The 57,671-nt window shown below is 35.3% G+C and carries 55 protein-coding genes and 1 riboswitch (2 of these 56 only partly in view); of the genes, 36 read left to right on the top strand and 19 right to left on the bottom strand.

All coding sequences use genetic code 11. From position 1 onward, the window contains the following. Together IIF7_RS10610 and IIF7_RS10605 are read left to right on the top strand one after the other, a co-directional pair. Positions 1–576 carry the 3' portion of a hypothetical protein gene (locus IIF7_RS10610; protein ID WP_139801306.1) on the top strand. It extends 45 nt beyond the left edge of the window, so the window shows 576 of its 621 coding nt (coding positions 46–621); its start codon lies beyond the left edge, outside the window; its stop codon occupies positions 574–576. Then, the gene (locus IIF7_RS10605; protein ID WP_084841658.1) at positions 576–1,304 is read left to right on the top strand and encodes a hypothetical protein; all 729 of its coding nucleotides are present in this window, start codon (positions 576–578) and stop codon (positions 1,302–1,304) included. Before IIF7_RS10610 ends, IIF7_RS10605 begins: the two co-directional genes overlap by 1 nt. 83 nt (positions 1,305–1,387) lie before the next feature. Here IIF7_RS10605 and IIF7_RS10600 read toward each other — a convergent pair whose 3' ends face one another. The 3 genes from IIF7_RS10600 to epsC all read right to left on the bottom strand — a co-directional run bounded on the left by IIF7_RS10600 (position 1,388) and on the right by epsC (position 4,672). Further along, entirely contained in the window at positions 1,388–2,902 is a 1,515-nt protein-coding gene (locus IIF7_RS10600; RefSeq protein ID WP_084841657.1) for a DEAD/DEAH box helicase, read from the bottom strand. A 95-nt stretch (positions 2,903–2,997) separates the two neighbouring features. Then, the gene (gene cysM / locus IIF7_RS10595) at positions 2,998–3,885 is read right to left on the bottom strand and encodes a cysteine synthase CysM (protein ID WP_084841656.1); all 888 of its coding nucleotides are present in this window, start codon (positions 3,883–3,885) and stop codon (positions 2,998–3,000) included. Next, positions 3,878–4,672, bottom strand: coding sequence for a serine O-acetyltransferase EpsC (gene epsC / locus IIF7_RS10590; protein ID WP_084841655.1), 795 nt, complete (start codon positions 4,670–4,672; stop codon positions 3,878–3,880). The genes cysM and epsC overlap by 8 nt, the downstream gene beginning before the upstream one ends. Positions 4,673–4,871: 199 nt before the next feature. Here epsC and IIF7_RS10585 point away from each other — a divergent pair, with 199 nt between their 5' ends. From IIF7_RS10585 to IIF7_RS10555, 7 genes are all read left to right on the top strand, one after another. After that, complete coding sequence (locus tag IIF7_RS10585) at positions 4,872–6,698, top strand: Xaa-Pro dipeptidyl-peptidase (RefSeq protein ID WP_084841654.1); 1,827 nt, start codon at positions 4,872–4,874, stop codon at positions 6,696–6,698. 97 nt (positions 6,699–6,795) lie between these two features. Next, positions 6,796–7,392 (top strand): hypothetical protein, encoded by a 597-nt coding sequence (locus IIF7_RS10580; RefSeq protein ID WP_084841653.1) that lies wholly within the window; start codon positions 6,796–6,798, stop codon positions 7,390–7,392. Positions 7,393–7,570: 178 nt separating this feature from the next. Further along, a complete protein-coding gene (locus IIF7_RS10575; protein ID WP_084841673.1) occupies positions 7,571–9,439 on the top strand; it encodes a mucoidy inhibitor MuiA family protein in 1,869 nt (622 codons plus the stop codon). A gap of 34 nt (positions 9,440–9,473) precedes the next feature. After that, positions 9,474–10,448, top strand: a complete 975-nt coding sequence (locus IIF7_RS10570; RefSeq protein WP_084841652.1) for a hypothetical protein — start codon at positions 9,474–9,476, stop codon at positions 10,446–10,448. A gap of 32 nt (positions 10,449–10,480) precedes the next feature. Continuing rightward, a complete protein-coding gene (locus tag IIF7_RS10565; protein WP_084841651.1) occupies positions 10,481–11,251 on the top strand; it encodes an RDD family protein in 771 nt (256 codons plus the stop codon). Positions 11,252–11,254: 3 nt separating this feature from the next. Continuing rightward, entirely contained in the window at positions 11,255–11,839 is a 585-nt protein-coding gene (locus tag IIF7_RS10560) for a GrpB family protein (RefSeq protein WP_084841650.1), read from the top strand. 90 nt (positions 11,840–11,929) lie between these two features. Then, positions 11,930–13,339, top strand: coding sequence for an amidohydrolase family protein (locus IIF7_RS10555; RefSeq protein ID WP_084841649.1), 1,410 nt, complete (start codon positions 11,930–11,932; stop codon positions 13,337–13,339). 99 nt (positions 13,340–13,438) lie between these two features. On the opposite strand, the gene IIF7_RS10550 is transcribed toward IIF7_RS10555, so the two are convergent. Genes IIF7_RS10550 through IIF7_RS10535 form a run of 4 tightly spaced genes read right to left on the bottom strand, consistent with a single transcriptional unit; the run spans position 13,439 to position 15,567 of the window. Then, entirely contained in the window at positions 13,439–14,065 is a 627-nt protein-coding gene (locus IIF7_RS10550; protein ID WP_084841648.1) for a DUF4252 domain-containing protein, read from the bottom strand. A 2-nt stretch (positions 14,066–14,067) separates the two neighbouring features. After that, positions 14,068–14,601 (bottom strand): DUF4252 domain-containing protein, encoded by a 534-nt coding sequence (locus tag IIF7_RS10545; RefSeq protein ID WP_084841647.1) that lies wholly within the window; start codon positions 14,599–14,601, stop codon positions 14,068–14,070. 8 nt (positions 14,602–14,609) lie between these two features. After that, positions 14,610–15,071, bottom strand: a complete 462-nt coding sequence (locus tag IIF7_RS10540) for a hypothetical protein (protein WP_084841646.1) — start codon at positions 15,069–15,071, stop codon at positions 14,610–14,612. Next, entirely contained in the window at positions 15,058–15,567 is a 510-nt protein-coding gene (locus IIF7_RS10535; protein ID WP_084841645.1) for an RNA polymerase sigma factor, read from the bottom strand. The genes IIF7_RS10540 and IIF7_RS10535 overlap by 14 nt, the downstream gene beginning before the upstream one ends. Before the next feature lie 142 nt (positions 15,568–15,709). Between IIF7_RS10535 and IIF7_RS10530 the strand changes: the two genes are divergently transcribed. Further along, a complete protein-coding gene (locus tag IIF7_RS10530) occupies positions 15,710–17,167 on the top strand; it encodes a S41 family peptidase (RefSeq protein WP_245801615.1) in 1,458 nt (485 codons plus the stop codon). 267 nt (positions 17,168–17,434) lie between these two features. On the opposite strand, the gene IIF7_RS10525 is transcribed toward IIF7_RS10530, so the two are convergent. Beyond that, a complete protein-coding gene (locus IIF7_RS10525; protein ID WP_084841643.1) occupies positions 17,435–18,487 on the bottom strand; it encodes a YncE family protein in 1,053 nt (350 codons plus the stop codon). A 10-nt stretch (positions 18,488–18,497) separates the two neighbouring features. Further along, positions 18,498–20,333 (bottom strand): TonB-dependent receptor plug domain-containing protein, encoded by a 1,836-nt coding sequence (locus tag IIF7_RS10520; RefSeq protein WP_084841642.1) that lies wholly within the window; start codon positions 20,331–20,333, stop codon positions 18,498–18,500. 31 nt (positions 20,334–20,364) lie between these two features. Next, a riboswitch (cobalamin riboswitch) is annotated at positions 20,365–20,585 on the bottom strand. Between the two features lie 69 nt (positions 20,586–20,654). On the opposite strand from IIF7_RS10520, the gene IIF7_RS10515 reads away from it, so the two are divergent. The 9 genes from IIF7_RS10515 (at position 20,655) to IIF7_RS10475 (ending at position 28,815) form a co-directional block, all read left to right on the top strand. Further along, on the top strand, positions 20,655–21,794 hold the full coding sequence (locus IIF7_RS10515; RefSeq protein ID WP_084841641.1) for an ABC transporter substrate-binding protein: 1,140 nt from the start codon (positions 20,655–20,657) through the stop codon (positions 21,792–21,794). Further along, a complete protein-coding gene (locus IIF7_RS10510; RefSeq protein ID WP_084841640.1) occupies positions 21,794–22,825 on the top strand; it encodes an iron ABC transporter permease in 1,032 nt (343 codons plus the stop codon). The genes IIF7_RS10515 and IIF7_RS10510 overlap by 1 nt, the downstream gene beginning before the upstream one ends. Further along, positions 22,826–23,626, top strand: coding sequence for an ABC transporter ATP-binding protein (locus IIF7_RS10505; protein WP_084841639.1), 801 nt, complete (start codon positions 22,826–22,828; stop codon positions 23,624–23,626). A 187-nt stretch (positions 23,627–23,813) separates the two neighbouring features. Further along, on the top strand, positions 23,814–25,214 hold the full coding sequence (gene rmuC / locus IIF7_RS10500) for a DNA recombination protein RmuC (RefSeq protein WP_084841638.1): 1,401 nt from the start codon (positions 23,814–23,816) through the stop codon (positions 25,212–25,214). 88 nt (positions 25,215–25,302) lie between these two features. After that, entirely contained in the window at positions 25,303–26,349 is a 1,047-nt protein-coding gene (locus IIF7_RS10495; RefSeq protein WP_317041872.1) for a serine hydrolase domain-containing protein, read from the top strand. Between the two features lies 1 nt (position 26,350). Then, on the top strand, positions 26,351–26,719 hold the full coding sequence (locus tag IIF7_RS10490) for a 6-phosphogluconate dehydrogenase (protein ID WP_084841637.1): 369 nt from the start codon (positions 26,351–26,353) through the stop codon (positions 26,717–26,719). Beyond that, on the top strand, positions 26,716–27,267 hold the full coding sequence (locus IIF7_RS10485; RefSeq protein ID WP_084841636.1) for an acyl-CoA thioesterase: 552 nt from the start codon (positions 26,716–26,718) through the stop codon (positions 27,265–27,267). Before IIF7_RS10490 ends, IIF7_RS10485 begins: the two co-directional genes overlap by 4 nt. Positions 27,268–27,269: 2 nt before the next feature. Continuing rightward, positions 27,270–28,226, top strand: coding sequence for a bile acid:sodium symporter family protein (locus IIF7_RS10480; protein ID WP_084841635.1), 957 nt, complete (start codon positions 27,270–27,272; stop codon positions 28,224–28,226). A gap of 127 nt (positions 28,227–28,353) precedes the next feature. After that, positions 28,354–28,815, top strand: a complete 462-nt coding sequence (locus IIF7_RS10475; RefSeq protein ID WP_084841634.1) for a hypothetical protein — start codon at positions 28,354–28,356, stop codon at positions 28,813–28,815. A gap of 9 nt (positions 28,816–28,824) precedes the next feature. On the opposite strand, the gene IIF7_RS10470 is transcribed toward IIF7_RS10475, so the two are convergent. From IIF7_RS10470 to rpmH, 3 genes are all read right to left on the bottom strand, one after another. After that, positions 28,825–29,229, bottom strand: a complete 405-nt coding sequence (locus IIF7_RS10470) for a DUF423 domain-containing protein (RefSeq protein ID WP_084841633.1) — start codon at positions 29,227–29,229, stop codon at positions 28,825–28,827. 196 nt (positions 29,230–29,425) lie between these two features. After that, the gene (gene carB, locus IIF7_RS10465; protein ID WP_084841632.1) at positions 29,426–32,278 is read right to left on the bottom strand and encodes a carbamoyl-phosphate synthase large subunit; all 2,853 of its coding nucleotides are present in this window, start codon (positions 32,276–32,278) and stop codon (positions 29,426–29,428) included. A 103-nt stretch (positions 32,279–32,381) separates the two neighbouring features. After that, positions 32,382–32,540 carry a 50S ribosomal protein L34 gene (gene rpmH / locus IIF7_RS10460; protein WP_013071475.1) on the bottom strand — a complete coding sequence of 53 codons (159 nt, stop codon included), beginning with the start codon at positions 32,538–32,540 and terminating at the stop codon, positions 32,382–32,384. A 154-nt stretch (positions 32,541–32,694) separates the two neighbouring features. Here rpmH and IIF7_RS10455 point away from each other — a divergent pair, with 154 nt between their 5' ends. Further along, positions 32,695–33,210: a hypothetical protein gene (locus IIF7_RS10455; protein WP_084841631.1), complete on the top strand. Its 516-nt coding sequence runs from the start codon at positions 32,695–32,697 to the stop codon at positions 33,208–33,210. 133 nt (positions 33,211–33,343) lie between these two features. After that, positions 33,344–34,075, top strand: a complete 732-nt coding sequence (locus IIF7_RS10450) for a TlpA family protein disulfide reductase (protein ID WP_084841630.1) — start codon at positions 33,344–33,346, stop codon at positions 34,073–34,075. A gap of 45 nt (positions 34,076–34,120) precedes the next feature. On the opposite strand, the gene IIF7_RS10445 is transcribed toward IIF7_RS10450, so the two are convergent. After that, a complete protein-coding gene (locus tag IIF7_RS10445; RefSeq protein ID WP_084841629.1) occupies positions 34,121–35,086 on the bottom strand; it encodes a lytic transglycosylase domain-containing protein in 966 nt (321 codons plus the stop codon). A 1-nt stretch (position 35,087) separates the two neighbouring features. Continuing rightward, positions 35,088–35,801: an alpha/beta hydrolase gene (locus IIF7_RS10440; RefSeq protein ID WP_245801613.1), complete on the bottom strand. Its 714-nt coding sequence runs from the start codon at positions 35,799–35,801 to the stop codon at positions 35,088–35,090. Between the two features lie 207 nt (positions 35,802–36,008). On the opposite strand from IIF7_RS10440, the gene IIF7_RS10435 reads away from it, so the two are divergent. Next, positions 36,009–36,725: a pirin family protein gene (locus tag IIF7_RS10435; protein WP_084841628.1), complete on the top strand. Its 717-nt coding sequence runs from the start codon at positions 36,009–36,011 to the stop codon at positions 36,723–36,725. Between the two features lie 61 nt (positions 36,726–36,786). Further along, positions 36,787–37,095, top strand: a complete 309-nt coding sequence (locus tag IIF7_RS10430) for an N-acetyltransferase (protein WP_084841627.1) — start codon at positions 36,787–36,789, stop codon at positions 37,093–37,095. Here the strand turns inward: IIF7_RS10430 and mtaB are convergent. Continuing rightward, positions 37,092–38,423 (bottom strand): tRNA (N(6)-L-threonylcarbamoyladenosine(37)-C(2))-methylthiotransferase MtaB, encoded by a 1,332-nt coding sequence (gene mtaB, locus IIF7_RS10425; RefSeq protein WP_084841626.1) that lies wholly within the window; start codon positions 38,421–38,423, stop codon positions 37,092–37,094. The two genes, IIF7_RS10430 and mtaB, sit on opposite strands and share 4 nt — an antisense overlap. Before the next feature lie 317 nt (positions 38,424–38,740). Between mtaB and IIF7_RS10420 the strand changes: the two genes are divergently transcribed. The 3 genes from IIF7_RS10420 to IIF7_RS10410 all read left to right on the top strand — a co-directional run bounded on the left by IIF7_RS10420 (position 38,741) and on the right by IIF7_RS10410 (position 40,251). Further along, positions 38,741–39,538: a HipA family kinase gene (locus IIF7_RS10420; RefSeq protein WP_084841625.1), complete on the top strand. Its 798-nt coding sequence runs from the start codon at positions 38,741–38,743 to the stop codon at positions 39,536–39,538. Continuing rightward, positions 39,516–39,899, top strand: coding sequence for a DUF3037 domain-containing protein (locus IIF7_RS10415; protein ID WP_084841624.1), 384 nt, complete (start codon positions 39,516–39,518; stop codon positions 39,897–39,899). The genes IIF7_RS10420 and IIF7_RS10415 overlap by 23 nt, the downstream gene beginning before the upstream one ends. A gap of 88 nt (positions 39,900–39,987) precedes the next feature. Next, on the top strand, positions 39,988–40,251 hold the full coding sequence (locus IIF7_RS10410; protein WP_084841623.1) for a hypothetical protein: 264 nt from the start codon (positions 39,988–39,990) through the stop codon (positions 40,249–40,251). A gap of 266 nt (positions 40,252–40,517) precedes the next feature. Here the strand turns inward: IIF7_RS10410 and IIF7_RS10405 are convergent, their stop codons facing one another. Both IIF7_RS10405 and IIF7_RS10400 read right to left on the bottom strand, forming a co-directional pair. Further along, positions 40,518–41,690, bottom strand: coding sequence for a GlmU family protein (locus tag IIF7_RS10405; protein WP_084841622.1), 1,173 nt, complete (start codon positions 41,688–41,690; stop codon positions 40,518–40,520). Positions 41,691–41,875: 185 nt separating this feature from the next. Then, on the bottom strand, positions 41,876–42,133 hold the full coding sequence (locus tag IIF7_RS10400; RefSeq protein WP_084841621.1) for a type B 50S ribosomal protein L31: 258 nt from the start codon (positions 42,131–42,133) through the stop codon (positions 41,876–41,878). Between the two features lie 148 nt (positions 42,134–42,281). On the opposite strand from IIF7_RS10400, the gene IIF7_RS10395 reads away from it, so the two are divergent. The 7 genes from IIF7_RS10395 (at position 42,282) to IIF7_RS10365 (ending at position 49,328) form a co-directional block, all read left to right on the top strand. Further along, the gene (locus IIF7_RS10395) at positions 42,282–42,821 is read left to right on the top strand and encodes a DUF4199 domain-containing protein (RefSeq protein WP_084841620.1); all 540 of its coding nucleotides are present in this window, start codon (positions 42,282–42,284) and stop codon (positions 42,819–42,821) included. Positions 42,822–42,834: 13 nt separating this feature from the next. Then, positions 42,835–43,794 (top strand): glycosyltransferase family 2 protein, encoded by a 960-nt coding sequence (locus IIF7_RS10390; RefSeq protein ID WP_084841619.1) that lies wholly within the window; start codon positions 42,835–42,837, stop codon positions 43,792–43,794. 68 nt (positions 43,795–43,862) lie between these two features. Then, positions 43,863–45,593: a phospho-sugar mutase gene (locus tag IIF7_RS10385; protein ID WP_084841618.1), complete on the top strand. Its 1,731-nt coding sequence runs from the start codon at positions 43,863–43,865 to the stop codon at positions 45,591–45,593. Positions 45,594–45,608: 15 nt separating this feature from the next. Next, positions 45,609–47,438, top strand: a complete 1,830-nt coding sequence (locus tag IIF7_RS10380) for an ABC transporter ATP-binding protein (RefSeq protein ID WP_084841617.1) — start codon at positions 45,609–45,611, stop codon at positions 47,436–47,438. A 311-nt stretch (positions 47,439–47,749) separates the two neighbouring features. Continuing rightward, the gene (locus tag IIF7_RS10375) at positions 47,750–48,295 is read left to right on the top strand and encodes an RNA polymerase sigma factor (protein ID WP_084841616.1); all 546 of its coding nucleotides are present in this window, start codon (positions 47,750–47,752) and stop codon (positions 48,293–48,295) included. Between the two features lie 32 nt (positions 48,296–48,327). Next, positions 48,328–48,870, top strand: a complete 543-nt coding sequence (locus IIF7_RS10370) for a hypothetical protein (RefSeq protein ID WP_084841615.1) — start codon at positions 48,328–48,330, stop codon at positions 48,868–48,870. Between the two features lie 5 nt (positions 48,871–48,875). Beyond that, a complete protein-coding gene (locus IIF7_RS10365) occupies positions 48,876–49,328 on the top strand; it encodes a hypothetical protein (protein WP_084841614.1) in 453 nt (150 codons plus the stop codon). Positions 49,329–49,579: 251 nt separating this feature from the next. Here IIF7_RS10365 and IIF7_RS10360 read toward each other — a convergent pair whose 3' ends face one another. Continuing rightward, on the bottom strand, positions 49,580–50,656 hold the full coding sequence (locus IIF7_RS10360) for a WD40/YVTN/BNR-like repeat-containing protein (protein WP_084841613.1): 1,077 nt from the start codon (positions 50,654–50,656) through the stop codon (positions 49,580–49,582). Between the two features lie 83 nt (positions 50,657–50,739). Here IIF7_RS10360 and IIF7_RS10355 point away from each other — a divergent pair, with 83 nt between their 5' ends. From IIF7_RS10355 to purL, 3 genes are all read left to right on the top strand, one after another. After that, on the top strand, positions 50,740–51,954 hold the full coding sequence (locus IIF7_RS10355) for an RsmB/NOP family class I SAM-dependent RNA methyltransferase (protein ID WP_084841612.1): 1,215 nt from the start codon (positions 50,740–50,742) through the stop codon (positions 51,952–51,954). Positions 51,955–52,211: 257 nt separating this feature from the next. Continuing rightward, positions 52,212–53,633, top strand: a complete 1,422-nt coding sequence (locus tag IIF7_RS10350) for an endonuclease (protein WP_084841611.1) — start codon at positions 52,212–52,214, stop codon at positions 53,631–53,633. A gap of 206 nt (positions 53,634–53,839) precedes the next feature. Further along, positions 53,840–57,505 carry a phosphoribosylformylglycinamidine synthase gene (gene purL / locus IIF7_RS10345; protein ID WP_084841610.1) on the top strand — a complete coding sequence of 1,222 codons (3,666 nt, stop codon included), beginning with the start codon at positions 53,840–53,842 and terminating at the stop codon, positions 57,503–57,505. Positions 57,506–57,615: 110 nt separating this feature from the next. On the opposite strand, the gene IIF7_RS20835 is transcribed toward purL, so the two are convergent. Continuing rightward, positions 57,616–57,671: the end of a hypothetical protein gene (locus IIF7_RS20835; RefSeq protein WP_176218933.1), read on the bottom strand. The gene runs 118 nt beyond the window's last position; 56 of the gene's 174 nt are visible here — the last part of the coding sequence; the start codon falls outside the window, past its right edge; its stop codon occupies positions 57,616–57,618.

Below are 57,671 nucleotides of genomic sequence, written 5' to 3'. Positions count from 1 at the left end.
ATCATCTCCTGCAGTAGCGACGACGATATCTCACCAAACAATCCAGAATCTGCATACGAGCTTCAATCTATAGATTGGCGATTTAATGAAGAAAATCCTGAAGAACTGATAAGTGTAGAATTGCCAGAATTTTATTTTAAAAATGAGTCTGATAGCATTTTACCGGTTAGCATTAATCCATTAGAATATTTAGAGGGAAGTTCTAGATTTATATTTAATGATTCATTGGCTTTTGCTGAGTTTAACTATCCCGTGCATGAAATTTCTGCTCCTATGGATACCTTTTTTTTAGAAAGTACATACGCACGTGTACAAGGCAGAATTCAACCCGTTATTTTGCAACAGGAAACCTTTAATTTCGCATTTTCTTCAAACAGTTCAAGCACTACAGAGATCCCTCCAAATAATGAACTTAGGGCAATTTATACCTTAGCAATGAAAAAGGTTTATGCCGATTTCCTTATTACTTACAAAGACGCTAACACTGGAGCCATTAAAACTTTTGATGGAGTTTGGGAAGGCTATTTTTACAATAATAACACTCAGGTAGAATTTGCTATGAACGAGATCGAATAGTGAAATATCTTCTATGCTTATTCATCATTTGCAGCGCTACGGTAAATGCACAGAAAATAACTGGCTATGTTTACAATAGCGAAGGAATTATTCCCAACTTTAAAGTTGAAAATATTTCTAAAGGATTTTATGTAGAAACCAATGCTGAGGGTAAATTTTTGATCTCTGCCAATTTAGGCGATAGCATCAGTTTTAATTCAATTGCTTACGATTATTACGTATTTGTAGTGAAACAATCTCATTTTGAAGAAACAACGGTAGTTGAATTGAAAACAAGTAGCCTGGAGGAGGTAAAAATTACGGGCGGTAAAAATTTTAAAGTTCCGGTAGAAGAATTAGACGATCAATTACTTAAAGGCATCAGAAGTGATATTTCTAAAAATTCACTGGCTTACAGGCCTAGTCAAGGCAACTTAATTGAAGCGCCATTATATCTTGCCAGACTTATTCTTCCGAAGAAAAACAAGACTGCCATAGCTCATAAAGCCGAGTATAACTTAAGATTTGAACATTTTGAAGCCTTTTTTAAAGAAGACGATCTTATAAATGAGGAATTTCTAACCAACGAACTTTTAATTCCGAAGAAATATCACGTCTTATTCTACTATTTTTTAGAAACGAAGCATTATACCTCAGCCCTTCTTGAAAAAAATCAAACATTAGAAATGATTAGCAGGTTACAGGAATCGGCTAAAGAATATCGGGAAGAACTACCTTCTAAGCAATAAAATAAGTGCTTAAAACCTACAATATTAAAAAATAAAAACCCCTCATTTTACGAGGGGTTTTTATTGATTTTATATAAAACTGACTAAAATTCTTTATTAATAGCCATCCTTAATTTTCTAGAATAATCTTCTTCTAACCAGTCGCGATAGTTCTTGGTACTTTTAGAAATACAATACGAATATTGTTTAATTCTGGAAGAAATATCGTCTTTTAACTCTTTAGCTAAAATACGCGCATCAAATACATCTTCGCTATTTTCAACACACATTTTTACGTGCTGCTCCATAGACCATTCTAAAACCGCTTTCGATTTAAGTCCGCGTTTAATCACATCGTCATAAGCTGCTTCTACATCAAAATCTACCGAATCTGAATTAGCGAATTGCTCACGTAGTTCTGGTGGCATTTCATATTTAAATTCGCGTTCAATTTCTTCGTCGCTTAATAGATTTTCAAAATAGAAATCTGGCGAACGGAAAATTTGCTTCCAGTCTACCGGTGAACTCCAATGCCCAAAACGAGCCATATTATTACCAAGATCGATCACGTTAAATTCCTTTTTACCAGGTAACACACGAGATCCACGACCAATCATCTGGAAATATAAAGTAAGAGATTTAGTTGCTCTGTTTAAAATAATAGTATCTACAGTAGGCTCATCAAAACCAGTAGTTAGTATACTTACAGAAGTTACAATAGCATCTGGTGTGTGCTTAAACCACTTTAAAATCTCCTTACGATCCTGTTTACTGGTAGTATTATCTAAATGCCGAATATTGTAACCAGCCTGTTTAAACGTGTAGTAAACTTCTACAGAAGTATTAATACCGTTATTAAAGATAAGGGTTTTCTTTCCCTTAGAACGCTCTAAATAGGCATTTAAAAGCTTTTCCTGCATCGACATGTTCGTATACAGTTCTTCAGAAGATTTTACGGTATAATCTCCGTTCATTCCCACTTTTAAAGCAGAAAGACCTACATTATAGCTATAAATATTAGCGCGAGCCAAAAAGCCTTTATCAATTAATGAAGAAATAGAATCTCCCACGATCAATTCGCGGTAATTATCCTTCATTGGTAATTTGATGTTAGAACTAAGCGGAGTTGCAGTTACCCCAAGAATAAAGCATTTTTCAAAAAACTTAAATAGCTTTCTAAAACTATTGTAATGCGCCTCATCGATAATAACCATCCCAATATCCTCAAGATCTAATTTATCATCGTGAAGACGGTTATTTAAAGTTTCTACCATCGCAACAAAACACATATAGTCATGTTGATCTGGTAATTCTTTTACTTTACTATTAATAATCTTATTTCTCACACCAAAATCTGTAAGCATTTTGTTGGTTTGCTTACAAAGCTCGATACGGTGTGTTAGGATAAGTACTTTCTTTTCTGTACGCTGAATATATTCTCTAACAATTTCAGAAAAAATTACCGTTTTTCCTCCACCAGTAGGTAATTGATATAATAGATTATAATGCTCTGGATGTTCATCTATAACACTAAAAATCTTATCAATATCATTCTGCTGATATCCATAAAGTTGTTTATCTACCTTCTTCTCGCTAATTCCTAAATCTGAAACTTCCATATACCCTGTTTTAATCTGCAATTTTGCAAAAATAACGCATTTTTCAGGTTTATAGAAATTATCTGCGCACAAATCGAAATTTGATCGCTAATTACTTAATCTTCAAACAAATCTGAAGACAAATATCGATCTCCACGGTCGCAAATTATGCTTACAATTACTCCTTCTTTTAAAGATTCGCTTAATTTCACGGCTGCTGCGGTAGCCCCTCCACTACTCATCCCGGCAAAAATTCCTTCTTCTTTTGCCAGTAGCTTGGTCATTTTTCGGGCTTCATCTTCGCTTACTTCGATCACCTGGTCTACTTTGCTTTCATCAAATATCTTGGGAAGATAAGCCTTTGGCCATTTTCTAATTCCGGGAATACTAGAATTATCCGTAGGCTGCACCCCTACAATCTGGATATTTTTATTTTGTTCCTTCAAATAGGTTGAAGTTCCCATAATGGTGCCGGTGGTTCCCATGCTCGAAACAAAATGTGTCACTTTATGATCTGTATCTTTCCAAATTTCTGGACCTGTAGTTTTATAATGTGCTTTCCAGTTATCATCATTACTAAACTGATTGAACATAAAATAACCTTCATCTTCAACTTTAGCTTCAGCATAATCCCTACTTCCTTCTATACCTTCTTCAGCACTGGTTAAGGTCACTTTGGCTCCATAAGCACGCATGGTTTGTACACGTTCTTTGGTAGCATTTTCAGGCATTACCAATTCTATATCTAGCTTAAACATTGAAGCAATCATCGCTAACGCAATTCCTGTATTTCCACTGGTGGCTTCTATTAGTTTAGTATCTTCATTGATTTCCCCTCTATCTAAAGCACTTTTAATCATATTATAAGCGGCGCGATCTTTAACACTACCTCCAGGATTTTGTCCTTCAAGCTTAAAATATAGCTTTACTTTAGGATTGCTGACTAATGTTCTTGCTTCAACTAAAGGTGTATTTCCTATTAATCTAAATATCGATTTACTCATTTTGAGCTGTATTTTTAATATTAATTTGTGGAGTGTGGGAAACCATAGAATTTGCAGGAACAGATTTGGTTAACCAAACATTTCCGCCAATCACACTATTGGCTCCAATTACCGTTTCGCCACCAAGGATCGTTGCATTAGCATAAATTGTTACATTCTCTTCTATCGTTGGATGGCGTTTTACTTTACGCAAATTGCGATCTACGTACAAGGCGCCTAAAGTAACTCCCTGATAGACCTTCACATTGTCTTTAATCACCGCAGTTTCTCCAATAACTACTCCGGTTGCATGATCTATAAAAAATGGCACTCCGATCTTTGCGCCAGGATTAATATCTGTTCCGGTAAGATTATGAGCACACTCGGTCATTAACCTTGGCACCAACGGTAAACCAAATTGGTAAAACTCATGACTTAATCTATAAATGGCAATGGCAAAAAATCCCGGATAAGAAAGGCAAACTTCCTCAACCGAATTTGCCGCAGGATCATTTTCCGCAATGGCCTGTGCATCTGCATTTAATTTTTGAAGAATCTCAGGTAGTTTTTCAAGATATTCTTCCCAAATGTTTCTACAAGGAGTGTTTGGCTTCCAGCAAACAAGATCGGCCAGTGTTTCGAATTCTTTTCCTAATTTCTTTAGGTTTTCTTCAACTTCGGTATCTTCATCAAACAAAGTATAGAACAAATGTTTGGTAAAAGCTTCTGTTCTTTCTTTAATTTCAAACTTAAGATTCGGTAATTTTTTATGGCTTTTTATTTCTTTGATTACTGCGTCCAAATTCATTTGCTTCTCACAATTTTATTCCAAAAATAAGGATTAAGATTGCAATAGTCGACTGAATATTACAAAGCTTTCAGTATAACCTATCGGAATTCTTGGTTTAAGCCGATAATATTTAAAATCTGCCATTAAAACCGAAATGTTTATATTTAGCCAAATCAAACTTTATTCATCATTAACCTCACTTAATTACCTCACTAAAATGATTAAAAAACAAATCGCTTTTTTCTGGATCGCCTGTTCTATCGCGGTTGTAAGCTTTGCACAGGAAAAAGTCAAGCCAATTTTTGAAAATGGAGAAGCGCAAATTGTACCAGAATTTGAAGATTCTTCAAAATGGATTCGACATGATCTTTGGGTTGAAACCGAATTTGATACTGATGGCGACGGAAAATTAGACCGCATGCATGTAGATGTGACCAGACCTGAAGCTACAGAAACTAAGGGATTAAAACTTCCGGTTATTTACGAATCAAGTCCTTACTATGCAGGGACAGCTGGTTTTGCTGAAGGTATTTTTTGGGATGTAAATCACGAACTTGGTGAGTCTCCAAAAGAAAGAGTACATCCAGAAGTTGTAAGACGTGGCGAACGCCCAATAATCTCGAATTCCCAGATCGAAACCTGGGTACCACGTGGTTATATTGTTGTACACTCCTCTTCGCCGGGAACAGGTTTGTCTGATGGTTCTCCTACCGTTGGTGGTGATAACGAATCTCTGGCTCCAAAAGCAGTGATCGATTGGCTAAATGGTCGTGCAAAAGGATTTACCGAGCGTACCGGAAACGAAGAGGTTAAAGCGTACTGGTCTACCGGTAAAGTTGGGATGACGGGGACTTCTTATAACGGAACCATTCCGCTTGCAGCGGCAACAACCGGAGTTGATGGTTTAGAAGCAATTATCCCGGTTGCTCCAAATACTTCTTATTATCACTATTATCGCTCTAATGGATTGGTAAGATCTCCTGGTGGCTACCTTGGCGAAGATATCGATGTACTTTACGACTTTATTCATAGTGGTGAAGAATCTAAAAGAGCCTATAGCAATAAAACCGTGCGTGATACCGAAATGAGAAATAACCTGGATAGAGTTACCGGAGATTATAACGATTTTTGGGCTGGTCGCGATTATTTAAATGATATGAAGCCAATGAAAGCGGCTTTATTAATGTCTCACGGATTTAATGACTGGAACGTGATGCCAGAGCATAGCTACCGTATTTATAAAAAAGCGGAAGAAATGGGATTACCAACACAAATCTATTATCACCAAAACGGTCACGGTGGGCCTCCACCACTTAGTATGATGAATCGTTGGTTTACGCATTTTTTATTCGGAATCGATAATGGCGTAGAAGACGATCCAAAAGCATGGATCGTAAGAGAAAACGACGATCGCCAAAAGCCAACGCCTTATGCCAATTATCCAAATCCAGAAGCTAAAGATGTAAAGTTACATTTAAGCAAAGGAGCGCCAAAAACCGGTAAGCTTCAACTTGAAAAGCAAGATAATCAAGGCAATGAAACTTTAGTAGATAATTATTCTTTTAGCGGTGAAACCCTAGCACAGGCTGAAAACACAGATCATCGTTTGCTTTTTGTGACTCAAACTCTAAAAGAAGATATTCATCTTTCAGGAATTTCAACGATAAGCATAAAATTAGCGAGTAGTAAACCTGCTGCTAATCTTTCGGTTTGGATGGTTTCCTTACCGTGGACAGAAGGTCGAAATTCGAAGATTACAGACAATATTATTACAAGAGGCTGGGCAGATCCTCAGAACTACAAATCAATTACTGAAAGTGAGCCTTTAAAACCAGGGAAATTCTATGAAATGAGTTTCGATCTAATTCCAGATGATCAAATCATTAAAAAAGGACAGCAAATCGGACTAATGATCTTTTCTAGTGATAAGAATTTCACTTTACATCCCGAGCCGGGAACAGAACTAACAGTAGATCTTGATGCGACATCGATCACGATTCCTGTGGTTGGTGGCGAAGCAGCTTTAAAGACTGCTTTAGAATAATCTTTATCGAAATTGTATAAAATCAGCCGGAATTTTTTCCGGCTTTTTTATTTAAAATTTGCTGAATTCAGTAAAATCCAATGACCTTTAAAATCAAATGAAAAAACTAATCTTTTTAATTCTTATTGTCACACTAGCCTGTAATACAGAAGAAAAAACTAAAATAACTGTAAAATCGAACAATAGCGTATGGAACGCATACCAAGGCTATCATTTCGAACGTGAGTTAATTATATGTGGTGTTGATTCTGTCGAAAATATCTATCTCGAAAATAAATTGAATGAAACCGATGAAATTCGCTCATCCCAAAACAATAATATCATTAAATATTATTATTCCAGTAGACCTAATGAAGCTGGTCTTCATAGAATTACAGGAATAATAGAATATAAAAACGAGAAATTAAAGTTCGAACAGCAAATAGGAGTATTTCCTAAACCCCAAACCATTGGCTTCAATATTAAAAACGCGAATCGGCTTAAAGTGGGCATTGAAAATGAAATAAAATTAATGGTATCAGTACCCTCTCAATACTTATCTTACAACGTTGATAACGGTAAATTGATTGAAAAAGATGACAAATTAATTGTTATTCCTAGGGAAATTGGGGAGCTGAAAATTAAAATAAATGCAGATCTACCATCAAATGAAAACATTGAATTTGGTGATGTGATTTTTGAGGTTGTTGAGTAAATTACTTCGGGACAAGCCCACGAGGCATTCACTAAAAACAATTTTTTAATTTCGAGGCAAGCCTCGGAGTATTATACCCGTTGGCGGTGCCAATAAATCCAACCGCTAAATTTCTTTTAGCCACAACAGTTAACATATGCTTATTTTGTTATCTTTAAAAGGTCTACAAAATTATATCATGAAAATCATCAATCTTTTAGTTATCGCCTTTTTAGCGCTGCCTCTTACTGCGCAAACAACCGAAAAAGAAATCAAAACTGAAGTCAGCGGTGTTACCGTATTTTTGGAAGGAGCCCAGGTTTCGCGAAAAAAGAATATTGCTGTAAATAGTGGAATATCGATATTAAAATTTACCAACTTATCCCCTTTTATCGATGCAAAAAGCGTTCAGGTTAAGGCTGAAGGAGATATCACGGTACTTTCAGTAAATCATCAGCAAAACTATTTAAATGAATTAAAAAAGTCTTCAGAATTAGAAAATCTTGAAAACAACATCACTCAAATCAATCAGAAATTAGAAATAGAAAACACCTATTTATCAATTATTCGCGAGCAAATTATATTTCTTCAGGAAAACAGAGATATTGGCGGGAAAAACGAGCAGGTTAATATTTCAAATTTAGAACAGGCGTCTAATTTCTACGGAAAAAAATTAACCGAGCTTAAGTTAAGCGAAGTAGAACGGGTTAGAAATGTTGAAAAATTAGTTGCAGAAAAGACCAAAATCGAAAATCAAATTAATAGTATTAGTAGTAAAAAAGATTTTCCGAATGGAGAAATACTGGTTAAAATTGAAGCAAAACAAAGCACCACTTTTCCTATAGAAATCACATATTTGGTGGGAAATGCCGGCTGGTTTCCTTCTTACGATATTAGAGCAAAAAATATTAAAGAACCTATTAACCTGGTTTACAAAGCCAATGTGAAGCAAGATACCAAGGTAGATTGGAAAAATGTAAAGCTTAAATTTTCATCAGCGAATCCAAATACATCTGGGCTGGCACCAAAATTAAGAACCTATTATTTAGGATATAATACGCTACCACCTTCTTACAATCTTACCAACAATTCGGTTACCGGAAAAGTTGTAGACGAAAATGGCGATCCATTACCGGGAGCAAATGTGATGATCGAAGGCTCTACCATTGGCACGGTAACAGATTTTGACGGCTATTATTCGATTACCATTCCTAATGAGGAAAGTAGATTAAGTTTTAGCTATGTTGGTTTTGAATCCCAAAAAGTACCTGCGAATAGAAGCCAAATTGATATCGTTCTAAAACCTGATTCTGCAGCATTAGATGAGGTCGTTGTTGTAGGATATGGAAGAAGTAATCGAAGTGTTAGTAGAACTCTCGCAGGAAAAGTTGCTGGTGTTTCCGTAAACTCCAAAAAGAAAAATGAGAGCATCCCGGTTCCCAGTGTTCAAAAGGAGAACCAAACTACCGTAGATTTCGAGATTGAGATGCCATATACTATAAATTCAGACAATAAAAGTTATGTGGTTGAAATGACCAATTACGAATTACCTGCGCAATACCAGTATTACGCCGTTCCTAAAATTCAAAAAGATGCGTTTTTAATCGCTAATATTAATAATTGGGAACAATATAATCTGTTGGAAGGCGAAGCCAATATTTTCTTTGAAGGCACTTATATAGGAAAATCTTTGATGGATGTACGATATATTACAGATACGCTAGAGGTTTCTTTAGGTATCGATAAAAAGGTTTCTGTAAATCGCCAAAAGCTTAAAGACTTTACCGAAAAACAATTTATTGGTAATAAAAAAGAAGAGATTCGAGAATGGGAAATTTCTATAAAAAACAATAAAAATGAAGCCATAAATATGATCGTACTCGATCAGGTTCCTGTGGCTACTTCAGAAGATATTTCAATAGATATTGAAAATATATCGAATGGAAAATTGAACGAAGAAAATGGTGAAGTAGAATGGGATTTTAGTCTAGAACCGACTCAGGAAATAAAATTCAATTTAAAATATTCTGCAAAATATGCTAAAAGTAGAAATCTAATTCTGGAATAATTTCGTATTATTATCAAACCTTAAAACCCTACAAATGCGCAAATTACTTTCGGTTTTATTCCTGGGATCCTTATTATCCTGTGGAAACCCTAATACTGAACCGAACCAGGAAATAGATTGGAAAGCTGGTGAAAACAAAGAATTATCGATAAACGTTCATGCCATAGAAATGCATAACAATAAAACGATAAAAGATAGTATTCTAAAACTAAAAGGAGCTATTGCTGTTAATGAAGAAAAAGATGATGCTTATTTTATCGATTTTAGTTTAGAAAACCCTTTACTTATTGTTGCTACAAATTTTCATGATGCGCAAGGAAATACTCTAAAACAACATTCGCAATTAAAAACACAGCTTCGTATTGATAAAAAAGAGCTTACTGCTGTATTAATTTCAGAAGAAAATTATTTCAACTCACTATCGGCCAGCAAAGAAGCTATTTTAAATCTACTGAAAGAAGAAGCTCCCGATAAACTTTCTGAAGCTACAACGGCCATAAATAATATTGAAGCCGAAATGATTAGCACAAAAATGATCGAGCAAATTCCCAATATGCTTTTAAAAACTTATACTATAAAATATTTGGTTAGTGATACGATCACAATGGCTGATAGTACTGCGAACCCCTTTAATTTAAAGCAATTTGATAATGCGGTTAAAAAAAATTATGTTGAAAATCGTACAAAAGAAGCCTTAACGATTGTTTCTGAAACTCAATATGATTTGGATGCTTACAAAAAGAAAATCGAAAATTTAAAGGATACAATGGTTCCTGAAGTAAACGAAAATACAAGTGAAACCGAACTTATCGAAATTTCTAAACTTTTGGACACCTACCTTTCTAACCTCGTAATGTCTAACCGTCTGGACGCTTCAGATAAAATAACAATTACCAAAACAAAAGAAAGCAACTGGCCAAAACATATAAAGCAATCCAGTATGATTAGCCTGAAAAATTCTGAGTTAAACTCTAAAGGAATTATAGAAATTAGCATCGATATTGAATAAAAACGGGCTATTTTCGTGGCAAAATTAGCCACATGTTTCCCTCTTCATCAAACTTAAGATTAGCGAGTAGAAAACGTCGATTCGCAGCATTTGTAATCGATCATTTTCTATTTACAGTTATTTTGGTTTCCTTTATTTTTTTGGTGATCGGTACAGATTTTACTAACCAAGAAGACACCGCGAAATCAGTAATTTCAATACTTGCAAGTGCTTCTGTAGGAATATTAATTTATCTCTTTAAAGATTGTATAAAAGGAAACAGCCCGGGCAAATGGATGTTGGGTATTGCGGTTAGAGATGAGCACGATCCGCATCACATTCCGGCGTATTATAAATTATTCTTACGGAATGTTTTTCTATTAATCTGGCCGTTAGAAGCGATCATCCTTGCAAGCAGTAACGAGAAAAAACGACTTGGCGACAAAGCGGCAAACGCCATTGTAGTTCAGCAAAATAAAAAGCCCAAATTGCTGCCAATAATATCGATTATCGTCGTTACTTTTATTTCATTCTTTACATTTATTATTTTCTTTATCGCAGGAGCTTTAAAAAACTCTGATTCTTATAAAATTTCTATTGCTGAAATTGAACAAAATAAAGCTATTATTGAAGAAACCGGCGGAATTGTAGAATATGGAATGTTCCTCAGCGGAAGTATTTCTACCAGAAATGGCGAAGGCGAAGCCGACTTAAAAATTAGCGTAAAAGGAAAGCTTAAAGATGTAAAAGTTCGTGTAAATCTTACGAAATCGGCTGAAGAAAACTGGAAAGTTGTTAATATTGAATATCATCCTGAAAATTAAGATATGAAAAATTCTATTTACGAATTTACGCGAGAAGATTGGAATACGCTGTACCCTATTCATCTGGAAGATCATAATCCAGAATGGAAAACTATTTTCGAAAAAGAAAAGGAGCTAATTTTATCGAATATCGACTCAACATATTTTGAAAAAATAGAGCATTTTGGCAGTTCGTCTATTCCCGGGATAAAATCCAAGCCTTATATCGATATTTTTATCATTATTCCTGAAGCCTATTTATTTGATAAAGAACTGATAAAAGCTTTTGAAAATTTAGGCTATTTTCATTTTGAAGTTCCCGCCCGCGAAGATATTGAAGCTTACAGTTCTTTTGGCAAAGGCTATCGTGTAGACGGAAAAAAGGAGCAGATTTTCCATATACATATGTGTCCGTCGTCCAATATTGTGTGCGAGCAATTGGGTTTTAGGGATTATTTAATCGCTAATCCAGAGAAAGCTAGAGCCTATGAAAATTTAAAGATCGAACTTGCCAATAAATTCAAAAACGATCGCGGCGCTTATGTTTTAGGTAAAACCGAATTTACCAAAGAGATCATTAAACTTTGGAAAGCATCTAAAACCAGTTAATTCAGTTTAATTTGATTTTTGTTACTTTAGAAGGCGAAGGCATTTCAAAACTTTCATCCAAAATCTATTGTGTAACATTAATTTATTCGCTTGAAAAAACTCCTTCTATTATTGCCAATATTGGCCATTTTAAGCTGCAAAAATTCTGAAGAAAAATCTGCCGAGAATTCAGATTTCGATCTTGCCATAACAAACATCCAAATTGTCGATCTGGAGAAAGGCGATATTCTACAAAATAAGACTGTTTTTATAAAAGACGATCTTATTTCAGCAATAAAAGATTCCGAAGAAAATACCTCAGCAAAAAAAGTTATCGACGGAAAAGGCAAATTTCTATTACCCGGATTTTGGGATAATCATGTTCATTTTAGAGGCGGTGATTCGCTAATTTCAGCAAATAAAAATTTCCTTGGTCTATTTTTAGCCAACGGGGTAACCACGGTTAGAGAATGTGGTGGCGATATGACCCGTTCTATTTTAGAATGGCAGCAAAATATTGCTAATAATCAACTTGCCGGACCTACAATTTATACTTCTGGACCAAAATTAGACGGAGAAAACGCACGTTGGGAAGGTTCTTTAGAAATTGCTTCTGAAGATGATATTGCTCCTGCTCTGGATTCTTTACAGAAACTAGAAACCGATTTTGTAAAATTATACGATAGTAAATTTACAGGCGAATTATACTTAAAAACGATCGAAGCTACTGAAGATCGCGGAATGATAAGTAGCGGCCACATGCCTTTTAGCGTGACTTTAGACGAAACTACCGCAGCAGGAATGGATGGTATCGAGCATCTTTATTATGTTTTAAAAGCTTGCTCTGCGGAAGAAGAAAGTATCACCCAGGATGTGATTGATGGGAAAACCAGTTTTTGGGAATCTTTAGACCGAGTAATGCAAACCTATGCTGAAGAAACCGCTGAGAAAACCTTTACTACCTTAAAATCTCGTGAAGTTTACGTAATCCCCACCCTGCATATTAATCATACGCTTAGCTATCTTGATGAAGAACCCCATGAGAATGACGAATATTTGGATTATATGGGCAGCGGAATCACAAAAACTTATGAAGGCCGAATTAGAAGTGCACTCAATGCGAGCGAGGAATTTGTTAAGACTAGAAAACAATTAGATTCAGCTTTTGTGAGTTTAGCTAAAAAGCTTCAGGAAAATGAAGTTTCGCTTTTAGCAGGATCAGATTGTGGAGCTTTCAATTCTTATATTTATCCAGGAATTTCGTTACACCAGGAACTACAGGCTATGGTTGACGCAGGTCTTAGCCCCCTGCAGGCTTTACAGACTTCAGCAATAAATGGTGCAAAATTTCTAAAGAAAGAAAACACCGGTGCTATCAAAGAAAATTACAAAGCAGATCTGGTAATTTTAAATGCCAATCCTTTAAAAAATATCGAAGAAACGCAGAATATTAATTCAGTTATTAAAAACGGAAAGGTATTTCAGCAGCAAGATTTAGAGGGCTTAAAAACGGGACTTTAAAATCAATTGCAAAAATTTACAATCTTAACTATAGAGAAAACAAAAAAGGGAATGCCGTGGCATTCCCTTTTGCTTCAACTAAATTAAATTGACGACAAATTAATTTGCTGTCGATACGGTATCTACTTCGACATCTACAGAGATACCAGATTTTACTTTTGTAGAATCTGTTGTTACTTTAATGTTTTTAGAGTCTCCACCCATCATATCGGCGAAACCTTTTAAACCTTCAACATTAATATCATCGGCATCTAGAGATTTCACAAGCTCCATGATCTTTTGTGGATTCATATCCTTTCCTAATATCCTTGCAACTCCCATTCCGCGTTCATTATCGTATCCAAAGGCTACGATCTCGTCTATCGCATCTTCTTCTCCGGTAAAGTAAAGCGCTCCTTTTCTTTCGTTGCTTCCGTATTTCATTAGCAATTGATACTTTTCATTACTAAAAATCTCTTCCAATTCGGCTTTTTCAGCATCAAAAGTTTCGTTTTCTTCATTTAAAGGATAGGCAAGTACATTAATCTTACGAACGCTTTCTAAAGTTGCACGCTGATCCTCGTCTAAATTATCGGCCTTTGCAAAAAGACTGGTAGGAATATCTAAAGAAATAAACTTACTGTCTTCCTGGTTCTCTACATAATACTTCTGTAATGTTTTCTCGTTATTACACGCTAACATTAATAGACTTATGGCTATAAAACTGATGGTTTTGATGATTTTCATGTTTATTGGTTTTTAGTTTTTGCGTTTTTTAATTGATCTGCTCCCGGCACATTAAGATCTGAAGTTAACTTGGATAACTGTGTAAGATCGATCTGCCCTGTAATTCTTAAGATTACAGAGATTGGCTCGCCTCCTTCATCACCGTCCATAAACATTAAAAGCTCTTTTACAATATCATCGTTTTTACCATCTGATTTTGAGTAAAATTTGATGTTTTTTCCAGAATCTTTAATTCTCATTAATTCGTCTAAAGAGCCTTTATTTAAATAAGCCTCAAAATCTTTAGACATCTGCCCTCTTATAGAAGAAGAATTTGTTTTATACAATCTTATCTCACTAAGATTCTCGATCATTTCCATGTATTTTTTAGCTTCAGGATCTCCTTCGCTAAGATCTACTTTAGATAACATTTTAAACATCTTGCTGGTCATTACCATCGCATCGACGTCTTTCATGTTTTCATACTTGGCAAAATCCTGTGATTGTGCCAAAAACGGAGCCATAAAAAGGGCTACAATTACTACTATTCGTTTCATACTGTTCGTTATTTGTTGTTGATTATTTTTTCTGTGGGGTTACTAAACTCTTTTAAGTACTTTAAATCTTCTTTACCTTCGTTCATTAATTTTGAAATCATCTGAAGGGTTTGCTTGGTTTGCTGATACGCCATTTCTTCTTCGGTTAACTGCCCTAAATTTTCTGAATTTAAAGTGCTATCCTGATTTTTAAAGAAGAAAATACTAAAGATTAAAGCGATCATTGCTGCGGCATACATCCAGGATTGCGGCTTTAGCCTGCTTTTGCGTTTTTCCGGCTTCAATTGTGGGGTAACATCTGTGGTTTCCTTTCTACTAAAAGCTGAAAAACTAAACATTAGCTGATAAGCTTTATGTTGCTGTGCAACCTGCCCGCTATCAAAATACTCCTGTAGTTCCTGCTCTTCAGCAAGACTAGTTTCCGCAGCATCATACTTTTTTAAAAGTATGTCTATTCTATCCAATTCCATAGCTGTGTTGTTTAATAAGACTTTCTTTTATTTTTTTTCTTGCACGGGAGAGCGCTACTCTCACCGCCGTATTTTTCATATTCATGATCTTACAAATCTCCTCGAACTCATATTGCTCTACATCTCTTAGCTGAAAGATGGCCTGCTGCTGCTCGGGTAGTGTTTTTAAAATTTCGTTTATCCACTGCATTTCGTCTTTCAGTTCAAGTTGTCGTTGCCCAGAGATTTCATTGTTGTCATAATTAGTATGTACTATCCTAAGATTATTGTTTTGCTTAAGCTTTAATTGATCGTAACAATAATTTTTGGTAACCGTCATTGCAAACGCTTCTACGTTGGCATAATCATTGATTTTATCCTGTTGGTTCCAAAGTTTTATAATTACATCCTGGGTTGCATCCTGGGCTGCTTCTTTAGATGTAAGCAATCTTAGAGCCAAACGATAAATCTTATCCTTAAAAGGGTTGATAATATTTAAGAATGTTTGTTCTTTCATTTTTGATTGATGGTTGTTATTTTACTACCCTTTCATAATTACGACGGACGACTATTTATTTTGTTACAAAACTTTTTTAATTTATTTAGTTTGTCGCTATTTTAGCTTTTTTTAACAATAACTTTAAATGAAACGCATGAAAATGAAAAGATTATTACTATTCACATTACTGTGTGGTAGTTTAATGACGTCCTGTTCTGAAGATATGGACGATGTGGTAGATGATGGCGTATTAGATGATCCTGAAAATGTCGAAATTGAAGACTTCATTTATCGCGGAATGGACGAGATCTATCTTTACAAACCTGATATACCAGAATTAGCCGATGATTATTTCGCTAATGATGACGAATATTACGAATACCTGGTAGCATGGGATAGTCCGGCAGATTTGTTTTATTCTGGCCTGGTAGCATCTCAGGATCGCTTTAGCTATATTACAGATGATTATATCGAATTAGAAAATAGTTTTAGCGGAATTTCACAAACCACAGGTGTAGATTATAGATTGTATCGTTTTTCTAATTCTAATGATGTTTTTGGCGTTGTAAGATATATTGTTCCTGGCAGTAATGCTGAAGGAACTGCTATCGAAAGAGGTGATCTTTTTACTGAAGTTAACGGAGAATCCTTAACAGTAAGTAATTATGCTTCATTATTATCCAGCCCATCTGTAACTTTTACATTAGCTGAAATTAATGATAACATGGTTTCTAATACCGGTGAAGAAGTAACTATAGCAACGAGCGAAGTGACTGAAAATCCTGTACTTATTCAGGAAGTTCTTGAAGTAGAAGGTTTAAAAATTGGATACTTGATGTACAATAGCTTTGTGGCCGATTTCGACCAACAATTAAACAATGCTTTTGCCTATTTTGATTCGGAAAATATTGACCATCTTGTACTCGATTTAAGATACAATGGTGGTGGTCGTGTAAGTTCTGCAACGGCTTTAGCCAGTATGATCACCGGTTCTTATACTGGTGAGATCTTTGCAAAGCAACAATGGAACGAAGATTATCAAAATTATTTCTTAGCTACAGATCCAGATCGTTTGTTCAATTACTTTACAGATGAACTTCAGGGAGGTACTGCTTTAAATCAGTTAAACCTTACAGATCTTTATGTTATTGGTACTTCTAGTACTGCTTCAGCAAGTGAACTTGTGATCAATGGATTAAAACCATATATCGATGTGTATTTAATAGGAAATACTACAACTGGTAAATCTCAGGCATCTGTAACCTTGTATGACAGTTCTAATTTTGGTAGAACAAATGCAAACCCTAATCATACTTATGCTATTCAGCCATTGGTTTACGAATCTGTAAATGCAGATGATATTGTAGTGCCTTACGATGGAATTGATCCAGATGTTGAAATAGAAGAATCGCTTTCTAATTTGGGGGTTTTAGGCGATGCGTCTGAACCTATGCTTGCGGCAGCGATTAATGCAATTACAGGAAACACTGCTGCTGTACAGGCTATGACTCGCCAAAGAGAATTTAACTATCAGGAATTTGAAGAGCGTGCTTCTTTACAGCCTAATTATAAAAGAATGTATATTGATGAGTTACCGAGTTTAAGATTAGACCAATAAAATTTTAAACTTGATATAAAAAACAAAAGCCCCGGTTTTCCGGGGCTTTTTCATAGGTGATAGAATCTTATTTTAGCTTTCGCTAATTTCGATTCTATTTTAAAACGAAAACTTTTTACTCTAATTTTCTTTAGAATATTAAAGTTTTCTAAAGATTGGGTACAAAAAAAGAATCTTCACATTCTAAGGGCAAGCTTCCAGTTAAGTATATCTTTTGAAACTACTGCACATCAATAACATAAACTTACAGAAGCTAGCCACAAAGAATTAATCATTAAAATAAAAGCTGTTAGGACCAATACCTACATTAAATTCAGCTACAAAATCTCCAGCTGTTGTATAAATTTCTATAGTCCCTGCAGATGCAAAATCACCTCCATCTGAAGTATAGATATAACCATCTTCTACTGCAAAACCATACATTGCTCCGTAAGCAGAAGAACTTTCATAAGAAAATAAAGCTTCAGTTGGCAATTCTAATTCAGTTTCAGAAACAGCATAAACAGATGTTCCAGAAGTAAAATAAATAACTCCGTCTTCTATTTGAAGATTAGAAGCTCCCTGCATTTCTTCAGGAAGATCTAGCGCCCAAATTTCTTCACCGCTAGTAATATCTATTTGTTGAATTTGAGTTGAAGAAAGGGCATACAAAAGGTTATCATCTACTTCAAAAGAGTTTAATCCATCATTTGTATCAATAGAAACTGTAAAGGTATTTGTTGAAGGATCAAAAACTTTTACTGAATTTCCAGCACCAAAGTAGGTTCCTTCAAAATAGATTAATCCATCTTCTTCTTTTACTTCTTCAATATTAAATCCTGCTACAACAGTGCTTTCTACTTCTAAAGTTTCCAGGTCAATAATAGCTACAAAATCATCTTCAGCATTATCAAATTCAGCATAATTAGAAACATAAGCTTTTCCATTATAAGCGACTCCGTAATAAGGAACATTTAAACCACTATCAACAACACCTTCATATTCAAAAGTTTCACGATCTACAACGGTAATTAAATTAGACCCGTTAGAAATAATATAAGCATGATCTTCATCAAAGAAGATAGACTGTAGATAACCACCAAGTCCCATATCGGGATTTACAGTTTCAAAAATGTTATTTTCTACATTCGTAAATTCTGAATCTAAAAATGAAACAGTTCCCTCAGTTTGCGATCCTTCATTTAAGATAATTACGCCTTCCTCATACGCTTGTTCTTCATTTTCTTCTGGAACTTCAACGAAACCATCGTCGTCACTGCTACAGGAATTCAGTAAAAAAGTGCCAAAAAGGCCAAGAGCAAATAATTTGCTAATCTTCATAGTTAACTAGTTAAAAATTAATGTTTAGGTATAAATTATAATTGATTCCCGGCATCCACCGGTCTTCTACATTCTGATATTCGTTATTTAAAAGGTTATTTATTTTTGCGCCTAACTGCCAGTTTCTTTGCTTATCGATAGCATATGAAAGTCCGACATTGGTTAAAAAATATCCCGAAAGTTCCTCACTATGATCGGTACGTGTGTAAACCTTTCCGTTATATAAAAACTGAACCGATGGCGTAAATCGATAGATCTGGTAATTGATATTTCCGTTAATCTTTTGGAAAGGCGTATAAATTAACTGGCGATGAGTTTCGGCATTTTCAGAAATCGTGTAAGCATAATTCAAATTAACGTTCAAGATTTGATCTTTGGCCAGCTTTTTCTGCCAGTTTAGGTAAGATTCGATTCCGTAGATCTCTACTTTATCTTCGTTAACAGGACGCCAAATTCCGCCTTCTCCCGGCAACCAGCGAATCATATCTTCTACCTGATTGTAAAAAAAGGTAAGCCCAAATTCGATATTTTTTATGCTGAAAATATTACCAATTTCTGCCTGATCTGAAGTTTCCGGATTTAAATCTGGATTCCCTGAAGATGCCCAATAAAGATCGTTATATGTTGGTATTCTGAAATTTCTTGATCCGTTGAATTTTAAGCTGTAAAAATCGCTAAACTCATAACTGGCACCAAAAGAATATAAAAGTGGACTATCATAATTGTCTGTCGCCTCCTTTCGCAAACCTATTTCAGATTGAAATTTTTCTGAGAAATAGTATTTAGCTAATATCGCTGCTGAAAATATATTACGATCATTTTTAGCAATGCTACTACCTTCGCCTTCTGTATAGGTATTCTGAATTACGGCATTAATTAAAAGATCTTCTGAAGCTTCGTAGGCTAAATCGTATTTTGCAATATAACTTTGGGCATTTCCGAAGCTAAAACTATCATTTTCGATATTCGCGAAATATTGATATTCCTCTCGAATAAAAGCCAATCTTGCCACCTGGGTGAAATTAGAAAATTCGCTATTCCACTCCAGCAAGTTTCGATAAGAACGATCATTATATTTGGTTCGATTTTCGGAAGGGCGAATTAGTGAAAAATGCCGTTCTCCATCGTAAATTTCGCTGATCAGTTTTAGTGTATTTTTTGAATTAAATCGATATCCCAGCGTAACATTGGCTGAAGTATTATAAAAATCGCCATTCAGGTTCTCGCCACGATCATCTGGATACTCATAATCATTGTCACTGCTATTTCTGGAAATCGATAAATTTAAGCTCCAATTTTTTCGGGCGGTTTTAAAATTGTAGCGAGCATCAAGCGTATTAAAACTTCCGTAGCGCAATAAAAGATGATGTTCCTGCCGTTTTTTGAAAGATAAAGTATTGTTTAAATGCACGCTTCCACCAATGGCTCCAGTGCCGTAAACCACGCTTCCACCACCACCGCGAACCGCAATCTGGTTATAAGCACCACTATTTATGGTGTTAAAATCAATCTGACCGTTAAACTGGGAATTGATGTTGATCCCGTTCCAGATAACCGCAGTTTGCGAAGCTGAAGTCCCTCTAAACGATGGCGATGAAACCATGCCGAGACCATTTTCTTTAAAATATATTGGTGTGTTAAAATTTAAAACTTCGGTTAAAAGTGGTTGATTTTGGGTAAGTAAGGAGTCAGAAAGCACAGCAACATGCTGCCCTGTAGAGAATTTCTGTAGCTTCGTATCACTAAGCATTACGGTATCTAAAACCGTAATTTCTCGTGATTGAGAATAGATTTTAGACGAAAAAAGCCCAAAGGCTACCAGTATAAAAAGTAGTTGTTTCTTCATGCGCCAGCGACTTTTATCCCGAAAGTCAATCCGTTTTTAATAATCTCTGGCAGGTCTCCTGGCTAGCGTCTTGCAATTTACCTTCCCATCTAAAAAGACAGTGGTTTGAAGTTTTTTACAAGCATTCCTAAAACAGAACAAAGCTTACAGTTGCGGGAACAGCTCAGGTTTTAACTAAAATTCGATGTTTTTTTTAGCGTTTCCTGATTCCCTTTTAATCGGCATAGCCGAACCAAAATTTCGATGCGAATTTAATCATTTCCCAAACGAAAGCATCTAAATTTCTAAATAATATTACTTTTGAAGTCAAAATTCATTCTTGTGAAAAAAATCGGAATCCTTTTTATTTTTCTTTTAAGCCTTTCCTGTAAAGATTCAGAAAAGTCTGAAAAATCTACTAAAAACCTGCAGGGACAGGAAATTGAAATCTCTTATGCCAACGGATTTTCGATCACAGAATTTGATGATTACAGGATTATCGAAGTAAATTCTCCCTGGCCAGAAGCCGAAAAAAGCTTCCGCTATTTACTGGCTAAAAAAGAGGCAGAAATTCCTGCAAATTTAGAATTTGATCAAAAAGTTACGATTCCTGTGCAAAAAATTGTGGTGACTTCAACAACGCATATTCCGGCTTTAGAAGCGCTAAATGAAACCGAATCTTTAAAAGGTTTTCCCGGCCTGGATTATATTTCTTCCGAAGAAACTAGAAATTTTATCAATTCCGGAGCAATAAAAGAGGTTGGAAAGAACGAAAGCCTAAATACTGAAGTCTTAATCGACCTTCAACCAGATGTTGTAATAGGTTTCGCTATTAACGCTGATAACAAAAGCTTTAGCACGATTCAAAAAACAGGAATTCCTGTAATTTATAATGGAGAGTGGACCGAATCTTCAGCACTTGGAAAAGCCGAATGGATCAAATTCTTTGGCGCACTTTACGACAAATCTGAAGCTGCAGATTCGATATTCGATACTATTGAAAGCAATTATAATTCGGCTAAAAAACTGGCTGAGACTATCGAAAATAAGCCCAGCGTTCTTAGTGGATCTATGTTTAAAGATCAATGGTACGTGCCTTATGGAAATAGCTGGCAGGCGCAAATGATCGAAGATGCGAATGCAAACTACCTTTGGGCAGATACCGAAGGTTCCGGAAGTCTTTCTTTGTCTTTCGAATCGGTTTTAGATAAAGCTCAAAATGCCGATTTTTGGATTAGCGCCGGGCAGTTTACATCTTATTCTGGGATGTTAGAGCAATCGCAGCATTATTCGCAGTTTAAAGCTGTTCAAGATAAAAAAGTATATTCGGTAAGTATGAGCAAAGGCGAGACCGGCGGTGTGATCTTTTACGAACTTGGGCCCAATCGCCCAGATCTCATTCTAAAAGATTTAATCTCGATATTTCATCCGCAGCTTTTAGAAAATTACGAACCTACATTTTTTAAAGCGCTTAACAATTAATGCAACATACCGGGAAATACGTATCAATATTAGTGATTTTGGGGCTCTTTTTAGTTGCGCTAATTTTACTGAATATCAGTTTAGGATCGGTAAATATTCCCGTAAAAGATATTTTTTCCTCAATTTTTAATACTGAAGTTTCCAAAGAAACCTATCGCTACATTGTTTTAGATTATCGATTACCAAAGGCTTTTACTGCTATAATCGCCGGATCTGGACTTGCAATTAGCGGATTATTGATGCAAACCATGTTTAGAAATCCGCTTGCCGGGCCTTATGTTTTGGGCTTAAGCAGCGGTGCTAGTTTGGGCGTTGCGATCGTAATTATGGGCGCAACCTTGATTGGCGGAAGCTTTGTAGCTTTGGCGCTTTCTAAATGGACTTTGGTTATTGCATCAAGTTTGGGAAGTTTAATGGTACTTTTTGCGGTTGTATTAGCCTCTGTTCGATTACGCGATACGATGGCGATCTTGATTGTGGGATTGATGTTTGCTAGTTTAACTGGTGCTGTGGTGAGTATTCTCAGCTACTTTAGTCCGGCGGCACAATTACAACAATATATTTTCTGGTCTTTTGGGAGTCTTGGTGATCTTTCGTGGGCAGAAGTTGGTATCCTTGCTATATTCTGTTTTTTAGGAATTAGTTTGGCAATTTTCTGTATCAAAAATTTAAACAGCCTATTGCTTGGCGAAGAATATGCACGCAGCCTGGGAGTTAATATTAGCCAAAACCGAATGCTAATTATTATCGCTACCAGTTTACTGGCAGGAAGTATTACCGCATTTTGTGGCCCAATTGCTTTTATAGGCTTAGCAGTCCCACATTTAATTCGGCAGATCTTACCCATAAACAATCATCTTATTTTATTGCCGGCAGTAATTCTAGGCGGTGCCATTTTAATGCTTATTTGCGATATCGTAGCGCAATTACCGGGAATGGAATTTACATTGCCAATCAACGCTATAACTTCGCTTATAGGTGCTCCGGTGGTGATTTGGTTACTCATTAGAAAACAAAAATTCCTGTTTTAGATGAAATCAAATGCTGAAAATATCACCCTAAAAACATCGAATCTTGAGATAGGTTATCAGGATAAAAAAGGAGTTAAATCTATTGCTGAAAAGATTGATCTTGAAGTACACAAATCTGAATTGATTGCGGTAATCGGCGTAAACGGAATCGGAAAATCGACGCTATTACGAACAATTTCAGGAATCCAGCAAGCACTTTCTGGAGCTGTTGAAATTGAAGGTAAAAATCTGAATGCACTTAACGATCTGCAGCGGGCTTCACAAATTGGCTTGGTGCTTACCAATCAGCCAATATCAAAGAATCTAAGTGTTTTTGAATTGATCGCTTTAGGACGCCAACCCTATACCAACTGGCTGGGAAAACTCTCTAAAATAGATATTGAAAAGATCGAAAATGCCATTAAATTAACCTCTATTGAATCTTTAAAAGATCGAAAATGTTACGAGCTTAGCGATGGCCAATTGCAACGCGTTTTAATTGCCAGGGCGATTGCTCAGGACACGCCAATCATCATCTTAGATGAGCCAACTACGCACCTTGATATGTATCACAAAGCTTACGTGGTAAAGTTGCTTAAAAAGCTCGCCAAACAGACCAATAAAACGATCATTTTTGCTTCTCACGAAATCAATTTAGCGATACAGATTTGTGATAAGATCATCTTAATGCACCCTAAAAAAACACAAATCGACACTCCTGAAAATCTAATTTCATCTGGAGCATTTCAGGATTTATTTCCAAAAGATCTGATTCATTTTGATGAAATTTCAGGAGCTTTTCGAATCAAAAATGAAGATTAAAAATCGCTAAAAAAGTAGTCCTTTTTTTATCGAAAATCAACATTAAATAAATTTATTTTTGAGCTATTTTTTTCAGAAAACAAAGCCCAAAAATACTGCTTCATTTCAATTAAAATCTAGCTTAATTTTTATCGATTTTAGGTCTTAAAAAACTTATCATTATATTTGAAACAAACCCACTTATTACATGGATCAAATTTTGCCATTTTTAGTTGTTTTTATCGTTGCTTTAGCCTTAGGATTCGGTCTTGGGAAGCTAATTTCAGGATTAAAATCAAAAAACAAATCAGCTATTCAAGAAGAAAAAAATAATCAACTTTTACTTGAAATAGACAAACTTAAACAACTGGAAAATAAAAATTTAAACGAATACAAAACAAACCTAGAAAACACTAAAAATGACTTGCTAATAAAATTAGCAGAGGTAAAAACAGAGCGTGAAGACATCAGAAAGGAAAAAGATTTCTATAAGAACGAACTTACCCGAAAAAATGCCGATTACGAGCATCTTTTAGAACGCCAAACCGAGCAGAAAAAAGAGCTGGAAAAGCTTCAGGAAAAATTCAGTATTCAGTTTGAAAATCTGGCGAATAAAATCCTCGAAAATAAGTCGGAAAAATTCACCAATTTAAACAAGGAAAACATTCAGAATATCCTCTCTCCTCTTCAGGAAAAAATTCAACTTTTCGAAAAGAAAATCGAGGAAGGAAATAAAGAAAGTATCGACAGGCATGCGATGCTTCGGGAACAAATTATTGGCTTAAAAGATCTCAATTTACAAATGAGTAAAGAAGCGAATAATCTTACCAAAGCTTTAAAGGGCGATACCAAAATGCAGGGCAATTGGGGCGAGATGGTTTTGGAACGTGTTTTGGAAAAAAGTGGCCTGCAAAAAGATCGTGAATATAGCGTGCAACAATCTTTTACAACCGAGGATGGAAAACGTGTTTTACCCGATGTGATCATTAATCTTCCCGGCGACAAAAAAATGATTATCGATTCTAAAGTTTCTTTGAATGCATACGAGCGCTATGTGAACGAAACCGAAGAAGACGAAAAACCACTTCATCTTAAAAATCATCTTATCGCACTTCGAAATCGTATAAACGAACTCAGCCACAAAAATTATCATCAGCTATACGATGTAGAAAGTCCGGATTTTGTATTGCTTTTTATCCCAATAGAAGCTGCCTTTGCGGTAGCCTCGAATAATTATCCTAATTTGTACAGCGAAGCTTTCGATAAAAATATCATTTTGGTGACGCCAACGACGCTTTTGGCCGTTTTAAGAACCATCGATAGTATGTGGCAAAACGAAAAGCAAAAAGAAAACGCTATTGAAATTGCAACCCAGGCAGGAAAATTATACGATCAATTCACTAATCTTACTGAAGAACTTTTAAAAGTGGGCAAACAACTGGGCACGGTACAAAATAGTTATGATGGCGCTATGAAAAAGCTCACCGGAAAAGGTAATTTGATCTCTAGAGTAGAAAAACTGAAAAAACTTGGCGCTAAAGCCAGCAAACAGATCGATACGAATCTTGTAAAAAAATCTTCGAACGAACTTCCTAATCTTAATCCATGATAAAAGCATTTCGATTTTATATAATTCTGTCTCTAATTTTTATAAGCTCGCTACAAGCGCAGCAGGTTTATTTCCCGGCTTTTGGAGAATGGAAGGAAAAAAAGCCTCAAACTATGATTATGATTTTTCTGAAGCCATAAAATTTGCTGAAGAAAATGAATATTCTGAGTCAAGAGATCTTCGCCAGGCGATTTTAAAGGGATTTATGAGCGAACCCTATCATAAACTTTTAGGCCCGGTAAAAAGACGCGGTGGCCCCGCAGGAATCATTTTAAAGGACGGTTACCTGGTTTCGAAATGGGGAGATACCAAACGAGTGGATATGACCTTTAGCGTTACCAAAAGTTTTTTATCGACCACTGCCCTTTTGGCTATTGACAGCGCTTTAATTGCTCCTGAAGAACTGGTTAAAGATTATGTTTGGGATAATACTTTTGAAGGTGATCACAATGCAAAGATCAGCTGGAAAAATTTACTTCAGCAAAATTCAGATTGGTCTGGCGAATTATGGGGTTCTTACGATTGGGCAGATCGCCCGCCTAGAGATGGCAATATTGATAGCTGGCGCGCTAGAGAATTACACGAACCGGGAACTTATTTTAAATACAATGATGTTCGGGTTAATATTTTGGCCTATTCGCTTTTGAATGTTTTTAGACAACCTTTGCCAAAAATCCTAAAATCTAAAATAATGGATCCTATTGGTGCTTCTACAAGCTGGCGCTGGTATGGTTACGAGAATTCCTGGGTCACCATTGACGGACTAAAAATGCAATCTGTTAGCGGCGGCGGGCATTCTGGTGGCGGAATGTTTATTAATACTGAAGACATGGCAAGATTTGGATTGTTATTTATGAATAATGGAAACTGGAATGGGAAACAGCTAATTTCTGCTGAAGTAATAAAAGAAGCCATACAACCTTCTACAGCCAATCCAAATTATGGCTATATGTGGTGGTTAAACCCCGAAGAATCTCAAAAATGGGAAAAAATTGGCACTCATATTTTTTATGCTGCGGGATTTGGTGGTAATTTTATCGTTGTAGATCAAAAAGAAAATCTTGTTATTGTAACAAGATGGTTAGAACCTTCAAAAATCGAAGATTTCTTAAATCTAGTTTATAAGAATATTTAGAATGAAAAAAGTCCTTTACTACATTCTTGGTGGTATTTTCGTTTTATTTTTGCTGTATTTCGCCTTTGCTTATTTTGCAACGTACAGTGAAGGTACACGAACTGGTGAACTTATAAAATTCAGTAAAAAAGGCGTTGTTTTTAAAACCTGGGAAGGTGAAATTAGCCAGGGAATTAGCGGTGCCCAAATTTTTAGTTTTTCAGTATTAAAAGAAGATAAAGACGTTGTAAAAGCCTTACAGGAAAACGAAGGTAACTACGTTAAGTTATATTATGTAGAGCGCTACGCTACGTTTCTTTTTTGGGGTGACAGCAAATATTTTGTCACCAGCGTAGAAGAAGCAAAATCCCCACATTTTAGAGATAGATGACAGAACAAAAAAAATTTAAACGAGTAGAAGAATCACAGGTAACCATATCTGAACTTATGTTACCTAACAGATCAAACTTTAACGGAAAAATTCACGGTGGATACGTATTATCACTTTTAGACCAAATTGCCTTTGCTTGTGCTTCTAAACATTCAGCCACGTATTGCGTTACTGCAAGTGTAGATACTGTAGATTTTTTAGCACCAATAGAAATTGGCGAATTATTAACCATGAAGGCTTCTGTAAATTATGTTGGTAGAAGCTCGATGGTTATTGGTATTAGAGTAGAAACCGAAAATATACAGACTGGAGAAAAAAAACATTGTAATTCGTCTTATTTCACCATGGTGGCTAAAGATGATAACGGAAAATCTGTAGAAGTACCCGGTTTGATTTTGGATAACGATCACGATATTCGACGATTCACAAAAAGTATTAAAAGAATAAATTACAAGAAGAAGAGAGCAAATCAATTTGATGAAACCGATTTTGTTTCAGAAAATTATCTGCACATGTTAGAAGATTATAAAGTAATTATTGAACGCTAGTTGTGAAAATTAACGGTTTTATCATTTCGCTTTTTGGCGTTATTCTTTTGGCATACCTACTTCCGCAGGGAAATGATTTATTGCCTTTAAAGACTATCACCGATATTGGGATTGGCTTTATCTTTTTTTTCTACGGATTAAAACTTGCTCCCCAGGAGATCAAATTAGGGCTTTTAAACTACAAAGTTCACATTATTGTACAACTTACCACTTTCATAGTTTTTCCGCTCTTAGCACTCGCCTATTTACCTTTGTTCGACCAAGGTAAAGAATCTGAACTTTGGACAGCTATTTTCTTTCTGGCAACTTTGCCGTCTACCGTTAGTTCTTCTATTGTTATGGTGGCACTGGCAAAGGGAAATTTACCTACCGCTATCTTTAACGCTAGTTTATCTGGATTAATAGGAATTTTTGCCACACCAATCTGGCTAAGTTTAATTTTAGGTAAAAGTGCCGATTTTCAGTTTATGGACGTTCTTTTAAAATTAGGATGGCAAATTTTAGCTCCGCTTGTACTCGGACTTATTTTGCAGCGTTTTTTTGGGAATTGGGCCAGGAAAAATAGCAAGCAACTGGGTCTTTTTGATAAAGGAATTATTCTAATTATCGTTTATAGCAGTTTTAGCAATACGTTTACTTCAAATTTATTCGACACCATAGATTTAAGCGGATTCTTATTGCTAATATTGGGCGTTTTAGTACTGTTTTTTGTAGTGTATTACCTTACGGCATTAGTCAGTAACTTACTTAAACTCCCCATTGAAGATAAAATAACCGCTCAGTTTTGCGGTACAAAGAAATCCCTTGTACATGGCTCTGTTATGGTGAAGGTAATCTTCGGAAATTCGGCTAATACCGGTTTATTATTACTCCCAATCATGCTTTTTCACTCTTCACAGCTAATTTTGATTGCCTATTTTGCTGAAAAATATAGAAAAAGAGATCCTGAAATTGCTTAAACTTAATATCTAATAAACTACCTCAAGGCAAGCCTCAGGATATTTTAGCTTTTGGCGCTGCCAATAAAATTTTGTTAAGCCATTGGCGTTTATTGAAAGACCAATTACCTTTATAAAAAATTAAGACATGAAAATTCGACTACTCACTCTTGGCTTAAGCGGAATTTTAATAATATCCTGCAAAAACAACGAAAATCAGGATACTAAAGATTCTGAAACTTTGGTTGAAGCTCAACAGCAATATGAAGAGGAAGAAGAAGAAATTCCTGTTATGATGTGCTATTTATACGCTTCAGAAACCGATACGATTAGTCTTAATATCGAGAAATTAGATAAAAATATTTCTGGAAGTCTTATTTATATGCTGAAAGAAAAAGATATAAATAGAGGTGAAATTTCAGGAGAAATGAAGGGTGATACGCTCTTTGCCGATTATGAGTTTATGAGCGAAGGCAAAACCTCGGTTAGACAAGTGATGTTTCTACAAAAAGAAAATCAACTAGTTGAAGGTTATCTCACTGAAGATAGCAAGAGTTATAAATTTAACGAAGACTTTGCTTTAACTCGCACAAATTGCGGTGTAAATTAAACGGAATTTTTATTGCGCAGGATTTAAATAGTTGGCAATTTCAGCTATATTGATCGTAAACAAGATCCACCCAATGATTAGGATAAGTCCGCCAAGCGGCGTCACAGGACCTAAAAAGCGTAGTTTCTTTCCTGCTGCGTCACTTAAAATTAATCCATAAATACTGAAAGAAAAGAGTAAAACGCCAATTACAAAACACCAGGCTGTTAGTTGCTGAGAAACTTCCCTAAACGGAAATGCAATTGCTGAAATAATAAGAATTAAAGCGTGATACATTTGGTAGCGCACTCCGGTTTCAAAACTTTTCTGCTGGTCTTCAGATAATTTCTTTTTTAAAGCGTGAGCTCCAAAAGCACCAAATATTACTGCTAAAGTTCCGTAAACACCTCCTATAATTAAAAAAAGCTCTTTCATTCTTTATAAAATTGATTCTGTTTTTATCGAATTTCAGGATAAATTCAGCATTAAAATTTTTTCAAAGTAAACTACCTCGAGGCAAGCCTAGCCGTAATATACCCTTTGGCCGTTCCAATAAAAAAATCCCCTGTAAGATTCGGTTTCAAAGAACCTAAAATTACAGAGGATTTTAGAGATATGAACTAAACTATCATTATTTGCTTAGGTACATTTTTCTACGCGTATAAAGATCGTAGAAATCGTCGTCTTTAAGGTCTTTAATGAATAAGATACTTTCTCCTGTACTCTTCATCTCTGGCCCTAATTGCTTATTCACCTTATGGAATTTCTCGAAAGAGAACACCGGCTGTTTAATCGCATAACCATCTAACTGTGGATTAAAGTTGAAATCTTTAACCTTTTTGTCTCCAAGCATCACTTTAGTTGCGTAGTTTACGTAAGGCTCTTTATAAGCTTTAGCGATAAACGGAACTGTTCTGGACGCTCTTGGGTTTGCCTCAATAATGTAAACTTTATCATCTTTTATGGCAAACTGGATATTGATTAATCCCACTGTATTTAGTGCCAATGCAATTTTCTTAGTGTGATCTTTTATTTGCTGAATCACTAAATCACCAAGTGTGAAAGGAGGTAGCAGTGCATTTGAATCGCCCGAGTGGATTCCACAAGGTTCGATATGCTCCATAATACCAATGATGTAAACATCCTCTCCATCACAAATCGCATCAGCTTCAGCTTCTATAGCTCCATCTAAGTAATGGTCTAATAATAATTTATTATTTGGAATCTTACGTAAAAGATCTACTACAGTTTCTTCTAATTCCTGCTTGTTAATTACGATCTTCATTCCCTGCCCACCAAGAACATAAGAAGGACGAACTAAAATTGGAAAATCTAACTGATCTGCTAATTTTAGTGCCTCTTCAGCATTTTCAGCAGTTCCAAATTCAGGATAAGGAATATCATTGTTTTGAAGAAGTGTAGAGAAACTACCACGATCTTCAGCAAGATCTAGTGCCTCAAAACTGGTTCCTATAATTTTAATTCCGTAGCGCTCTAATTTTTCAGCAAGTTTTAAAGCCGTTTGCCCACCAAGCTGAACGATTACACCTTCTGGATTTTCGTGACGAATAATATCGTAGATATGTTCCCAGAATACAGGCTCGAAATATAATTTATCTGCAACATCAAAATCTGTAGAAACCGTTTCTGGGTTACAGTTAATCATAATGGTTTCATAACCACATTCTGAAGCCGCTAAAACTCCGTGTACACAACTGTAATCAAACTCGATTCCCTGCCCAATTCTGTTTGGCCCAGATCCAAGAACAACAATCTTTTTACGATCTGTCACTACACTTTCGTTAGAGGTATAAACATTACCATCTGCAGTTTCGATTTCTGCTTCGAAAGTTGAGTAATAATAAGGAGTCTCTGCTTTAAACTCGGCCGCACAGGTATCTACAAGTTTGTAAACACGGTTAATATTTAATTCGCTTCGTTTATTGTAAACTTCACTTTCCAGACATTTTACCATGTAAGCAATCTGTCTATCTGCAAAACCTTTTTGTTTTGCTTCTAACATTAGCTCTTTTGGAAGTGAGTTGATATCGTATTTTGAAATTTCTTTTTCAAGAATGTAAAGCTCCTCGTATTGTCTTAGGAACCACATATCGATTTTAGTGATTTCGTGGATACGACTTAAAGGAATACCCGCCTGAATGGCATCATAAATTACAAAAACTCTATCCCAACTTGCATAGGTAAGTTTTTCGATAATTTCATCGTATTTGGTATATCCCTTACCATCGGCTCCAAGACCATTTCTCTTAATTTCTAGAGATTGAGTTGCTTTGTGTAAAGCTTCCTGGAACGAACGTCCAATACCCATTACCTCTCCAACCGCTTTCATCTGAAGACCTAAAGTTCTATCTGAACCTTCAAACTTATCGAAGTTCCAACGAGGTATTTTTACGATTACGTAGTCTAAAGATGGCTCAAATAAAGCTGAAGTAGATTGTGTAATCTGGTTATCAAGTTCATCTAAAGTATAACCTAAAGCTAATTTAGTTGCTACTTTTGCAATTGGATATCCTGTTGCCTTAGATGCTAAAGCAGAAGATCTGGATACACGAGGGTTAATCTCGATTGCATAGATTTCTTCTTTTTCATCTGGACTTACTGCAAACTGTACGTTACATCCACCGGCAAAATCACCAATGCTACGCATCATTTTAATAGCAAGATCACGCATTCTCTGAAAAGCGCTATCACTAAGCGTCATCGCAGGAGCAACAGTAATAGAATCACCGGTATGGATTCCCATAGGATCCATATTTTCGATAGTACAGATAATTACAACATTATCATTTTTATCACGAAGTAGCTCTAATTCGTACTCTTTCCAACCAAGAAGTGCTTTATCGATAAGAACTTCGTGAATAGGAGAAGCTTCCAGACCGCGAGTAAGCATCTCATCGAAATCTTCAGCTCTATGAACAAAACCTGCCCCGCTACCCCCTAAAGTAAAAGAAGCTCTAATTACTAATGGGAAACCAAATTCCTGAGCAACCTCTTTACCTTGTAAATAAGAAGTTACAGTTTTAGCAGGAGCAACCGGAATACCGATACGTCCCATTAATTGTTTAAACTGCTCTCTATCTTCTGTGATGTTTATCGCATCGATATCTACACCAATAAGCTTTACGTTATAATCTTTCCAGATTCCTTTATCGTCTGCTTCAATACAAAGATTCAAGGCAGTTTGTCCTCCCATCGTTGGTAATACTGCATCGATGTTTGGGTGTGCCTCAAGAATTTCAACAATAGACTTTGTAGTAAGTGGCTTAAGATAAACATGATCTGCCATAGAGGGGTCTGTCATGATCGTAGCCGGGTTAGAGTTGATAAGGATCGTCTCTATACCGTCTTCACGTAAAGATCTAAGTGATTGAGTTCCTGAATAATCGAATTCACAGGCCTGTCCGATCACAATCGGTCCAGAACCAATAATCAAAATACTTTTAAGATTGTTGTTTTTGGGCATTTTAAATTGTGTTGTGGTGGTATAAATGTAAGAAGCTATTAGATATAAAAAAAGGCGTTACCTAAAAAGTAACACCTTTAATATTTAAAATCACTAACTATCATTAGTGTTTATGTCTGTTTTCAGAAGATACAGATAATTTCTTTCTTCCTTTTGCTCTTCTTCTAGCAAGCACCTTTCTACCGTTCACACTAGCCATACGCTCTCTAAATCCGTGCTTGTTTTTTCTTTTTCTCTTAGATGGTTGAAACGTTCTTTTCATTTTACTGTATCTTTAAACTTCTGTGAAATCTTTTTTAATTGCTCTTTTTAAAACTGCGTGCAAATATACAAAGCTTTTTAACTCTTCCAAATAGAAAATTAAATTATTTTTAAATCTTTTTATTACCTTTGGCGGCTCAAAAATCATATAGACTATGTTCAATAAAAATATAAAGTTAGTTTTAGCGGGATTAGTTTTAGCGGCAGCCGTTTGGCAATTTATCGAAGGATACATTGGCAATGGTATTATGCTTATACTTTTAGCAGGAATCTTTGTATTTTTATATTTTAAGAACGAAATTATTCTTCTGGCTTTTTTACGCTTAAGAAAACAGGATTTTCCGGGTGCTAAAAAATGGCTGGATAAAATAAAGAATCCAGAAGGCGCACTTACCAAAAAGCAACAAGGTTATTATTGGTATTTACATGGGCTAATGGTTTCTCAAACAAATATTACCCAGGCCGAAAAACATTTCAAAAAGGCAATTAAACTTGGGCTTTCTATGGATCACGATTTGGCTATGGCAAAATTGAATCTTGCAGGTATAGCTATGACCAAAAGAAGGAAACGCGAAGCCACCAATCTTCTTGCTGAAGCTAAAAAACTTGATAAGCACGGTATGCTTACCGATCAAATTAGAATGATGAAACAGCAAATGAAAAAAATCTAAGCTGTAAATCTCTATTTTCAATTAATAACTTCGTGACGTATCGACTAATAATTAGGTTCTTAGTCGATATTTTTTCGCATTGCACTTGATATTGTTTATCTTTGGGGTACAATTAATTACAGTCTAAACTTCAATGAAGCAGTTTATATGTGCTATATTGATTTTTCTGTCTTTAAACGTGTCACTAGTTTCTGCTCAGGAAACCGACACTATCAAAAAAGATAAATTGCTCTTTACTGAAGCTTTAGCCCTACATTTAGCCGATTATAACGAGAAAGCAGACTTTGCTTTTAGACAGAGAAATTATAAAGAAGGCCAGCGTTTATTCGATTCTTTAACGGTGAACCACCTGGCAGGATCTTATATTGACAATTTTCAGTTTAATGATCTGAACAGAAAAGAAATTAATCTTTACGATTTCAACAAATCGATTTATCTAATTACTTATGCCTCCTGGTGCATCCCCGGCAAAGGTGCGATTCCTGCTATAAACGATATTGCCAAAAAATACAGAGATCAAATTCAGGTTATTGTGTTGTTTTGGGATACCAGGGATAAAGTAAAAAAAGTTTCTAAAGACTTTAATAAAGCTGTAAAAATCGTATATGTTGACGAGACTCAAAATAAATCGCCCTACATCGTAAAACAATTAAAACATTCGTTAGGACTTCCCACCTGCTTTCTTATTAACGAGGATAAGAAAATAATGGATATCACACGCTATACGGCAGTGGCTTATGGAACTCCGATTGAAAACGCATTAAAGAAAAACTTCAATCAAATTGATACAGGCATAGCAGCATATCTTATTAAAGATGAAGGTACTTTTTCAAAATCCAGATTAGTTGCTAAAGAGAAAAACTAAAAAAGGGCGTTTAAAACGCCCTTTTTTGGTTTTATATATTCCATTTTATTCTACCTGAGAATATCCCTGTGTGTAATATCCATCTTCAGGAATATCGATATAATATGCTTTACCTGATGCGTTATTTAAGTGCGCTTCACGTAACCAGGGATTATGAATTTTCAAAATTTTATAAGTAATACCATATTGCGCGGCAAAATCAGGGAAATCGTTTACGACGGTATCAACTTTTACTTTTTTTGTTGGGATATGCTGATAAAGATCTGATTCTTCAAACTTGAATCCATATTCGTAAGGGTTTGACATGATTTCTTTTAGCGCTAAGATCCTAAACATATAACGACCAGTTTCTTCTCCTAGCAATAAATCATAATAATCGGTTACTTTTTGTCGCTCTTGCTGTCTTGCTACACCTGCCCTACCCGCATTGTAAGCCGCTGCCGCCAATGTCCAGCTTCCAAAATCTGCTTTAGATTCTTTCAAGTACTGGCATGCAGCTCTTGTTGCTTTTTCAATGTGATAACGCTCATCCACATTACTATTAATTTCAAGACCAAGATCGCGCCCAGTTCCTTTTAATAACTGCCAGAAACCAACAGCATTTGCAGGACTTACCGCCTGTGTTAATCCGCTTTCAATAACAGCCAAATATTTAAAATCATCGGGCACACCTTCTTCTTTTAAAATAGGCTCGATTATAGGAAAATATTTATTAGCCCTTTTCATTAATAACAAAGCATTAGATTGCCAATACGTGTTAACTAATAATTCACGATCCAAACGTTCATGAATATCGGGATCTGTAAGCGGAACAGACTCTCCTGCAAAATTGATATTATCAGGAATACTTAATGCTTTAATTGTATAAACTTTAGCCACATTTTTATCGAACGTCTCCTGATACACTTCTTTATGTTCTTCCTGTATATCTGGACTTTGTACCGCCTCTGTAATTGCAAAAAAAACTGTCGCGGCTCCTACTACTATCAGTCCTGTTTTTAAGATTTTCATGTTATATTTTAATAATTTTCGGATTATTTTCTATTACTTTTCTTCCTTTCAGAATTAAATCTGGCAGATATTTATTAAACCACCTAAATCTATTAATGATCATTACGTGCGTTCCTCCTTTTACAACGATAGCATCTGTTATATATTTAATAGGAAAAACAATATCCTTATCTCCATGGATATGAATAATCTCTGGATTTACCGTAGTACAATCCCAATTTACCATATTCTGAATAGCCCACGAAAGATAATATTTATCACGAACCGACAAATACTGTCGATATAATTTTGCTCTTTTTTTAAGATAATCGTTTACCGCTACCTTTTCTAAATGATCTATATAATCTAGCAAACCAATTGGCAATAACTTATAAATACCTGTTTTGCTGGCAAACTTCATCTTTTTAGGCAGCTCGTCCCGGCATTTAATGCTAGAAATAATTATTAATCGCTGCACTTTTATATATTTTGCTATTTCCTGCACAATAACTCCGCCAAAAGAAACGCCAATTAAAACTATATTATCATGATGAATATTTTCAATTATTCGCTTAGAATAATCCTTTATACTTTCGTTATGAGCCGGAATTAGCCATTTTAACCAATGAATTTTAAATTGATCTTCGGGCAGCTCGATAAACTCAAAGATCGATGGATTGGCCGCCATTCCTGGCATAAAGTATACGTGAATCAATTGTTTAGCGCTATCACTCATGTTAGTAAAAGACCAAAAGCAGCCTTAAAAATTGTAATTTTACTCGATAATCGAGATTAAATATTAAGTTCCAGTCCCAATAGCTATCGGGATAGGAATACAGCAAAATAAAATAACATCTAGGTTAACCTCTATCAAGATTGCCTAGAGAAAGTTTACTTTCAAAAATAAGATTTAATTATTGGCTTACATAAAAGAAAAAGAAAAATGAAAAAGACAATTTATCCAGCAGATTTAAGAGGAAAGGCAGATTTTGGGTGGCTTAATGCCCGCTATTCTTTTAGCTTCGCAAATTATTTTAATCCTAATAATGTTCATTTTGGACTATTAAGAGTTTTAAATGATGATCTTGTAAAAGGCGGAATGGGTTTTGGAACGCATCCTCACCAAAATATGGAAATTATTAGCATCCCGCTACAAGGTGCCATTGCGCACAAAGATTCTATGGGAAATGCTTCAACAATTAATGCGGGTGAAGTACAGGTAATGAGTGCCGGTACTGGTGTAGAGCATAGCGAATTTAACCCAAATCATTCTGAAACTCTTAATCTTTTACAGATCTGGATTTTTCCTGAAAAAGAAAATGTAGAACCAAGATATGATCAAAAAAACTTTTCAGAATTATTAAGCCCTAATAAACTGGTAACCGTTGTTGGGCCTAAAGGAAATGATTTTGAAAATGCGCTTTGGATCCATCAGCAAGCTTATCTATCTCTTGGTAATTTTGAAGAAGGCACAAATTTTGATTATACTATAAAAGGAAAAAACAGTGGTGTTTATGCTTTTTTGATTGAAGGTGAAGCCAGCATCGACGGCGAAAAGCTAAACAAAAGAGATGCTATGGGAATTTCTGAAGTTACATCTTTTGAAGTTTCCTTCAGCAAAGAAAGTAAAATACTACTTATTGAAGTACCAATGGAGTAAGAATAACACTTTCTGAATTCGGTAAACCTACGATTTGCCGAATTCAGACTTAAATATTTATATGATGAATGAAGAGGATTTTAAAATTACCAACAATGAATTTTTAAGACAATTCGAAACTACGCTAAATGGCGAATTAGCCATTATTGAGTATGCCGACCAGGAGCGCAAAATTTTTCTTACTAAACTAAGAATGCCCAAAGAGGTAGAGGATGAAGAAACTACCAACAAATTTATCGAGGCCGTTTTAGCTGAAATTAAAGAAAATACTAATTTTAGAGTAATGCCAACGCATCCCGATATTGCCAAATTTATGCGGCGAAACCGCAGAAAATACAAAGATCTTTTACCTGTAGGAATTAATATTTAAGCAATAATTGCTTCTTTCACGTATTCAAATCTTACAAGACCGTCTTCGTCAATTTCGGTAAGCTGAATTTGATGAAGCGTATTTACAAGCTCCGGATTCCACGGGGCTTTTACTTTTACATAATTCTCTGTAAATCCGTGAATGTAACCTTCTTTATTTTCACCTTCAAAAAGAACGGTGTGCGTTGTTCCTAACTGACTTTCGTAAAATGCTCTACGCTTTTTAGCAGAAAGACCACGCAACATTTTACTACGTTTTTTACGAACCTTATTAGAAACCACTCCGCTCATCTCAGCAGCTGGAGTATTATCACGTTCAGAATAGGTGAAAACGTGTAGATAAGAAATATCAAGTTCAGTCAAAAATTTATAAGTTTCCAGAAAATGCTCATCGGTCTCACCAGGAAAACCAACAATTACATCTACACCAATACAGGCATCTGGCATCACTTTTTTAATTTGCGCAACGCGATCTACATATAATTCACGTAAATAACGACGACGCATCAATTTTAAAATATCATTACTCCCACTCTGTAGCGGAATATGAAAATGCGGCACAAACGTATTACTTTGCGACACAAAATCGATGGTCTCGTTTTTAAGCAAATTCGGTTCGATAGAAGAGATTCTAAGCCTTTCGATACCGTCAACTTCATCTAAAGCTTTTACCAAATCCAGGAAAGTATGCTCATGCTTTTTATTGCCAAACTCACCTTTCCCATAGTCACCAATATTCACCCCGGTAAGCACAATTTCTTTAATGCCCTGTTCAGAAATTTCAGCTGCATTTTTTAAAACATTCTCCAGCTTGTCACTCCTTGAAATTCCGCGTGCTAAAGGAATTGTACAATACGTACATTTATAATCACAACCATCCTGAACTTTTAGAAAGGCACGGGTACGATCACCAATAGAATAAGATCCTACATAAAAATCGGCTTCCTGAATTTCGCAACTGTGTACTTCTCCAAAATCGTTCTTGGAAAGATCATTAAGATAATCTGTAATCTTAAATTTTTCTGTAGCCCCCAAAACAAGATCAACTCCATCTACCGCAGCCAATTCTTCTGGTTTTAATTGCGCGTAACAACCAACACCAACAATAAAAGCATCTTCATTTGATTTCTGAGCCTGTTTTACAATGGTTTTAAAGCGCTTATCTGCATTTTCTGTAACAGAGCATGTGTTGATCACATAAATATCTGCATGCTCGTTAAATTCTACCTTCTGAAATCCTTCATCCTGGAAAGATCTTGCTATAGTTGAAGTTTCAGAGAAATTTAATTTACATCCTAGCGTATAAAAAGCAACTTTTTTATCCATCATTTTCCTGCTCTTTTCAGCAAAAACACGTTTTACCTTAGTTGGGCTGCAAATATACTATCTAAAATTGGTTTACTAAAATTGGCACTATTGTTTTAAACTTTGTAAATCAACCGCTTAAAAAATTATTCCTCTATTTTAACCAATATCGATAATTAGGAAAGATTAATTACTGAAGAATTTTAAAAAAATAATGCTTTAAAACATCCAATTTCAGCATAAATGCTATTAAACTATAATTATAAAAACTGCTGCCATTTTCCACAATCTTAGGTTTACCAGCATTTATAAAAATTTATATTTGCTGAAAATTATAAGCGATGAGGAGTAAAGATTTAGATTTACGAAGGGTTAATGTGATGCGATATATCACGCCTTTACGAGAAGGCGGTTCTTTACCTGCGCTGGCGGATGCCGACGATGATTTTAAATATGTGATAAAATTTAGAGGCGCGGGGCATGGTAGCAAAGCTTTAATTGCCGACTTAATTGGTGGTGAAATTGCACGTTTTTTAGGCTTTAATGTTCCTGAAATTGTTTTTGCTGAATTAGACGAAGCTTTTGGTAGAACTGAGGGTGATGAAGAAATTCAGGATTTACTAAAAGGGAGTCAGGGCTTGAATTTAGGCCTTCATTTTCTATCTGGAGCAATAAATTATGATCCTGTGGTTACTGAAATCGATCCTGAAACCGCTTCGAAAATTGTTTGGCTGGATGCTTATTTAACCAATATCGATCGTACATTTAGAAACACCAATATGTTAAGCTGGCACAAAGAATTATGGCTTATAGATCATGGTGCTTCGTTATATTTTCATCACTCCTGGACCAACTGGGAGAAAACCGCAAAAACACCGTTTGCTTTTATCAAAGATCATGTTTTACTGCCACAAGCCGCTAAACTTAAGGAAGCCGATAACGAGTTTAAAAAGAAATTAACTCCTGAAGTTTTACAAAATATCGTGAATTTAATTCCTGAAGATTGGTTATTTTGGGAAGGCACCGACGAATCTCCTGAAGAAATTAGAGAAGTTTACTTTAACTTCTTAAAAATACGATTAACTCATTCTGAAATTTTCACAAAACAAGCGCAAGATGCAAGAGAATCACTTATATGAGTATGCCGTAATTAGGATCGTTCCTAAGGTTGAACGTGAAGAATTTATAAATGTGGGCGTGGGAATTTATTCTAAAAGTACCAGATTTATAAATATGCGCTATTATCTTAATAAAGAAAAATTAAAAGCTATTTGCCCCGATTGCGATCTAGAAGAAATCGAAAAAAACTTAGATTCTTTTAAACGCATTTGTAAAGGTGCAAAAAATGCGGGCCCAATTGGACAAATGGATGCAGCTTCCAGGTTTCGATGGTTAACTGCTACAAGAAGTTCAGTAATTCAGACTTCTAAAACACACCCGGGCTTTAGTAAGGATTTACAAAAAACCTTAGATTGTTTGTTTGAGGAGTTGGTTTTGTAAGATTGAATAGTGAATAGTGAATAGTGAAATGTTAGATAATAGCTTTTAAACAGGCCAAAATCTATTTTCTTATATCTCCATTCTAAATATGAGTTTTGGTAGTGCCATAGCAGCAATTGTAAGTCAGCGAAACAATAGGAGAAAAAGAACTTCTCAGCTAGAGCGCTATGCGGAGAAGACAGGAGCTAAACATGGAAAACTTAGTGAACACGATAAACTTTCTAAAGAAGAACTAAGTAAATTAGGCGAGAAAATTAAGACTGAAAATAACAATAAGCGGCAAAGAGTTGTCGCCTTTACCGCTATAATTATGATTATTGTTATTTCAATTTTTATGTATTTTATGTTCTAGACTCCCTGCTTTTTTAGATATTAAAAATCTAATATCTAAAAGCGAGACGTACTAAAATCCTAAGAAACTAAATCCAGCCTAGCGAACCGAAAGACAGATCCGGATGAAATAATACCAACAGTTTTAGTCAAATACAATTTTCTCTAATCTATTTTCCAAAAAAGCTAAAAGCTAACAGCTGACTTCTTCTCATTCAACAGAAAGAAGTGATAAGCATTTGACTTAGATTCACTGTAAACTGTAAACCGCAAACAGTTAACTAGCCACTAATACCTACGATATTTAGAAGTTTCTTCAAAAACATGTTCTAAAATTGCTTCATCCTGCTCGGTGAATTCCATTTTACGACGTTCTAAAACAAGCCTGGCAACTTCAAAAACTTTTTTGGTTTGATAGGTCGTCATTCCTGCGCTTCCACCCCAACTAAAACTTGGGATAAAATTCCGTGGATATCCAGTTCCGAAGATATTACAACTCACACCAACCACTGTGCCGGTATTAAACATCGAATTGATTCCGCATTTACTATGATCGCCCATCATTAAACCACAAAATTGTAGTCCGGTTTTAGCGAAACCTTCAGTTTCGTAATCCCATAAACGGACTTCAGCATAGTTATTTTTAAGGTTGGAATTGTTGGTATCTGCACCCAAATTACACCATTCACCCAACACCGAATTCCCTAAATAACCTTCGTGACCTTTGTTAGAGTTTTGAAATAAAACCGAATTATTAATCTCTCCTCCTGCTCTACTTCCGGGACCAATAGTTGTAGCTCCGTAGATCTTGGCACCCATTTTCACAATGGCCTCTTCACCAATTGCAATAGGTCCTCTAAAAAAGCAGCCTTCCATTACCAATGCGTCTTTTCCGATATAAATTGGACCATTACTGGCGTTTAAAGAACAATTTTCTACCACAGCACCTTCCTCGATAAAAATATTTTCGGCGTTTTTTACATAATTTGAGGGATCTATAGGCTGAGATTCGCGATCTTCAGTAATCAATTCAAAATCAAACTTTATAGCAATATCATTCTTTGAAAAAATATCCCAGGTATGCTCTAATTTTAGTACATCTCCAGCAATCTCAAATTGTTTATATACTGAAAAATCTACGTCCTGATCTTCTTCGGTGTAAAAAGCAACAATTTCTTCTCCATCAAAAATTGCTTCGTTTTTTTGTAGATTCTTAACCTGATCGATAAATGCTGAAGAAGGAAAATATGCAGCATTTATCATAATATTTTCTTCGAACTCTACCAAAGGCCATTTTTCACTTAAATAATCTTCGGTAATTGTTGATGTGGTACTACCAAGAATATATTCCCAACGTTCTCTCATACTTAAAATTCCAAAACGAATATCTGCCACCGGCCTTGTAAAAGTAAATGGGAGCAATTGGTTTCTTACCGAACCATCAAAAAGTATATAATTCATTTCCGCACAAAATTTTTATAAAGTTAAAGCGAATTAGTGAAGTTTAAAGAAAATGACGTTAAATTCAATTTAAAATTGCCTGTTTTTAAATCAGATTATAAAACATAACAATTTCAAGATGAATTATTTGCAATAAAAAAAGGCTGCAAATTGCAGCCTTAATATATCGTTGAATCCAAATAGAATTATTTGTTCTTTTTGAATTTAGCGTATTTGTTCTTGAATTTATCAATTCTACCAGCACTATCAACTAATTTAGTCTGTCCTGTGTAGTAAGGATGAGAAGTTCTAGAAATCTCCAATTTGATTAATGGATACTCAGTACCTTCTACCTCGATAGTTTCTCTTGTCTTTGCGGTAGATTTTGTAATGAATACATCGTCGTTAGACATATCTTTAAATGCTACCAATCTATAATTTTCCGGATGGATTCCTTGCTTCATCGCTTTGATCTTTTAATTTTCAGGCTGCAAATTTAAACATTTTCTTTATTAATACAATAAAAATTAAAAAATATTTTTTATTTATTCCCTATGTAACGTTTTACTATATTTGCTTACTAACCGATAAACAACAAAATTAATCAAAAAAATGGAAAACTCTACTTCAGTTAAATCGGTTGCCGCTCCTTTCGGAATTTACATTGGTATATTTCTAAGTTTAGTAACTGTACTCGCTTATGTATTCAATTTAGAATTATTTACTAAATGGTGGCTAGGTGTTCTTAATTTCATCATCATAATTGCATTTCTAGTTGCTGCCGAAATCAAAACAAGAAAAGTAATAGCCAATCCCGCTTTTTCTTTTAAAGATGCATTTATCGCCGCTTTTATTCCAATTGCAATTGGAATGCTTATTAGTACAATTACAACAATAATTATCTTTAATTTTGTAGATCCTGAGGCAGCACAAGTAGTTATGGAATATACTGCTGAAATGACTAGAAATATGATGAGTGGATTTGGTGTTCCTGAAGCAGATATTAACGAAGCGGTTCAGGAAGTAATGTCAAATAATCAATTTTCATTATTAAACCAGCTTAAATCATATATATATCAGTTGGCTTTTTGGGCGGTAATTGGTCTTATTCTGGCATTGATTTTCAGAAAAAAAGATCCTCAGGCTTATTAGAAAATAAAATTTAATGCAGATTTCCGTAGTAATACCTCTTCTTAACGAAGAGCAATCTTTAGCAGAATTATACAATTGGATCGCAAAAGTAATGCGATCCAATTCCTTTTCTTATGAGATCATCTTTATAGACGATGGCAGTACAGATAATTCCTGGAAAACTATCGCTGCAATTGCCGATAAAGACAAAGCGGTTAAAGGCATAAAATTTAATCGTAATTATGGCAAATCTCAGGCTTTACATGCCGGATTTTTAAAAGCTGAAGGTGATGTAGTGATCACCATGGATGCCGATCTACAGGATAATCCAGATGAAATTCCAGAACTTTATAAAATGATTTCTGAAGAAGAGTATCAATTAGTTTCTGGCTGGAAAAAGAAAAGATATGACTCGGTTTTAGCTAAAAATCTACCTTCAAAATTATTTAATGCTGCGGCAAGAAAAACTTCAGGATTAAAATTGCATGATTTTAATTGCGGACTAAAAGCTTACAACAAAGCGGTTATAAAAAACATCGATGTTTACGGAGAAATGCATCGCTACATCCCGGTTTTGGCAAAAAATGCAGGCTTTTATAAAATTGCCGAAAAAGAAGTAAAACATCAGGCTAGAAAATATGGTAAAACCAAATTTGGTCCCGAACGTTTTATTTTTGGCTTTCTGGATCTTTTAACCATTTGGTTTTTATCTAAATTTGGCCGCAGACCAATGCATTTATTTGGATCTTTGGGCGTCTTGATGTTTGTCATTGGATTTTTTACCGCTGGATATGTAGGATTTTCCAAACTTTATAAAATGTATAATAACGAACCTAATATCCTTGTTGCACTAAATCCCTGGTTTTATATTGCACTAACCGTGATGATTATAGGTTCTCAACTTTTCCTGGCAGGATTTGTTGGCGAATTAATATTAAGAAGCAAGCGAGATAAAGAACGTTATCTTATTACTAAAACAACAGAGAATTATTAAGTTTCAAGATAGAAAATATTATTTTTGAACTCTATTTTGTGTGAACTACTAAAACTAAAACCAAAATTATGTCACAACCTAAACCTGAAATTTTAGCGAAAGCCCAAACCTGGCTTACCGATGTTTTTGATGAAGAAACGAAGCAAGAGATTAATAATCTTATAGAAAACAATCCTGCAGAATTAGAGGATAGTTTTTACAAAAATGCAGAGTTTGGTACAGGTGGAATGCGCGGAGTGATGGGTGTTGGTACTAACCGAATCAACAAATACACGTTAGGAAAAAATACACAAGGACTTTCTAATTTCCTTAAAAGAGAATTTTCTGATGAAGCGCTAAAAGTTGCGATTGCTTACGATTGTAGAAATAATAGTAAAGAACTGGCTCAGGTTGTTGCAGATGTTTTTTCAGCTAATGATATTGAAGTTTTCTTATTTTCAGATCTAAGACCTACTCCAGAGCTTTCTTTTGCCGTAAAAGATCTTGATTGTCACTGCGGAATTGTTTTAACAGCGAGTCATAATCCACCAGAATATAATGGATATAAAGTGTACTGGCAGGATGGGGGGCAATTAGTACCACCACAGGATAAAGCTTTGGTTGAAGAGATTAATGGATTAGAATATGAGGCAATTAGCTTTGATGCGAAAGCCGATCTTATTCATAAAATCGATAAAGAAGTTGACGAAAAATTTATCGATGCCTCAGTAGCAAACGGAAGTTTTGATACTTCAGCAGAAGCAAAAGCAGACCTTGCAATTGTTTTCACTTCACTTCACGGTACTTCTATCACTATGGTTCCGCCGGTACTGGAAAAAGCAGGTTTCAGCAATGTAACTATTGTTGAAGAGCAACGCGAACCAGATGGTAATTTCCCTACAGTAAAATCTCCTAACCCAGAAGAGCCAGAAGCTCTAAAAATGGCTTTGGATATTGCTGAAGAAAAAGGAGCTGATATTGTAATTGGTACAGATCCAGATTGTGACCGTTTAGGAATTGCGGTTAGAAATAGCGAAAATAAGCTTGAGCTTTTAAATGGAAATCAAACCATGATCGTAATGACCTGGTTCCTTTTAGAGCAATGGAAAAAAGCTGATAAGATGGATGGTAACGAGTTTATTGCTTCTACCATCGTTTCTACACCAATGCTTAAAAACCTTTCTGAAGCTTACGGAGTTGAATACAAAGAGGTTTTAACTGGATTTAAATGGATCGCCAAGTTAATTAAAGATCATCCAGAATTAGATTTTATTGGTGGTGGTGAAGAAAGTTTTGGTTATATGGTGGGCGACTTTGTTCGCGATAAAGATGCCGTAACCTCTACCCTATTAGCTTGCGAAATTTCAGCATTCTTAAAAGCTCAGGGAAGCTCGTTCTACGAAAAATTATTAGAACTTTATACCACTTACGGTTTATATAAGGAAGAATTAATTTCTTTGGTTAAAAAAGGAATCGAAGGTGAGCAGGAGATCAAACAAATGCTTATCGATCTTAGAGAAAAACCATGGGAAACCATTGATGGTGAGAAAGTGGTTTTAGTTGAAGATTATCAATCTTCTATCGCTAAAAACCAAAACGACCATACCGAAAGTGAAATCACTATTCCAAAGTCTAACGTACTAATTTATTATACTGAAGATGGAACCAAGATCGCAGCTCGCCCAAGTGGAACTGAGCCAAAGATCAAATTCTACTTCAGTGTAAATACTTCTTTAGAAAGCGTAAGTGATTTTGAAGAAAAGAATAAAGAATTAAAAGAAAAGATTAGCCGAATTAAAGCTGAATTGCAATTAGGCTAAGGTCTTAGTTATTATATGAGTTACTTAAAAAAAGTTCTTCAGTTTGCGAAGCCTTATAAACGCTACGCAATATTGAATATTATTAGCAATGTTTTTTACGCCCTTTTTAGCACCTTATCCTTTTTGGCGTTTATCCCAATGCTACAGGTGCTATTTCAGGTAAACGAACCAATTACCTCCAAACCTGTTTGGGATGGTGATTTACTGAGTTTTAAAGATTTTGCTGAGCAGTATGCGAACTTTTTTTTAAATCAACGGATAGAAGAATATGGGCAGATCTCTGCCCTTATTACTATCTGTATTGTGATAGTTATCCTGTTTTTTATCAAGAACATGTTTAATTATCTGGCGATGTATTTTATCGCAACTTTAAGAAATGGAATGCTTAAAGATATTCGAGATAAGATATATTCTAAAATTACAGAGCTTCCTGTCTCTTATTTTTCTGAAAAGCGTAAGGGTGATATCATTTCAAGAATTACCAGTGATGTGCAGGAAATACAATCTTCGTTTTTAAGTATGTTAGAAATGTTCGTAAAAGAACCACTAACATTACTATTCACCTTGATTTTTATGATCGTCCTTAGCTGGAAACTAACAATTTTTGTTCTTATATTTTTACCGATTTCAGGATTGATAATTTCTTCAATAGGTAAGAAATTAAAGGCAAAATCTACTAGCGCTCAACAGGAAAACGCCCACTTTTTATCTATTGTTGAAGAAACACTTTCCAGCCTTAAGATCGTTAAAGGTTTTAATGCTGAAGATAAATTCAAAAGTAAGTTTAAAGAAAGTACCAGCCGATTAAACAATATTTTAAATGCCTTACTGCATCGCCAAAACCTTGCTTCTCCTATGAGTGAATTTTTAGGAGTTTTGGTTATTACGATCGTGCTTTGGTTTGGTGGAAATATGGTCTTGATCGATGAAACCATGGATGCCGCTACTTTTATAGGCTTTTTAGTATTAACCTATAACATTCTTACTCCGGCAAAAGCAATTTCAAAAGCAACTTATAGCGTACAACGAGGAAATGCAAGTTCTGAACGTATTTTAGAAATCATCGAAACCGAAACTACTTTAAAAGATGCTCCTAATGCTATTCAAAAAGAAAATTTTGATGCAAAAATTGAGGTTAAAAACATCGATTTTAAGTATGAAAAAGAGCTTGTTTTAAAGAATTTTAGCATGAATGTTCCTAAAGGGCAAACAATTGCACTAGTAGGACAGTCTGGAAGTGGAAAATCTACCATTGCCAACTTAATTACTCGTTTTTACGATGTTAACGATGGAAGTATAAAAATTGATGGTGTTGATATTCGTGAAATTTCAAAGCAATCTTTACGGAATTTAATGGGGCTTGTTACCCAGGATTCTATTTTATTTAATGATAGCATTCGTAATAATATTGCTTTGGGGAAGGACGACGCTACAGAAGAAGAAATTATTGCGGCACTAAAAATTGCCAATGCCTGGGAGTTTATTTCTCAAATGCCACAAGGCTTAGATACTAATATTGGTGATTCTGGAAACAAATTAAGTGGCGGACAAAAACAACGTCTATCGATTGCAAGAGCGGTACTTAAAAATCCGCCAATTATGATCCTGGACGAAGCGACTTCAGCACTAGATACTCAAAGTGAAAAATTAGTACAACAAGCCTTAGAAAATATGATGCGAAATCGAACTTCGATCGTTATCGCGCATAGATTAAGCACTATCCAAAATGCCGATAATATTATCGTGATGCAACATGGCGAAATTGTAGAACAGGGAAAACATGAAGAATTATTGGCCAAAAATGGAACCTACCAAAAACTTGTAGCAATGCAATCTTTCGCATAGATAATTACTAAAATTCGATAAAATTTTGCATAAAAAAATGAATGCAGGTAAAGCATTCATTTTTTAATCTTTGATTGTGGGCAAAAAAGATCTTTATTTCCTATTTAAGTTATTCAAAATTAGACCATAAGACTTAAAAGGCAAATTAAAACTACTTTTTAACAGCATTTTATGCTTTTTATCTAATTCAAATCTAAATTTTGTAAGAATTTACTCGGCAATAAATTTATAACACAATAATTACTCAGCTTCAAAGTTTTCTATATTTTAGCCAAACCATCTTAAAGGGATAGTAATCTAAATTTTTTCCCTTGGAAAAGACCGAAAATTTACTTGTACAACAACTAAAGGATAGTAAAACTTCACAGCAAGCTTTCAGGGAACTTGTATCGCAATACAAGGAGCGATTGTATTGGCATATAAGAAATATTGTAAAAGATCATGACGATGCTCACGATGTTTTGCAAAATACCTTCATTAAAATTTTCAGGAATATCGATCAATTTAAAGGAGATAGTAAACTATTTTCCTGGATGTATCGTATTGCAACCAACGAATCGATTACATTTCTGAATAAAAAATCGAAGCGTTTACAAATTTCCTCAGACGATCTTCAGGATGCAATTATTAACAATCTTGAAAGTGATGTTTACTTTGAAGGATCAGAAATTCAGCTTAAACTTCAAAAAGCAATTGCCAGTTTGCCGCAAAAGCAGCAGCAGGTTTTTAATATGAAGTATTTTGAAGAATTAAAATATCGCGAAATTGCTGATATTTTAGAAACCAGTGAGGGCGCTTTAAAAGCATCTTATCATATTGCTGTAAAAAAAATTGAAGAATTTTTAAAAACAAATTAAACCTTTTTAATTTATACAAGTCAAATATTCAAATGAAGGAAGAGAAATTACCATATCATGGCGCCTCTGGCTTTAAAGTGCCTTCCGGATATTTCGATAATCTGGAGGATAACTTATTTGATAAGGTTTTTAATGAAGAAAAGCAGTTAGAAGAAAAAGCATTACCTGCTAAAACTGGTTTTAAAGTTCCTGATGCTTACTTTGATGGTCTTGAAGATCTACTGGTTAAAAAAGTAGAAACACAGCAACCCGTAAATCAACCAAAAGTAATAAAAGGCAACTTCAGAAAAACTTTATTCTATGCCGCTGCGGTAGCTGCTATTTTTGTTGGTTTGTATACCACAATTTTCACATTGGGGAATAAACAAACTGCTAATTGGGATGATGTAGAACTTTCTGCAATAGAGTATTACATAGATCAGGGTTATATTGATCTTTCTGATACAGAATTTTCTAATATGATCATCGAAGATGGTTACATTGTAGAGGAATCAGATTTCGCTACAATGAGTAATGAAGCTATGTTTGAATATATAGATGAGAATGTTGAAGATCCTTCTTATATTTTAGAATAATTGCTATGAAAAAGATTGTATTAGTACTTTTATTGATTTTAGGCTTTTCAACAGCGCAGGCGCAGGATGATAAAGAAAGAGAACGTATAAAATCTTTAAAAATCGCTTTTATTACTCAGGAACTTAACCTTAGTAATAAAGTAGCTCAAAAATTCTGGCCCATTTACGATAAATACGAAGAAAATCGTCGTGAACTTTATCGTAGAGAGCATAGAGACATAAATGATATCGAATGCATTTCTGAAAGTAAAGCAAATGATCTACTTAAAGAGTTTGTAGAGATTGAAAAAGAAGATTACGAGCTTAAAAAACAGTATTTTGCAGATTTAAAAACCATTCTTTCTGCTCCTGAGATTATTAAATTACATCAATTAGAAGAAGATTTTCACAGGAAATTGATTAGAGAATATCGCGCTCGCCAACAAAAAGAGCGTCAAAAAAATAATGAAGAAGAATAATTTAAAAGTATAGAACTTTTAGTTTTTTGGTTAGTTAGTAGTAAGAATTCCGGTTGGCATTAAGTTGTCCTCCGGAATTCTTTTTTATAACTTATTTTATTTCTGTAAAAACCTTCAAAACTAAATACTAAGATTCGTTATTTTGAAGCTTAATTTTATTGGTACCGCCAACGGGTATAATACTCTGAAGCTTGCCTCGAAATTAAAAAATTGTTTCTATTGAATGCCTCGTGGGCTTGCCCCGAAATTGTTTACTTAAAATGAAGTTTTGCAATACGTTTAGAACCTGCAGCATAAGCGGTGGAATCATTTAAGAAGCGAAGTGTAAAAAAACCTTCATCACTTAATTTCTCCCAGGTTTTACCAGCATCTTTTGTATAAGAAATTCCGGTAAATCCTGCCGCTACAATTTCTTCTCCACTTCCGCTAGGCACATAACGCACACTACTTTTATAATTTGGCTCCTGCCCGTCCGCAATTAGATTCCATGTTTTACCGCCATCTTTTGTAATCGCTTTATTGCCTGTATTCCCTTCAGGATCTTCATAATTTCCTCCTATAATAATTCCGTTTTCGGCATCATAAAAATCCATGCTGTAACCACCTAAAGTTGGTTTTCCCTGTACTAAAGGTGTTTCTACAACTTCCCAATTCTCTCCTTTATCAGCCGAATGGAAAACTCTGGATTTCATTCCGCCACTTAAGATCCAAACATGATCATCTTCTATGGCTATATTAGAGTTACTGGCTGCAAACGCAGCTTCACCTTCAGCCGCTTTTGGTAATTTTGAGCAGTTAATTTTTTCCCAGCTGTTTCCGCCGTCTCTTGTAATAATTATAGATAAACAATCATCAGTAGGATCTCCCATGGCGATTCCTTCTTTATCGTTCCAAAAAGCTATAGCGTCATAAAAAACTTTTTCATTTTCTTCTTTATAAACCAGCTTCATTTTACCATCATCTCCGGTTTTATACAACAAAGCAGGATTGGCTACACTTAGCATAAAAAAATCGTTTGCTGTGCTGCCTATTGCTCTAAATTCAGGCGTTAAACTATCATATTTTTGCTGAGATAACTTCCAGGTTCCAGCAGCCGAATTGTATAGACCATACGTACCGTGATTAGCGGCAAAGGCAAGATTATTGCCTATCACTTCAATAGCTCGAATGCTTAAAGAGTCATTTTCTAAAATAGATTCTATTTCAACTTTTTCAAAAGTTCGATGAGCACTAATCTGTTTTTCTTCGTTAGAAGATTCTTCAGTAGATTTTGTATCATTTTTACAGGCCGCAAAAGCCAGCAAGGCCATGATCCAGACTTTTTTCATTTAATTGGTTTTTGATGGATTTCCTTCAAATATAAATGTTTCAGCAATAAAAAAGATTACCTTTGTCCCCTTAAATTTTAGCAATGCGTTTACATAGAAATTTAGTTTTTGCAACAGTCGATGCCCTTTTAGAAATTTTTAATGAAGGGCAATATGCCGATAAAGTGATCGAGAAAACCTTAAAACGTGATAAACGTTGGGGAGCTCGCGATCGTAGTTTTATTGCTGAAACCACCTATGACATTGTAAGATGGAAACGTCTTTATGCTGAAATTGCTGAAGTTAAAGAGCCTTTTTCCAGAGAGAATGCGTTTAGATTATTTGCCGTTTGGGCAACTTTGCGTGGTATCGAACTTCCAGATTGGAAACAAATTGAAGATACTCCTACCCGCCGAATCAAAGGACGCTTTGACGCGCTTAGTAAAATTAGAAAGTTTAGAGAATCTGTTCCAGATTGGTTAGACGAACTTGGTGTTGCCGAACTTGGTGAAGAAACTTGGGAAAAAGAAATTGGAGCACTGAACAAACAGGCTCCTGTAATAATTCGTGCAAATAGATTAAAGACCGATGTCTTAACGCTTAAACAGAAACTAGCAGACGAAGGTTTTGAAACCATAAATCTTAAAGATTATCCAGATGCATTACAGCTTGTAGAGCGTGCTAATATTTTTAAAACCGAGAGTTTCCAAAATGGATTATTTGAAGTTCAGGATGCTTCTTCGCAACTTGTAGCCGATTTTCTTGGCGTGCAACCTGGTGATCGCGTGGTAGATACTTGTGCTGGCGCCGGTGGAAAGTCATTACATCTTGCCGCCTTAATGGAAAATAAAGGACAGGTAATCGCTTTAGATATCTACGGAAATAAATTAAAAGAATTAAAACGTCGTGCTAAACGTGCCGGTGCTCATAACATCGAAACTCGTGTGATCGATAACAATAAAGTGATCAAAAAACTTTACGGTAAAGCTGATAAAGTCTTGATCGATGCGCCTTGTAGCGGACTAGGAGTTTTAAGCCGAAATCCAGATGCGAAATGGAAATTGGAACCTGAGTTTTTAGACCGAATTAGAAAAACACAGCAGGAAATTATTCGCCAGTACTCCAAAATCGTTAAAAAAGGTGGTAAAATGGTTTACGCTACCTGCTCTATTTTACCTTCTGAAAATCAATTACAGGTAAAAGACTTTTTAGCTTCAGAAGAAGGTAAAGATTTCAAATTAGTTGAAGATCAAAAAATTCTTTCTTCAGAAACTGGTTACGACGGATTTTATATGGCCCTTTTAGAAAAAACGTCATAAAAGTCGATTTTCGGTAAATTTCAGTCACTTTTTTATTCCCTGTATTTCAACGGGCTATCATTTGTTTTGCCTTAATGTTGAAAAACAAGAGAAGGCGTAACGATTTCTTAAACTAAGAACTCTGCAGAAAAATTACATTCGCGCTCCACTTAGAAATTATTTTTCAATAATAATTCTTTAAGGCGTTCAATTTTTACGTTTTAATAAATTATATGTAAAAGTTGTTTTTAAAATAAAACCCACAAATCAAATTTATAATGACATCTAAACTGAACACATTTCTATTTTGTTTTCTTTTCATTTTTCTTGCTGCCTGCAGTGAAGATGATGATATAATTACAGATCCAAATGAGGAAACAGAAACACCAGAAAACCCGGAAGAAACACCAGAAGAAGGTGAAGATAATGCCGATGTTTTAAACCCTAATTTCACAATTCCAGAAGATGTAGCCGATTATTATAGTGAAATAGGATTTAACGTTACAGTAGATTCGCTAGAAAGAGCTTTAATTGCACTTACATCAAATAAGCATACCACTTTCCTGGAGTATTATGAGCGTCACGATTATCTTTACGATGCTACAGAAGATCCAGACAATCCAGAAAATGTGATCCTGGTGTATTCTGGCGAAAGTAGAGCGAAAAACCAATACCAGTCTGGAAACAATCCTAACGCGAACCAAACTTTTAATACAGAGCATATTTACCCAAGATCTAAGATCACTGTAGAACTAGGAGAATCAGATCTTCATAACTTCTACCCTGCTGATATTAGTATTAATTCAGATCGCCAAAACGATTCTTTTGTAGCGGGTGAAGGTGAGTTCACTTCTACAAATGGCGGTTGGTATCCTGGAGATAACTGGAGAGGTGATATTGCTCGAATTGTTATGTACATGCATATTCGCTACGACCAGGATTTTGATAATGTAGGTAATCTTGACCTATTTTTAGAATGGAATGCTGAAGATCCTGTATCTGTTCTAGAAGTACAAAAAAACAATGTTATCGAGACTGCGCAGGGAAATCGTAATCCTTTTATTGATAATCCTTATTTAGCCACACTTCTTTGGGGAGGAGAAGATGATGCTGTGAATACCTGGACTGCAGATTACAGCGGACCAATTACTGAAGAATATATAGATAATTCTGAGGACAATGAAGAAGATAACGAAGAGGATGACACTGAAGAGGAAGAGGACAATGAAGGAAGTGAAAATGCTGTTTTACTTTTCTCTGAATATGTTGAAGGAAGCGGAAATAATAAAGCCATCGAGATTTTAAATATTTCTGAAGAAACTGCAGACCTTTCTGGATATAGTATCCAAAAGCAAATAAACGGAAATGGCGAGTGGAGTAATGAACTAGCATTATCTGGAACTTTAGACGCCGGAGATGTTTTGGTAATTATTAATTCACAGTCTGATCTACAAAAATTACTTGACGAGGCCGATATTTCTCAAGGCGGAGCTCCAGTAGATTTTAATGGTAACGATCCTGTTGGTTTATTTAAAGACGGAGTTTTAATCGACATGATTGGAACTGCCGGTGGAGACGATTTTGCAAAAGATGTAACTTTAAGAAGAAAATCTTCGGTTACTGCTCCTACCCCAACTTACAATAGTGAAGAATGGGAATCCTTCGATCAAAATACGGTAGAAAATATAGGAACTTACTAAATCTAAGTTTTCTAAATAAAAAAGCTCCTTTTCAGGAGCTTTTTTATTTACTATGATTCCGCATAGACTACATTCTATTTGTAGTTTAATTTCAACTTGATCTAGCTTATCTTAAAAAGCCTTTTTAGCTTTCTTATAATAAGTTTCAATATTCATTTTAAAAAAGTAAATTTGCGCTTTCAACAACAACACAAAACTTCTTTAGGATGATCCTATTCTTCGGAACTAAAACCAACAAGGTTTATGCCGTGCAAACGCACACACAGCTTTTGGCTGAAGATATTTCTAAATTAAACTGGCTTTTTGGGGGCGCGCAAAAATATAACGAATCTGCTTTGGCAGATTTTTTTGTTGGGCCACGTGCTGCAATGATTACCCCGTGGAGTACAAATGCGGTAGAGATCACCCAAAATATGGGTATCGAAGGTATTATTAGAATCGAGGAATTCTATAAAATTGATGAAAATTTTAAGGATTTTGACCCTATGCTTTCGCAGAAATATTCTGAATTAAATCAGGATATTTTCAAAATTGACATTGAGCCGGAAGCCATTAAGGAAATCGAGGATATTGAAGCTTACAACCAAAAAGAAGGTTTAGCTTTAAATGCTGAAGAAGTTGCTTATTTACAGGGATTAGCTGAAAAAATAGGCCGAAAATTAACCGATTCGGAAGTTTTTGGTTTCTCTCAGGTGAATTCTGAGCATTGTAGACATAAAATTTTCAATGGAACTTTTGTGATCGATGGTGAAGAAAAACCTTCTTCTCTTTTTAAAATGATTAGAAAAACTTCCGAAGAAAATCCTAACGATATTGTATCGGCTTATAAAGATAATGTGGCCTTTGTAAAAGGACCAAAATTAGAGCAATTTGCTCCAAAATCTGCAGATAAGCCAGATTATTACCAAAATACAGATTATGATTCTGTAATCTCTCTAAAAGCAGAAACACACAATTTCCCAACTACTGTAGAGCCTTTTAACGGTGCTGCAACTGGTAGTGGTGGTGAGATTAGAGACCGTCTTGCTGGTGGTAAAGGTTCACTTCCTTTAGCAGGAACTGCGGTTTATATGACTTCTTATAGTCGTTTAGCTGAAGATCGCCCATGGGAGAAAGCGATGAACGAGCGTGAATGGTTATACCAAACTCCAATGGATATTTTGATAAAAGCATCTAATGGAGCCTCTGATTTTGGAAATAAATTTGGGCAACCACTAATTGCAGGTTCTGTACTTACCTTTGAGCATGAAGAGCATGGTAGAAGATTGGGTTACGATAAAGTAATTATGCAGGCCGGTGGTGTTGGTTACGGGAAAGCATGCCAGGCGAAAAAAGATATTCCGCAAAAAGGTGACAAAATCGTTATTCTTGGCGGTGAAAATTATAGAATCGGGATGGGTGGAGCTGCCGTTTCTTCAGCAGATACTGGAGAATTTAGCAGTGGTATCGAATTAAACGCGATACAACGTTCTAACCCAGAAATGCAAAAACGTGCTGCCAATGCGGTACGAGGAATGGTAGAAGCGGAAGAAAATCCTATCGTTTCTATCCACGATCATGGTGCAGGTGGGCACTTAAACTGTTTAAGTGAATTAGTGGAGGAAACCGGTGGAACTATCGATCTTGATAAACTCCCGGTTGGAGATCCAACACTTTCTTCAAAAGAAATTATTGGTAACGAATCCCAGGAACGTATGGGATTGGTAATTGGTGAGAAAGACATTGAAACACTTAGACGTGTTGCCGATAGAGAACGTTCACCAATGTATGATGTTGGAGACGTAACCGATTCTAATCGTTTTACTTTTGAAGGTTCTAAAAGTGGTAAAAAACCAATGGATCTGGATCTTTCAGATATGTTCGGAAGCTCTCCAAAAACCATAATGAACGATAGAACAGTTGCCAGAGATTACGATAAACTGGTATACTCTTCAAATAATATTCAGGAATACTTAAAACAGGTTTTACAATTGGAAGCTGTTGCCTGTAAAGACTGGTTAACTAATAAAGTGGATCGCTGTGTTTCTGGACGTGTTGCAAAACAACAAACTGCAGGACCATTGCAATTACCTCTAAACAATGTTGGAGTAATGGCGCTGGATTATAAAGGAAAAGATGGTGTAGCTACTTCTATTGGCCACTCTCCTATCTCGGCATTGGTAGATCCAGTTGCTGGTTCTAAAAATTCTATTGCTGAAGCGCTTACCAATATTGTTTGGGCTCCACTAGAAAAAGGTCTAAAATCGGTTTCATTATCTGCAAACTGGATGTGGCCTTGTAATAACGAAGGTGAAGACGCCAGACTTTATGAGGCGGTACAGGGAGTTTCAGATTTTGCGATTAGCCTTGGAATTAACGTTCCTACCGGTAAAGATTCGCTTTCGATGAAACAAAAATATAAAGATGGCGATGTACTTTCTCCGGGGACGGTGATCATCTCGGCTGCCGGACATTGTGACGATGTTTCTAAGATCGTAGAACCGGTTTTACAGAAAAATGCTGGTGCTATTTATTATATTAACTTATCCCAAGATTCGTTAAAATTAGGTGGTTCTTCTTTCGCCCAGATTCTTAATAAGATTGGTGATGAAGTTCCTACAATAAAAAACGATAAAAAATTCGCAGATGCTTTTTATAATCTTCAAGGATTAATAAAAAATGATATGATCGCTGCCGGTCACGATGTGGCTTCAGGTGGATTGATAACTACCCTCTTAGAAATGTGTTTTGCAGATCAAAATCTTGGCGCGAACATCGATCTTTCAGCATTAGGAGAAAGCGATCTTGTAAAATTATTATTCAACGAAAATAGTTCTGTTGTTTTCCAGGCGACTGATGATACTGCGGAAAAAGTTTTAGCTGATAACGGAATTGAATTTTTCAAAATTGGTGAAGTTTCTGAAACAGCTACTTTGACCATTAAAAATAATGAAGAAACGCTAAATCTTGATATTGCTGAATTACGTGATGTTTGGTACAAATCGTCTTTCTTATTAGACCAGAAACAGAGCGGAAAAGAAAAAGCGGCAGAGCGTTACGAGAACTATAAAAATCAGCCTCTTTCTTATAAATTCCCAGCTAATTTTACAGGAAAGCTTCCTGAAATCGACCAAAATAAGCCTAAAATTAAGGCGGCGATCATTCGTGAAAAAGGATCGAATTCTGAACGTGAAATGGCTCGTGCCATGCACCTTGCCGGTTTTGATGTAAAAGATGTACACATGACAGATTTAATAAGTGGCCGTGAAACTTTAGAAGATATTCAGTTTATCGCAGCTGTTGGTGGTTTCTCTAATTCAGATGTTTTAGGAAGTGCAAAAGGTTGGGCTGGTGCCTTCCTTTACAACGAAAAAGCAAAAACGGCATTAGATAATTTCTTCAAAAGAGATGATACGTTATCGCTTGGTGTTTGTAATGGTTGCCAGTTATTTATTGAGTTAGGTTTAATTAATCCTACTCATGAAGAAAAACCTAAAATGCTTCATAACGATTCGCATAAATTTGAGTGTAATTTTACTTCCGTAGAAATCGCTGAAAATAATTCTGTTATGCTTAGTGATCTTGCGGGTAGCAAATTAGGAATCTGGGCAGCGCACGGTGAAGGTAAATTTAGCTTCCCTTATGCTGAAGAAAAATACAATATTGTTGGAAAATATGGATTTGAAGGATATCCGGCGAACCCAAATGGATCTGACTTTAATACGGCGATCTTAACTGACGATTCTGGTCGTCACCTGGTAATGATGCCACACTTAGAGCGTTCTACGTTCTCATGGAATTGGGCGTATTATCCAGAAGATCGCAAAGATGATAAAGTAACACCATGGCTTAGCGCTTTTGAAAACGCAAAAAAATGGTTAGAAAATAAATAATCTAAGATTATTTGAATAAAAAAGGAGCTGGTTTTCAGCTCCTTTTTTTATTCATATTATTCAAGTTTGAAATTGAGCGCTAGTTGCCCATCTGAAGTAGTCACTAACTCCTAAAATTCTTTAATAATTTTATCTGCTTCTTCCTTGCTTCCGGTAAGCTTAATGA

It is taken from the genome of Zunongwangia atlantica 22II14-10F7, from assembly GCF_002094855.1.
Lineage (GTDB): Bacteria > Bacteroidota > Bacteroidia > Flavobacteriales > Flavobacteriaceae > Zunongwangia > Zunongwangia atlantica.
The sequence above is the reverse complement of the archived record's forward strand: the minus strand, read 5'-3'. Positions and strand labels throughout refer to the sequence as shown.

What these genes read in the sequence shown, in the direction of transcription:
- IIF7_RS10380 (WP_084841617.1), top strand. Translation starts at nt 45,609, where the DNA reads ATGAGTTACTTAAAAAAAGTTCTTCAGTTTGCGAAGCCTTATAAACGC.
- purL (WP_084841610.1), top strand. Translation starts at nt 53,840, where the DNA reads ATGATCCTATTCTTCGGAACTAAAACCAACAAGGTTTATGCCGTGCAA.
- IIF7_RS10565 (WP_084841651.1), top strand. Translation starts at nt 10,481, where the DNA reads ATGTTTCCCTCTTCATCAAACTTAAGATTAGCGAGTAGAAAACGTCGA.
- IIF7_RS10405 (WP_084841622.1), bottom strand. Translation starts at nt 41,690, where the DNA reads ATGAATTATATACTTTTTGATGGTTCGGTAAGAAACCAATTGCTCCCA.
- IIF7_RS10570 (WP_084841652.1), top strand. Translation starts at nt 9,474, where the DNA reads ATGCGCAAATTACTTTCGGTTTTATTCCTGGGATCCTTATTATCCTGT.
- IIF7_RS10485 (WP_084841636.1), top strand. Translation starts at nt 26,716, where the DNA reads ATGACAGAACAAAAAAAATTTAAACGAGTAGAAGAATCACAGGTAACC.
- IIF7_RS10445 (WP_084841629.1), bottom strand. Translation starts at nt 35,086, where the DNA reads ATGAAAATCTTAAAAACAGGACTGATAGTAGTAGGAGCCGCGACAGTT.
- IIF7_RS10525 (WP_084841643.1), bottom strand. Translation starts at nt 18,487, where the DNA reads ATGAAGATTAGCAAATTATTTGCTCTTGGCCTTTTTGGCACTTTTTTA.
- IIF7_RS10475 (WP_084841634.1), top strand. Translation starts at nt 28,354, where the DNA reads ATGAAAATTCGACTACTCACTCTTGGCTTAAGCGGAATTTTAATAATA.
- IIF7_RS10545 (WP_084841647.1), bottom strand. Translation starts at nt 14,601, where the DNA reads ATGAAACGAATAGTAGTAATTGTAGCCCTTTTTATGGCTCCGTTTTTG.
- IIF7_RS10390 (WP_084841619.1), top strand. Translation starts at nt 42,835, where the DNA reads ATGCAGATTTCCGTAGTAATACCTCTTCTTAACGAAGAGCAATCTTTA.
- IIF7_RS10410 (WP_084841623.1), top strand. Translation starts at nt 39,988, where the DNA reads ATGAGTTTTGGTAGTGCCATAGCAGCAATTGTAAGTCAGCGAAACAAT.
- carB (WP_084841632.1), bottom strand. Translation starts at nt 32,278, where the DNA reads ATGCCCAAAAACAACAATCTTAAAAGTATTTTGATTATTGGTTCTGGA.
- mtaB (WP_084841626.1), bottom strand. Translation starts at nt 38,423, where the DNA reads ATGATGGATAAAAAAGTTGCTTTTTATACGCTAGGATGTAAATTAAAT.
- IIF7_RS10495 (WP_317041872.1), top strand. Translation starts at nt 25,303, where the DNA reads ATGGAAGGAAAAAAAGCCTCAAACTATGATTATGATTTTTCTGAAGCC.
- IIF7_RS10370 (WP_084841615.1), top strand. Translation starts at nt 48,328, where the DNA reads ATGAAGGAAGAGAAATTACCATATCATGGCGCCTCTGGCTTTAAAGTG.
- IIF7_RS10395 (WP_084841620.1), top strand. Translation starts at nt 42,282, where the DNA reads ATGGAAAACTCTACTTCAGTTAAATCGGTTGCCGCTCCTTTCGGAATT.
- IIF7_RS10420 (WP_084841625.1), top strand. Translation starts at nt 38,741, where the DNA reads ATGAGGAGTAAAGATTTAGATTTACGAAGGGTTAATGTGATGCGATAT.
- IIF7_RS10530 (WP_245801615.1), top strand. Translation starts at nt 15,710, where the DNA reads ATGAAAAGATTATTACTATTCACATTACTGTGTGGTAGTTTAATGACG.
- IIF7_RS10600 (WP_084841657.1), bottom strand. Translation starts at nt 2,902, where the DNA reads ATGGAAGTTTCAGATTTAGGAATTAGCGAGAAGAAGGTAGATAAACAA.
- IIF7_RS10435 (WP_084841628.1), top strand. Translation starts at nt 36,009, where the DNA reads ATGAAAAAGACAATTTATCCAGCAGATTTAAGAGGAAAGGCAGATTTT.
- IIF7_RS10470 (WP_084841633.1), bottom strand. Translation starts at nt 29,229, where the DNA reads ATGAAAGAGCTTTTTTTAATTATAGGAGGTGTTTACGGAACTTTAGCA.
- IIF7_RS10575 (WP_084841673.1), top strand. Translation starts at nt 7,571, where the DNA reads ATGAAAATCATCAATCTTTTAGTTATCGCCTTTTTAGCGCTGCCTCTT.
- IIF7_RS10560 (WP_084841650.1), top strand. Translation starts at nt 11,255, where the DNA reads ATGAAAAATTCTATTTACGAATTTACGCGAGAAGATTGGAATACGCTG.
- IIF7_RS10350 (WP_084841611.1), top strand. Translation starts at nt 52,212, where the DNA reads ATGACATCTAAACTGAACACATTTCTATTTTGTTTTCTTTTCATTTTT.
- IIF7_RS10580 (WP_084841653.1), top strand. Translation starts at nt 6,796, where the DNA reads ATGAAAAAACTAATCTTTTTAATTCTTATTGTCACACTAGCCTGTAAT.
- IIF7_RS10520 (WP_084841642.1), bottom strand. Translation starts at nt 20,333, where the DNA reads ATGAAGAAACAACTACTTTTTATACTGGTAGCCTTTGGGCTTTTTTCG.
- IIF7_RS10450 (WP_084841630.1), top strand. Translation starts at nt 33,344, where the DNA reads ATGAAGCAGTTTATATGTGCTATATTGATTTTTCTGTCTTTAAACGTG.
- IIF7_RS10365 (WP_084841614.1), top strand. Translation starts at nt 48,876, where the DNA reads ATGAAAAAGATTGTATTAGTACTTTTATTGATTTTAGGCTTTTCAACA.
- IIF7_RS10455 (WP_084841631.1), top strand. Translation starts at nt 32,695, where the DNA reads ATGTTCAATAAAAATATAAAGTTAGTTTTAGCGGGATTAGTTTTAGCG.
- IIF7_RS10430 (WP_084841627.1), top strand. Translation starts at nt 36,787, where the DNA reads ATGATGAATGAAGAGGATTTTAAAATTACCAACAATGAATTTTTAAGA.
- IIF7_RS10355 (WP_084841612.1), top strand. Translation starts at nt 50,740, where the DNA reads ATGCGTTTACATAGAAATTTAGTTTTTGCAACAGTCGATGCCCTTTTA.
- IIF7_RS10585 (WP_084841654.1), top strand. Translation starts at nt 4,872, where the DNA reads ATGATTAAAAAACAAATCGCTTTTTTCTGGATCGCCTGTTCTATCGCG.
- IIF7_RS10440 (WP_245801613.1), bottom strand. Translation starts at nt 35,801, where the DNA reads ATGAGTGATAGCGCTAAACAATTGATTCACGTATACTTTATGCCAGGA.
- IIF7_RS10505 (WP_084841639.1), top strand. Translation starts at nt 22,826, where the DNA reads ATGAAATCAAATGCTGAAAATATCACCCTAAAAACATCGAATCTTGAG.
- rmuC (WP_084841638.1), top strand. Translation starts at nt 23,814, where the DNA reads ATGGATCAAATTTTGCCATTTTTAGTTGTTTTTATCGTTGCTTTAGCC.
- IIF7_RS10550 (WP_084841648.1), bottom strand. Translation starts at nt 14,065, where the DNA reads ATGAAAATCATCAAAACCATCAGTTTTATAGCCATAAGTCTATTAATG.
- IIF7_RS10510 (WP_084841640.1), top strand. Translation starts at nt 21,794, where the DNA reads ATGCAACATACCGGGAAATACGTATCAATATTAGTGATTTTGGGGCTC.
- IIF7_RS10360 (WP_084841613.1), bottom strand. Translation starts at nt 50,656, where the DNA reads ATGAAAAAAGTCTGGATCATGGCCTTGCTGGCTTTTGCGGCCTGTAAA.
- cysM (WP_084841656.1), bottom strand. Translation starts at nt 3,885, where the DNA reads ATGAGTAAATCGATATTTAGATTAATAGGAAATACACCTTTAGTTGAA.
- IIF7_RS10490 (WP_084841637.1), top strand. Translation starts at nt 26,351, where the DNA reads ATGAAAAAAGTCCTTTACTACATTCTTGGTGGTATTTTCGTTTTATTT.
- IIF7_RS10540 (WP_084841646.1), bottom strand. Translation starts at nt 15,071, where the DNA reads ATGGAATTGGATAGAATAGACATACTTTTAAAAAAGTATGATGCTGCG.
- IIF7_RS10415 (WP_084841624.1), top strand. Translation starts at nt 39,516, where the DNA reads ATGCAAGAGAATCACTTATATGAGTATGCCGTAATTAGGATCGTTCCT.
- IIF7_RS10385 (WP_084841618.1), top strand. Translation starts at nt 43,863, where the DNA reads ATGTCACAACCTAAACCTGAAATTTTAGCGAAAGCCCAAACCTGGCTT.
- epsC (WP_084841655.1), bottom strand. Translation starts at nt 4,672, where the DNA reads ATGAATTTGGACGCAGTAATCAAAGAAATAAAAAGCCATAAAAAATTA.
- rpmH (WP_013071475.1), bottom strand. Translation starts at nt 32,540, where the DNA reads ATGAAAAGAACGTTTCAACCATCTAAGAGAAAAAGAAAAAACAAGCAC.
- IIF7_RS10400 (WP_084841621.1), bottom strand. Translation starts at nt 42,133, where the DNA reads ATGAAGCAAGGAATCCATCCGGAAAATTATAGATTGGTAGCATTTAAA.
- IIF7_RS10535 (WP_084841645.1), bottom strand. Translation starts at nt 15,567, where the DNA reads ATGAAAGAACAAACATTCTTAAATATTATCAACCCTTTTAAGGATAAG.